The sequence below is a fragment of the Methylomarinovum tepidoasis genome (assembly GCF_030294985.1).
GTDB classification, from domain to species: Bacteria; Pseudomonadota; Gammaproteobacteria; order Methylococcales; family Methylothermaceae; genus Methylohalobius; species Methylohalobius tepidoasis.
The window spans coordinates 2,229,436-2,285,643 of the sequence record NZ_AP024718.1; the positions used below are offsets into that span (position 1 = coordinate 2,229,436).

57 protein-coding genes (2 of these 57 cut by a window edge) are annotated in these 56,208 nt (G+C 61.9%); 24 read left to right on the forward strand and 33 right to left on the reverse strand.

Annotated elements, in window-relative coordinates:
- Positions 1-577 carry the beginning of a methyl-accepting chemotaxis protein gene (locus MIN45_RS11245; RefSeq protein WP_286292332.1) on the reverse strand. It extends 1,163 nt beyond the left edge of the window, so 577 of the gene's 1,740 nt are visible here — the first part of the coding sequence; the start codon lies at positions 575-577; its stop codon lies off the left edge, out of view.
- Positions 578-702: 125 nt separating this feature from the next.
- Between MIN45_RS11245 and MIN45_RS11250 the strand changes: the two genes are divergently transcribed.
- From MIN45_RS11250 to MIN45_RS11310, 13 genes are all read left to right on the forward strand, one after another.
- On the forward strand, positions 703-1,197 hold the full coding sequence (locus tag MIN45_RS11250) for an Hsp20/alpha crystallin family protein (protein WP_286292333.1): 495 nt from the start codon (positions 703-705) through the stop codon (positions 1,195-1,197).
- Between the two features lie 332 nt (positions 1,198-1,529).
- A complete protein-coding gene (locus tag MIN45_RS11255) occupies positions 1,530-1,829 on the forward strand; it encodes a nucleotidyltransferase family protein (RefSeq protein WP_286292335.1) in 300 nt (99 codons plus the stop codon).
- Positions 1,830-1,893: 64 nt separating this feature from the next.
- The gene (locus MIN45_RS11260) at positions 1,894-2,901 is read left to right on the forward strand and encodes an IS481 family transposase (RefSeq protein ID WP_286292336.1); all 1,008 of its coding nucleotides are present in this window, start codon (positions 1,894-1,896) and stop codon (positions 2,899-2,901) included.
- Between the two features lie 104 nt (positions 2,902-3,005).
- A complete protein-coding gene (locus MIN45_RS11265) occupies positions 3,006-4,829 on the forward strand; it encodes a hypothetical protein (protein WP_286292338.1) in 1,824 nt (607 codons plus the stop codon).
- Positions 4,826-5,977, forward strand: a complete 1,152-nt coding sequence (locus MIN45_RS11270) for a glycosyltransferase family 4 protein (protein ID WP_286292339.1) — start codon at positions 4,826-4,828, stop codon at positions 5,975-5,977. Before MIN45_RS11265 ends, MIN45_RS11270 begins: the two co-directional genes overlap by 4 nt.
- Positions 5,974-6,921 (forward strand): glycosyltransferase family 2 protein, encoded by a 948-nt coding sequence (locus MIN45_RS11275; protein ID WP_286292341.1) that lies wholly within the window; start codon positions 5,974-5,976, stop codon positions 6,919-6,921. Before MIN45_RS11270 ends, MIN45_RS11275 begins: the two co-directional genes overlap by 4 nt.
- A complete protein-coding gene (locus tag MIN45_RS11280; protein WP_286292343.1) occupies positions 6,918-7,685 on the forward strand; it encodes a polysaccharide deacetylase family protein in 768 nt (255 codons plus the stop codon). The genes MIN45_RS11275 and MIN45_RS11280 overlap by 4 nt, the downstream gene beginning before the upstream one ends.
- Positions 7,686-7,688: 3 nt before the next feature.
- On the forward strand, positions 7,689-8,627 hold the full coding sequence (locus MIN45_RS11285; protein ID WP_286292348.1) for a glycosyltransferase family 2 protein: 939 nt from the start codon (positions 7,689-7,691) through the stop codon (positions 8,625-8,627).
- Entirely contained in the window at positions 8,609-9,220 is a 612-nt protein-coding gene (locus tag MIN45_RS11290; RefSeq protein ID WP_286292349.1) for a tetratricopeptide repeat protein, read from the forward strand. The genes MIN45_RS11285 and MIN45_RS11290 overlap by 19 nt, the downstream gene beginning before the upstream one ends.
- A 2-nt stretch (positions 9,221-9,222) precedes the next feature.
- Complete coding sequence (locus tag MIN45_RS11295; protein WP_286292350.1) at positions 9,223-10,158, forward strand: sulfotransferase family protein; 936 nt, start codon at positions 9,223-9,225, stop codon at positions 10,156-10,158.
- 19 nt (positions 10,159-10,177) lie between these two features.
- The gene (locus tag MIN45_RS11300; protein WP_286292351.1) at positions 10,178-11,104 is read left to right on the forward strand and encodes a glycosyltransferase family 2 protein; all 927 of its coding nucleotides are present in this window, start codon (positions 10,178-10,180) and stop codon (positions 11,102-11,104) included.
- Positions 11,101-13,218: a sulfatase family protein gene (locus MIN45_RS11305; protein ID WP_286292352.1), complete on the forward strand. Its 2,118-nt coding sequence runs from the start codon at positions 11,101-11,103 to the stop codon at positions 13,216-13,218. The genes MIN45_RS11300 and MIN45_RS11305 overlap by 4 nt, the downstream gene beginning before the upstream one ends.
- Positions 13,211-14,518: a putative O-glycosylation ligase, exosortase A system-associated gene (locus tag MIN45_RS11310; protein ID WP_286292353.1), complete on the forward strand. Its 1,308-nt coding sequence runs from the start codon at positions 13,211-13,213 to the stop codon at positions 14,516-14,518. Before MIN45_RS11305 ends, MIN45_RS11310 begins: the two co-directional genes overlap by 8 nt.
- Here MIN45_RS11310 and MIN45_RS11315 read toward each other — a convergent pair.
- A complete protein-coding gene (locus MIN45_RS11315; RefSeq protein WP_286292354.1) occupies positions 14,506-15,444 on the reverse strand; it encodes a sulfotransferase family protein in 939 nt (312 codons plus the stop codon). The genes MIN45_RS11310 and MIN45_RS11315 overlap by 13 nt on opposite strands.
- 38 nt (positions 15,445-15,482) lie before the next feature.
- On the opposite strand from MIN45_RS11315, the gene MIN45_RS11320 reads away from it, so the two are divergent.
- Positions 15,483-17,312 carry an asparagine synthetase B family protein gene (locus tag MIN45_RS11320; RefSeq protein WP_286292355.1) on the forward strand — a complete coding sequence of 610 codons (1,830 nt, stop codon included), beginning with the start codon at positions 15,483-15,485 and terminating at the stop codon, positions 17,310-17,312.
- Positions 17,313-17,350: 38 nt separating this feature from the next.
- Here the strand turns inward: MIN45_RS11320 and MIN45_RS11325 are convergent, their stop codons facing one another.
- The 13 genes from MIN45_RS11325 to MIN45_RS11385 form a co-directional block, all read right to left on the reverse strand.
- Complete coding sequence (locus MIN45_RS11325; RefSeq protein WP_286292356.1) at positions 17,351-18,430, reverse strand: glycosyltransferase family 4 protein; 1,080 nt, start codon at positions 18,428-18,430, stop codon at positions 17,351-17,353.
- On the reverse strand, positions 18,414-19,628 hold the full coding sequence (locus MIN45_RS11330; protein ID WP_286292357.1) for a TIGR04063 family PEP-CTERM/XrtA system glycosyltransferase: 1,215 nt from the start codon (positions 19,626-19,628) through the stop codon (positions 18,414-18,416). Before MIN45_RS11330 ends, MIN45_RS11325 begins: the two co-directional genes overlap by 17 nt.
- Positions 19,625-21,505 (reverse strand): XrtA/PEP-CTERM system amidotransferase, encoded by a 1,881-nt coding sequence (locus tag MIN45_RS11335; protein WP_286292358.1) that lies wholly within the window; start codon positions 21,503-21,505, stop codon positions 19,625-19,627. Before MIN45_RS11335 ends, MIN45_RS11330 begins: the two co-directional genes overlap by 4 nt.
- Positions 21,505-22,674, reverse strand: coding sequence for a DUF2334 domain-containing protein (locus tag MIN45_RS11340; protein WP_286292359.1), 1,170 nt, complete (start codon positions 22,672-22,674; stop codon positions 21,505-21,507). Before MIN45_RS11340 ends, MIN45_RS11335 begins: the two co-directional genes overlap by 1 nt.
- On the reverse strand, positions 22,662-23,810 hold the full coding sequence (locus MIN45_RS11345; protein WP_286292360.1) for a TIGR03088 family PEP-CTERM/XrtA system glycosyltransferase: 1,149 nt from the start codon (positions 23,808-23,810) through the stop codon (positions 22,662-22,664). The genes MIN45_RS11340 and MIN45_RS11345 overlap by 13 nt, the downstream gene beginning before the upstream one ends.
- Positions 23,800-25,338, reverse strand: coding sequence for an exosortase A (gene xrtA, locus MIN45_RS11350; RefSeq protein WP_286292361.1), 1,539 nt, complete (start codon positions 25,336-25,338; stop codon positions 23,800-23,802). The genes MIN45_RS11345 and xrtA overlap by 11 nt, the downstream gene beginning before the upstream one ends.
- Positions 25,339-25,343: 5 nt before the next feature.
- On the reverse strand, positions 25,344-26,540 hold the full coding sequence (locus MIN45_RS11355) for a TIGR03087 family PEP-CTERM/XrtA system glycosyltransferase (protein WP_286292362.1): 1,197 nt from the start codon (positions 26,538-26,540) through the stop codon (positions 25,344-25,346).
- Positions 26,540-27,562, reverse strand: a complete 1,023-nt coding sequence (locus tag MIN45_RS11360; protein ID WP_286292363.1) for a FemAB family XrtA/PEP-CTERM system-associated protein — start codon at positions 27,560-27,562, stop codon at positions 26,540-26,542. The genes MIN45_RS11355 and MIN45_RS11360 overlap by 1 nt, the downstream gene beginning before the upstream one ends.
- Complete coding sequence (locus MIN45_RS11365) at positions 27,552-28,400, reverse strand: XrtA system polysaccharide deacetylase (RefSeq protein WP_286292364.1); 849 nt, start codon at positions 28,398-28,400, stop codon at positions 27,552-27,554. Before MIN45_RS11365 ends, MIN45_RS11360 begins: the two co-directional genes overlap by 11 nt.
- Positions 28,397-29,500 (reverse strand): non-hydrolyzing UDP-N-acetylglucosamine 2-epimerase, encoded by a 1,104-nt coding sequence (gene wecB, locus MIN45_RS11370; RefSeq protein ID WP_286292365.1) that lies wholly within the window; start codon positions 29,498-29,500, stop codon positions 28,397-28,399. The genes MIN45_RS11365 and wecB overlap by 4 nt, the downstream gene beginning before the upstream one ends.
- The gene (locus MIN45_RS11375; protein WP_286292366.1) at positions 29,497-30,621 is read right to left on the reverse strand and encodes an XrtA/PEP-CTERM system-associated ATPase; all 1,125 of its coding nucleotides are present in this window, start codon (positions 30,619-30,621) and stop codon (positions 29,497-29,499) included. The genes wecB and MIN45_RS11375 overlap by 4 nt, the downstream gene beginning before the upstream one ends.
- A 2-nt stretch (positions 30,622-30,623) precedes the next feature.
- On the reverse strand, positions 30,624-31,940 hold the full coding sequence (locus MIN45_RS11380) for a TIGR03016 family PEP-CTERM system-associated outer membrane protein (protein WP_286292367.1): 1,317 nt from the start codon (positions 31,938-31,940) through the stop codon (positions 30,624-30,626).
- 86 nt (positions 31,941-32,026) lie between these two features.
- A complete protein-coding gene (locus MIN45_RS11385; protein WP_286292368.1) occupies positions 32,027-32,191 on the reverse strand; it encodes a hypothetical protein in 165 nt (54 codons plus the stop codon).
- A gap of 153 nt (positions 32,192-32,344) precedes the next feature.
- Here MIN45_RS11385 and MIN45_RS11390 point away from each other — a divergent pair, with 153 nt between their 5' ends.
- Positions 32,345-33,334 (forward strand): IS481 family transposase, encoded by a 990-nt coding sequence (locus MIN45_RS11390; protein ID WP_286292369.1) that lies wholly within the window; start codon positions 32,345-32,347, stop codon positions 33,332-33,334.
- Here the strand turns inward: MIN45_RS11390 and MIN45_RS11395 are convergent.
- The 5 genes from MIN45_RS11395 to MIN45_RS11415 all read right to left on the reverse strand — a co-directional run bounded on the left by MIN45_RS11395 (position 33,315) and on the right by MIN45_RS11415 (position 37,866).
- Complete coding sequence (locus tag MIN45_RS11395) at positions 33,315-33,521, reverse strand: hypothetical protein (RefSeq protein ID WP_286292370.1); 207 nt, start codon at positions 33,519-33,521, stop codon at positions 33,315-33,317. The two genes, MIN45_RS11390 and MIN45_RS11395, sit on opposite strands and share 20 nt — an antisense overlap.
- A gap of 6 nt (positions 33,522-33,527) precedes the next feature.
- Positions 33,528-34,388, reverse strand: a complete 861-nt coding sequence (locus MIN45_RS11400) for an XrtA-associated tyrosine autokinase (RefSeq protein WP_286292371.1) — start codon at positions 34,386-34,388, stop codon at positions 33,528-33,530.
- 14 nt (positions 34,389-34,402) lie between these two features.
- Positions 34,403-35,968, reverse strand: a complete 1,566-nt coding sequence (locus MIN45_RS11405) for an XrtA system polysaccharide chain length determinant (protein WP_286292373.1) — start codon at positions 35,966-35,968, stop codon at positions 34,403-34,405.
- Positions 35,969-35,977: 9 nt separating this feature from the next.
- Positions 35,978-36,598: an XrtA/PEP-CTERM system exopolysaccharide export protein gene (locus MIN45_RS11410; RefSeq protein WP_286292374.1), complete on the reverse strand. Its 621-nt coding sequence runs from the start codon at positions 36,596-36,598 to the stop codon at positions 35,978-35,980.
- A 98-nt stretch (positions 36,599-36,696) separates the two neighbouring features.
- Positions 36,697-37,866, reverse strand: coding sequence for a pyridoxal phosphate-dependent aminotransferase (locus MIN45_RS11415; RefSeq protein WP_286292375.1), 1,170 nt, complete (start codon positions 37,864-37,866; stop codon positions 36,697-36,699).
- A gap of 116 nt (positions 37,867-37,982) precedes the next feature.
- On the opposite strand from MIN45_RS11415, the gene dksA reads away from it, so the two are divergent.
- Genes dksA through acs form a run of 3 tightly spaced genes read left to right on the forward strand, consistent with a single transcriptional unit; the run spans position 37,983 to position 41,269 of the window.
- A complete protein-coding gene (gene dksA, locus MIN45_RS11420; protein ID WP_286292377.1) occupies positions 37,983-38,411 on the forward strand; it encodes an RNA polymerase-binding protein DksA in 429 nt (142 codons plus the stop codon).
- A 6-nt stretch (positions 38,412-38,417) separates the two neighbouring features.
- A complete protein-coding gene (gene gluQRS / locus MIN45_RS11425; protein ID WP_286292379.1) occupies positions 38,418-39,308 on the forward strand; it encodes a tRNA glutamyl-Q(34) synthetase GluQRS in 891 nt (296 codons plus the stop codon).
- A 20-nt stretch (positions 39,309-39,328) separates the two neighbouring features.
- The gene (acs, locus tag MIN45_RS11430; RefSeq protein WP_286292380.1) at positions 39,329-41,269 is read left to right on the forward strand and encodes an acetate--CoA ligase; all 1,941 of its coding nucleotides are present in this window, start codon (positions 39,329-39,331) and stop codon (positions 41,267-41,269) included.
- Between the two features lie 80 nt (positions 41,270-41,349).
- Here acs and MIN45_RS11435 read toward each other — a convergent pair whose 3' ends face one another.
- The gene (locus MIN45_RS11435; RefSeq protein WP_286292381.1) at positions 41,350-41,823 is read right to left on the reverse strand and encodes a hypothetical protein; all 474 of its coding nucleotides are present in this window, start codon (positions 41,821-41,823) and stop codon (positions 41,350-41,352) included.
- Positions 41,824-41,956: 133 nt separating this feature from the next.
- Here MIN45_RS11435 and cysD point away from each other — a divergent pair, with 133 nt between their 5' ends.
- Complete coding sequence (gene cysD, locus MIN45_RS11440; RefSeq protein WP_286292383.1) at positions 41,957-42,859, forward strand: sulfate adenylyltransferase subunit CysD; 903 nt, start codon at positions 41,957-41,959, stop codon at positions 42,857-42,859.
- A 166-nt stretch (positions 42,860-43,025) separates the two neighbouring features.
- Positions 43,026-44,663 carry a sulfate adenylyltransferase subunit CysN gene (gene cysN / locus MIN45_RS11445; RefSeq protein ID WP_286292384.1) on the forward strand — a complete coding sequence of 546 codons (1,638 nt, stop codon included), beginning with the start codon at positions 43,026-43,028 and terminating at the stop codon, positions 44,661-44,663.
- Here cysN and MIN45_RS11450 read toward each other — a convergent pair.
- Positions 44,589-46,847 carry a DNA internalization-related competence protein ComEC/Rec2 gene (locus MIN45_RS11450; RefSeq protein ID WP_286292386.1) on the reverse strand — a complete coding sequence of 753 codons (2,259 nt, stop codon included), beginning with the start codon at positions 46,845-46,847 and terminating at the stop codon, positions 44,589-44,591. The genes cysN and MIN45_RS11450 overlap by 75 nt on opposite strands.
- 67 nt (positions 46,848-46,914) lie before the next feature.
- Between MIN45_RS11450 and MIN45_RS11455 the strand changes: the two genes are divergently transcribed.
- On the forward strand, positions 46,915-47,445 hold the full coding sequence (locus MIN45_RS11455; protein WP_286292388.1) for a DUF2062 domain-containing protein: 531 nt from the start codon (positions 46,915-46,917) through the stop codon (positions 47,443-47,445).
- On the opposite strand, the gene lolD is transcribed toward MIN45_RS11455, so the two are convergent.
- Genes lolD through fur form a run of 3 tightly spaced genes read right to left on the reverse strand, consistent with a single transcriptional unit; the run spans position 47,424 to position 49,769 of the window.
- Complete coding sequence (lolD, locus tag MIN45_RS11460) at positions 47,424-48,110, reverse strand: lipoprotein-releasing ABC transporter ATP-binding protein LolD (RefSeq protein ID WP_286292389.1); 687 nt, start codon at positions 48,108-48,110, stop codon at positions 47,424-47,426. The genes MIN45_RS11455 and lolD overlap by 22 nt on opposite strands.
- The gene (locus MIN45_RS11465; protein ID WP_286292391.1) at positions 48,103-49,350 is read right to left on the reverse strand and encodes a lipoprotein-releasing ABC transporter permease subunit; all 1,248 of its coding nucleotides are present in this window, start codon (positions 49,348-49,350) and stop codon (positions 48,103-48,105) included. The genes lolD and MIN45_RS11465 overlap by 8 nt, the downstream gene beginning before the upstream one ends.
- Positions 49,350-49,769 (reverse strand): ferric iron uptake transcriptional regulator, encoded by a 420-nt coding sequence (gene fur / locus MIN45_RS11470; protein WP_286292392.1) that lies wholly within the window; start codon positions 49,767-49,769, stop codon positions 49,350-49,352. The genes MIN45_RS11465 and fur overlap by 1 nt, the downstream gene beginning before the upstream one ends.
- A gap of 82 nt (positions 49,770-49,851) precedes the next feature.
- Here fur and MIN45_RS11475 point away from each other — a divergent pair, with 82 nt between their 5' ends.
- Positions 49,852-50,271, forward strand: a complete 420-nt coding sequence (locus MIN45_RS11475) for an outer membrane protein assembly factor BamE (RefSeq protein ID WP_286292393.1) — start codon at positions 49,852-49,854, stop codon at positions 50,269-50,271.
- On the opposite strand, the gene MIN45_RS11480 is transcribed toward MIN45_RS11475, so the two are convergent.
- Both MIN45_RS11480 and MIN45_RS11485 read right to left on the reverse strand, forming a co-directional pair.
- On the reverse strand, positions 50,240-50,542 hold the full coding sequence (locus MIN45_RS11480; protein ID WP_286292394.1) for an RnfH family protein: 303 nt from the start codon (positions 50,540-50,542) through the stop codon (positions 50,240-50,242). The two genes, MIN45_RS11475 and MIN45_RS11480, sit on opposite strands and share 32 nt — an antisense overlap.
- A complete protein-coding gene (locus MIN45_RS11485) occupies positions 50,535-50,966 on the reverse strand; it encodes a type II toxin-antitoxin system RatA family toxin (RefSeq protein WP_286292396.1) in 432 nt (143 codons plus the stop codon). Before MIN45_RS11485 ends, MIN45_RS11480 begins: the two co-directional genes overlap by 8 nt.
- Positions 50,967-51,026: 60 nt before the next feature.
- Here MIN45_RS11485 and smpB point away from each other — a divergent pair, with 60 nt between their 5' ends.
- The gene (gene smpB, locus MIN45_RS11490; RefSeq protein ID WP_286292397.1) at positions 51,027-51,506 is read left to right on the forward strand and encodes an SsrA-binding protein SmpB; all 480 of its coding nucleotides are present in this window, start codon (positions 51,027-51,029) and stop codon (positions 51,504-51,506) included.
- 148 nt (positions 51,507-51,654) lie between these two features.
- Here smpB and MIN45_RS11495 read toward each other — a convergent pair whose 3' ends face one another.
- The 6 genes from MIN45_RS11495 to MIN45_RS11520 form a co-directional block, all read right to left on the reverse strand.
- Entirely contained in the window at positions 51,655-51,960 is a 306-nt protein-coding gene (locus tag MIN45_RS11495; protein WP_286292398.1) for a heavy-metal-associated domain-containing protein, read from the reverse strand.
- 13 nt (positions 51,961-51,973) lie between these two features.
- A complete protein-coding gene (locus tag MIN45_RS11500; RefSeq protein WP_337250346.1) occupies positions 51,974-52,354 on the reverse strand; it encodes a mercuric transporter MerT family protein in 381 nt (126 codons plus the stop codon).
- Between the two features lie 55 nt (positions 52,355-52,409).
- Complete coding sequence (locus tag MIN45_RS11505; RefSeq protein WP_286292399.1) at positions 52,410-52,805, reverse strand: MerR family transcriptional regulator; 396 nt, start codon at positions 52,803-52,805, stop codon at positions 52,410-52,412.
- Positions 52,793-53,254, reverse strand: a complete 462-nt coding sequence (locus MIN45_RS11510; RefSeq protein WP_286292400.1) for an NUDIX domain-containing protein — start codon at positions 53,252-53,254, stop codon at positions 52,793-52,795. Before MIN45_RS11510 ends, MIN45_RS11505 begins: the two co-directional genes overlap by 13 nt.
- Positions 53,254-53,925 (reverse strand): class I SAM-dependent methyltransferase, encoded by a 672-nt coding sequence (locus MIN45_RS11515; protein WP_286292401.1) that lies wholly within the window; start codon positions 53,923-53,925, stop codon positions 53,254-53,256. Before MIN45_RS11515 ends, MIN45_RS11510 begins: the two co-directional genes overlap by 1 nt.
- An 87-nt stretch (positions 53,926-54,012) precedes the next feature.
- Positions 54,013-54,891 (reverse strand): HDOD domain-containing protein, encoded by an 879-nt coding sequence (locus tag MIN45_RS11520; RefSeq protein WP_286292402.1) that lies wholly within the window; start codon positions 54,889-54,891, stop codon positions 54,013-54,015.
- Positions 54,892-54,997: 106 nt separating this feature from the next.
- On the opposite strand from MIN45_RS11520, the gene MIN45_RS11525 reads away from it, so the two are divergent.
- A protein-coding gene (locus MIN45_RS11525) for an EAL domain-containing response regulator (RefSeq protein ID WP_286292403.1) crosses the window boundary here: on the forward strand, positions 54,998-56,208 show its 5' portion. The gene runs 625 nt beyond the window's last position; 1,211 of the gene's 1,836 nt are visible here — the first part of the coding sequence; its start codon is at positions 54,998-55,000; its stop codon lies off the right edge, out of view.

The window sequence follows — 56,208 nt, forward strand, 5'->3', positions numbered from 1 at the left end:
AACCCAGGATGTCCCTGCCGTCGTCACGCCCCCACAGTGCCAAGGAATTACGCGGATCTCCGTGACAGACCAGACATTGCTGCTGCAGCCGCACCGGGCGGAAATAATGCAAAGTATTAGTTTTCTCGTCCACGACCCGATAATCCTGGGCTTCCGGGTGCTGCTTGAAATAGGCCAGTGCTTCGGCCTCCAGGGCGTCAGGTTCGTTGGCGGGATTGCGGGGGTTGTGGCGCGGGGTCCGCAGGCGGTAGCCGTTGGCGCCGGCATTTTTCCGAATCATCTCCCAGGCGTTGACGATGGGCACGGTGGCGAGAATTTTCTGTTTGGCCTCATCCTGGGGTAGCGCCGTAAACTGGTGTAGCATCTCCGGGCTGAAAATCCCCATGTCCCACTTTCTGGCCACTTGATCCCGAGCCGCTTCCGCCGCCTGGATCACGTTCTGGGCCATACGCACCTCCGCCTCGATGGCGGTGTTGCGCTGCTGTCTGGCATAGATCCATAAGAGCGCCACCGATACCATGAAAATCAGCCCCAAAACCACAAGCACCAGGCGCATGCCGACGGAATTCCAGTTCATTCTGTCCACCTCGTTTGGAAGTTCAATTTCGCTATGACAACAAGCATAGTCAAAACTCGGCAGATTGCCGGCCATACCGCTACAATCTCTCGGCCATCCCACAACGAACTTGAGGAGAACGGAAGATGAGCACCCTGGAACAACTGCGTCACGGCATCCAGCATGCCGTGGCATCCCTGGCCGAAGGCTGGCAGCAACTGAAGGAGCGCGCCGGCCACGCCCTGACCCGCTTCACCCACCGCCGCCGGGGCGAAGGCCCCGAGCAGCAGCTGATGGCCGACGCTTCCCGCTGGGGCCTCATCCCTGCGGAGGTGAAGGAAGAGAAGGACAAATTGATCGTGCGGCTGGAAATCCCCGGCATGGAGCCGGATCAGTTCGACATTCAGATCGTCGGCGACACCCTGGTGGTACGCGGCGAGAAGCTGGCGGAACGCGAGGAAAGCGGCGGCCACTACTATCTGCTGGAACGCGCCTACGGCGCCTTCGAACGCGCCATCCCCCTGCCGGCGCCGGTGGACGAAAACCGCGCCGAGGCCTGCTACCGCAACGGCGTGCTGACCCTGGTGCTCCCGAAGGCCAGCGGCCATCTCAGCCGCCGAATTCCGATCCAGACTGTGTGAACATACGGCCCCGCCGCCCGGGCGGGGCCTGGCCCAACTTACCGGAGTTTAATAGCCGGGTGACCGCGGGCGATTGCTCACCCGCGGTTCCCACAGATCCGGACGTGCCCGATTAAGGCATCCGGCTCCTCAGACTATGGCGTCGCTACGCAACGGTCGATTCCGTGAACCACGCGCGGTGGAGAATGAACGGGCACCCATACCCCGAGCAGTTCGTCGCCCAGTTTCCGGATCAGATGGTCGAGCAGGCGGTCGATGACGGTTTGCACAAGCCCCCCCCGGTTGCCAGGTTTTGGCCTAAACTATAGGCGTTTGCCAAAAATAACGCCACCATGCCAACAGCCGCCGCAAAGCCCCGCCTCGACCCCCTCGACGCCGCGGAAATTCAGCGGCTGCTCGAGCCTTATCTTGAGCGCTTCAAGGCCCGGTTGCTTCTGTTCGGCTCCCGCGCCCGCGGCGATCTCCGTCCGGCTTCTGACATCGATGTCGCCATCAAGGCGGAAAGATCCATTCCCGCCTGGCTGATGGCCGAGATGCGCGAGCTGCTGGAGGAGTCGCATCTACCTGTTGGGTCCCGTGTGATCATATTCCCAAGAGGAGCTATCCTTTGTTCCGTGCTTGGGATGTTCTGAGCGAGCTGATGGCAGAGTCCCAGGCCGGAAAGACGACTCAAGCTTGATGGACGAGGAGGAAGTCATGGTCATCCGTCTCCACAAGAAAGCCCGCACCACGCCCGAGATCCGCCGGGAGATCCAGAACTCCAAGCTGCCGGCCACGGTTCTGGCCAGGAAATACGGGGTTCATCGTCATACCATCCGCAAGTGGCGCCAGCGCGATTCGGTCGAGGACGCCTCGCACCGGCCCCATCGCATCCATGCCACCCTGACCCCGCAGCAGGAAGCGATCGTCGTCTGTCTGCGCGAAACCCTGCTGTTGCCCCTGGATGACCTGCTGGCGGTCGTTCATCGCTTCATCTATCCCGAGATGTCCCGCTCGGCTCTGGACCGGCTGCTGCGCCGCCATGGGGTTTCCAACCTCAAAGAACTGATCGCCGCCAAGGAAGGAGAGAACGCCCCTTCCAAGGGCAAGAAGAAGGGCTTCAAGGACTACGAGCCCGGGTTTGTCCACATCGACATCAAGTACCTGCCTAAGATGCCCGACGAGAGCCGGGGCCGTTACCTCTTCGTCGCCATCGATCGGGCCACCCGCTGGGTCTACCTGGAAATCCATCCCACCAAGGAAGCCAGGGTCGCCGCCGCCTTCCTCGAGCGCCTGATCGCCAAGGCCCCCTTCACAATCACCAAGGTCCTGACCGATAACGGCAAAGAGTTTACCGACCGCTTCTGTGCCACCGGGGAGCGCGAACCGACCGGCCGACACCTTTTCGACCAGGTCTGCCAATGCCATGGCATCGAGCACCGCCTCATCCCGCCCAAACACCCCCAGACCAACGGCATGGTAGAACGCTTCAACGGTCGGATCGCCGAAATCCTCAAAACCACTCGCTTCCAAAGCAGCCAGGATCTGGATCGGGCCCTGATGCAGTATGCCAGCGTCTACAACCATCAGATCCCCCAGAAGGCCCTGGGACACATCTCACCAGTACAGGCCCTCAAAGACTGGCAGAAGAAGCGGCCGGAGCTCTTCAAAAAACGTGTATATAATCTCACGGGGCTTGACATCTACCCTTTAAGGTCGATCTGATCGACTACGCTCGCGCCCCCGAAGATTTGAAACGCGCCATCGATGAGGAGGGCATTCCGTGGCCGATGTGACGCTGGGCCGCCTTGAAAAGGTATAAAGCACTCATGACTTTGAAAAATCTGCAAATTCCCGCCGCCAAGCGGGAAATCCTGCTCTCCTCCCATACGGAACAGCTGATCGACCACCTGGAAGAGGCCGAATGCCTTTTCCTGCGCTTTCGGGGGCCGGCTGATCACACCCTGCCCGGCGTCTCCCGGATGCGGGCCTGTCCGGCCGGGGGCTGGTTGCTGGAGGGGAAAGAAAACTTCTGGATTCCCCGCCTGCCGGTGGCAAGACGGCTGGACGACCAGGGGCATATCCTGGAGGAGACTCCCGCACCGGTTTCCGGCCTGGAACTGAACGGCTCGGGGTTGACCCTGTTCCTTGCGCCGCCCGCCGGTTTTGTGACCGATCTGGCAGTCTGGCGGCTGACGCCACAGCTGCAGCAGGAACTGACCGATCTCAGCCCCATTGAAACTCAGGCTTATTTCCTGTGGGGTTCCCACACCCGCTACAGCCACCCGGCCGATCTGTATCTGCACCTGATCCACGGCTGGGTGTACGAGAACCGCGTCAGCTGGCCCAAGTACTGGAAGATCTGCTCGGAAAACGACGCCCACGCCCTGTACGTGCTGTTCTCCGGCCTGGCGCGGGCCACCGGAAAGACCCTCTACCGGCTGTTCAAGCGGCAGCTGCTCCTGGCGGTTCTCGACCGTCAGGCCGACGACGGCGGCTGGTATCACGGCGAGTGGACCGACGGGATGGAGTCCCACTTCCGTCTTCACACCAGTGCATTGCATTTGCTGCTGGATGCTTATGAGGAAGGCCCTGATGCCACCATTGCCGAGGGTTTGCAGCGGGGAACCGAGTTTTTGCTCCAGCGGGCCGACCGTCTCGACTGCGGCCTGTGGTTCCTGCACGATTCCCTGGAGCTGACGGAGGCATCGATGCGTCAAAGTCCGTTCCAGTGGCTGCCCTGTCGGGCCTTTGGCAAATCCGTAAGCGACATGTTGGTGCTCAACTCCCATTGGGACACCACCATCGCCGTGGGCCGGGGCGCGGGACTGCTGGAGGAGTCCGCCTGGCGGGAGGCGGCAGGCGAAGCCAACCGGGCCACGGAAACGGTCCTCGCGGCCATTCCGGCCGCCTGGCTGTACCGCCTGGTCTTCGGCCTGATCGCCCTGAGCTTTCTGCCAACCGAACGGGCCGCCGCCCTGCCGCTGTGGCGAAGGGCCCTGAAGCGGCTGGGCTGGAAATACCTGATTCCCTGCTTCCACCATCTAAAATGCCGCTTTCCCCGCCTAGTGATGCCGGGCGGCTACCTGGACCGCGCCCTGTGCCTCAAGGGAATTTCCACCGCCTATCAGGCCATCAACGTCATGGATCTGGTCAGGCTCCAGGCGCGCTTTCCGCAGCTGAAGCTGCGTTCCTACATCGACGACGCCGTGGCGTTCACCTACCGCAGCGGCCTGTGGCAGCGCTGGGCCGAGGACGAAAGAACCCGATATGCCTACGGCTTCTGGGCCGAGGCCCTGCACCGCCTGTGTCTGCTCGATCCCGATCCGGCGCTGCGGAGCCGGCTGGCCGGGACGATGGCAAGGCTGGAAGAACTTGGGCTGGGTCAACCGCCCGGGCTTCTGGGGGGCGACCAGGAGCGGGGCTTTGCCGGCCCTCGGAAACTGGATCTGCACAAACTTCCACCCGGCGTCCGCATTGCCGATCTTTCCACACCTGCCGGGGCGGAGTACCTGTTGCTGGGCACGGGCGAAGGCCCGGTACGTCTGAATACTGGAACACTGGGGACGGAGCTGAACTGGACCGATCCCGAAGGCAGGCCCCTGGACCCCGAGTTTTCCCTGCAACCCGGCCAGTGGGTAGTGGGACGGTGAGCCTGCCCCACGTCGGTATCGTCTCTCCGGAATTCCCTCCGGACATCGGCGGGGTGGAAAACTACGCCCTGGGTTATATCCGCGCGCTTGCCGGGATGGGCCATCCGGTCACCGTGTTCACCCGCCGCCACCCCCAGGGGGAAATCGAGCTTTCCGGCGTCGCCGTCCGGCCGGTGCTGAAACTGCGCCGGGTGCTGGACCGGAAGCTCCTGGAAACGCCGGGGATCGACGCCTGGCACGCCATGAACGCCGCCTATGCCTGGATCGCCGAAGAGACTGAAAAGCCGGTGGTAGTTTCGGTCCACGGCAACGACTTCCTCCGCGCCTATTACCCAGTTACCGCCCCGGCCCTGTACCGCTTCGGCCCTCTCTGGCGCCTTGAAGGCAAACTGCGTCGTCTGGAACGGGTCTGGCGCGGTCATACCACCCGGATGCTCCGCCGATGGCTGCCGCAGGCGACCGCCATCTTCACCAACAGCCGCTATACCGAGCGTGTGCTGCTGGAGAAGATTCCATCCTGCCGTGGCAAAACGGTTGCGGCGATGGTGGGAGTCGATCCATTCTTCCTGGCCCCGCCTCTTGTGGAGGACGGCGATACGAAAATTCCCCGATTGATCAGCATTACCCGCCTGTCAGAGCCGCGCAAGAACATCCATCTGGTCCTCGAGGCATTGGCCCGGTTGCGTGACCGGCACCAGTTTCACTACACCGTGGTCGGCGACGGCAGCCAGCGTCCCCGCCTGGAAAAGAGGGTCAAAGCGCTGGGACTGACCGGACGGGTGACCTTCACCGGCAGCCTGCCCCGCGAATCACTGCGGGAGCAGCTACGGCGCGCTCATCTGTTCATCCTCACCGCATCGGTCCTGCCCCACAGTCACGAAGGTTTCGGCCTGGTCTATCTGGAGGCGGCCGCCTGCGGGGTGCCGTCTCTGGCCGCCCACTTGGCCGGGGCCACCGAGGCGGTGGCGGAAGGAGAGAGCGGCTTTTTCGTCGAAAAGCCGGAAACGGAGGCGATCGCCTCCGCCCTCGGCGCTTTCCTGGAGGGGAAAATCCGCTTCTCCCGCCAGCGCTGCCGGGAATTCGCCAGGCGCTTTAGCTGGGAGCAGGTTGTGGAAAAGGCACAACCGTTCTATGCTGAAAAACGATGAACAAGCACCAAGCCCCAGAAATCTCTGTCATCATGCCCTGCTTTAACGCCGCCGCCTACCTGGCGGAGGCCATCGGCAGTGTGCGCAACCAAACGTTCCAGGACTGGGAGCTGATCGTTGTCGATGACGGTTCCAGCGACGCCAGCGCAGAAATCGTCACCCGGACGGCCCAAGAAGACGGGCGGATCCGGCTGCTGTGTCAGGAGAACCAGGGCCCCTACCCGGCCCGCAACCTCGGCCTGCGCCACGCCCGGGGGGAATACGTCGCCTTTCTCGATGCCGACGACTGGTGGGATCCAACGTTTCTGGAGAAGATGCATCGCGCCGTCGGGGAAACCGACGACGACCTGGCCTACTGCGGCTGGCAGAACGTGGTCGAGGACGGCGACGACCGCCCTCCCTACGTTCCTCCCGATTATCTGCAGGAAGACCTGTTCGCCCGCCTGCTCAGGAGCTGTCCCTGGCCGATCCATGCCGCCCTCACCCACCGCAAGGTGCTGGAAACTGTCGGCGGTTTTTCCACCCGGTGTTTCAGCAGCATGGACTACGATCTGTGGCTCAGGATCGCCGCCCATACTCGAAAGTGGGCGCGCGTGCCGGAAGTCCTGGCCTACTACCGCTGGCACGACAAGGGACAGATCTCGGCGGTCAAGTGGCGCCAGGTACTGGAGGCCTGGCGGGTGCGGCGTGATTTCATCGCCGCCCATCCCGATCTGGTGGCCCATCTGTCCCGGCCCCAGGTGCGCCAGCTGATCGACGGTCCTATACGGGAGCAGGCTTACCAGGCCCTGTGGCAACGGGATTTGACCTCAGCCCAAAAATTGTTCCGCGCAGCCCTGCGCTATCGGGCCTGGCAATGGCAGGATCTCAAATATCTGCTTCCCAGCCTGCTGCCAGCGCTTCTGTTCGAAAATCTGATCCACAGACGGGATTCTGCAGCATGAAGCGCTTTCTGATCCTCATGTACCACATGATCCGGGAGCCGGAAGACCGGAACGAAGCCCGCTATGCCTGCCCGCCGGCACGATTTCGCAGTCACCTGGAGGCACTACGCCGCTGGGGCTGGCAGCCGGTCTCCCTGGCCCAAATCCGGGATCATATGTATGAAGGGGCAGCACTGCCGGACAAGGCGGTGGCCATCACCCTGGACGACGGTTTCGAGGACAATTATCGGAACGCCTTCCCGATTTTTCAGGAGTTGGACATCCCCGCCACCATCTTTCTGGCCACCGGCCATCTGGGTAGGACCAACGCCTGGATGCGGGACTGGCCCCAGCACCCCATGCTGACCTGGGAACAGATCGGGGAAATGCACCGCCACGGTATGGCTTTCGGCGGCCACACCGTCAGCCACTGTCACCTGGACCAGGTGCCGGAAACCCGAGCCCGGGAGGAAATCAGTGCCTGCAAGAAAACCATCGAGGACCGGCTGGGCACGGACTGCGACCTTTTCGCCTATCCTTACGGCCATTTCAACGCCACCACGGTGGACTTCGTCCGCAGGGCCGGCTATCGGCTGGCCTGTTCTACCCGTTCGGGCTTCAATCACCGGGACCGTGACCCCTTCATTCTCCACCGCATCGAGGTGCGGGGCGACGATCCTTTGTGGAAGCTGAAACAGAAGCTCACTTTCGGCACCAACGAGTCCGGCCTGACCCTGCCACTGCGCTACTACGCCGGGCGCCTGTCCGCACGCTTGCGAGCCTGAACCATGGATCTTTCCGTCATCATCTGTACCTACAACCGCTGTCACAATCTCGCCGAGTGCTTCCGGCATCTGGAAGCACAACAGCTTGACGGCGGGCTGGGCTGGGAGGTGCTACTGGTGGATAACAACTCCACCGACGCCACCCGGGATTACGTCCGTGATTTCGCCCGCAACACGCCATTGAATCTGCGCTATACCTTCTGCGGGGAGCAGGGACTGTCCCATGCCCGCAACCATGGCATTGCCGAGGCGCGGGGACACCGGCTGGTCTTCATCGACGATGATATCCGGGTCACTCCGGGCTGGCTCCAGGCCATCCATGAAACTTTCGAGGAACACAACTGTGACGCGGTGGGTGGACGGATTCACCTGGAAATTCCCCTGGAACAGTTGCCCAAGTGGATCCGGCCGGACATGTACGGTTTTCTGGGTTATCAGGATTTCGGCGACCACCCCTACCGGCTCGACGGTTTCCGCGAATTTCCCTTTGGCGGCAACATGGCCATTCACCGGCGGGTGTTTGACAGGATCGGCCTGTTCGACACCGGCATGGGGCGCAAGGGGGCTGGAACCCGCAAGGAGGAACTGTTCAAGGGCGAGGAAACCGACTTCTTCCACCGCCTGGCGGAAAACGGCGGCGTCATCTGGTACCAGCCCAGGGCGCTAGTCCGCCACAAGGTGCTGCCCCACCAGCTCCGGCGGCGCTTTTTCCTGACTCTGCATCACAATGCCGGGATTCTCAAGGCCAAGCAGGACAACCAAATTCACCCCCACCGGATTCTTGGTGTACCGAGATTCCTGTTCTGGCTACAATTGAAAGCAGTGGGGAAATACCTATGTCAGGTCATGATGAAGGGGCCTGATACCGCCTTCCGCCAACTTATGAATGTGGTCTATTTCCTTGGCATGATCGAAGGATATCATTGGAACAGGCACTCATAATGCGACCGCTCCGACACCCGCTTTTCATCGTCACCCTGGTACTTTTCTCTGCGACCGCATGGGGTGAATACGCCATCAGCGCTTCTGAACTGGCTCTGATGCCAAAGTTCTGCCGCTACCTTTCACCGGGAAATTTCCAGCCGAATGCCAGGCATCTGGCTATGAAAGGCAGTGCTCCTGGAGAACATGCCCACCATTTCTGCCACGGTCTGAAATACCTGATCCGGGCCCGGCGCGCGGTCGGCAACAAACAGAAAAAACGTCAGGCGTTGAAGGGCGCCTTGAATGAATTCGGCTATGTGGAAACGCATACCAAAAATCCGCATGGCGTCCTGCTTCCTTATGTGGCGCTTTACAAAGGGGATGCATTCTTACAACTAGGCCGCAGACCGGAAGCGCTGAGAGAATATCTGAAAGCCATCCGTTTGCGTCCAAAATTCCCCCAGGCTTATGCCAAACTGGCCAAGCTTTATCAGGAAATGGGGCAAATCGACAAAGCTGCCAAGGTCCTCCGATACGGCATCCGTAAAACTCATACCAAATCGCTCGTCCACCAGCTTCAGCGTCTTAACAAAGACCCCAAAACAAAATGACCATGCAGCCACCCATTTTCATCGTCGGTGCCCCCCGTTCAGGAACCACGCTGTTGCAATACATGTTACGTTCCCATCCGGACATTTCTCTGCCTACCGGAGAATCCCATTTCATCGTGCCCCTACTGAAACATGCGCATGAATACGGGGATCTCAGTCAGCTCGAAAACATCCGCCGAGTACTGGCCCGGATGTACCAACAGAGCGCGAATTTTCTGGAAACTGATCTGCATGGCCTAAAATTCGAGATCGACAAACTCGCCGAAACGTTTCATCAGGAAGGCAGGCACACCATGCCGGCGATCATTTCCGGGTTGTTCGAAAAAAATGCTGCTGGCGAGGGCGCCTCGATCTGGGGTGATAAAACGCCCTATTATGTGCTTCACATGCCACTGCTGCGGCAACATTTCCCCGGCTGCCGTTTCATCCACCTGATCCGCGACGGTAGAGACTGCGCGCTGTCCATGTTTCAAAGACGCCATGATTTTGGCGTCTACAACACCTTTTTTGCCGCCAAATACTGGGAAATATATGTGGAAATAGGTCGTCAAACGGGAAAAGGACTCGGCATCAAAATCTATCATGAAATTCGATATGAAGACTTGTTGGAAAGGCCAGAGGCAACCATGCGTGACCTGTGTGCTTTTCTGAACGTCCAGTTTCATGATTCCCTAATAAATTTCAAGAAATCCGGTGAAGCGGGGAAAACCCCGTTATTGCAGAAACCCCTGCAACGTGATAATCGACAGAAATGGCGCTCACGCATGACGCCACGTCAAATTCTTCTGTTTGAACGCGCGGTAGGTCCCACCCTACAAGATTGCGGCTATCCCCTGACGACGGATGCCACTCCTCTTCCCTTGCCTGTCAGGGCCTTCTGGCACCTGCACAACCGCTTGGCCCATCAATACTATCGCCTGCGTGGTGCCACCCGCTGAGACGATGGACAACACACCGTTGACAATCGTCATCTGTACCCATAATCGGGCCAATCTGCTTCAACACACCTTGGTCTCAATCCGGGAGGCTTACCGCCCCCCACATTGTGATCTCAATGTCCTGGTCATTGCCAACGCTTGCAAGGACCGAACCATCGAACTGTTGAAAACATGGCAAAATGTGGCAGATTTTCCATCACTGCGCTATTACGAAGAACCACGTCCAGGAAAATCCCTGGCATTGAACCTGGCGATACGTAAAATTGATCATGGTTGGCTAGCGTTTGTGGACGACGACCATCGCATCGATCATGATTATCTGACAGCCATCGTCGACGCCATCCATGCTTGGCCAGAGGCGACGATGTTCTGCGGCCGCATCCTACCGGACTGGCGCGGCGATGAACCAACCTGGGTTCACGATACCGGCCCCTATCGCGTCTATCCGTTGCCGATTCCCTGCTTCGAGCTGGGCGAGACCCCTTTTTCAGTCACGAAAGACGACCGCATTCCCGGCGGTGGCAACTTAATCGTCCACCGGGATGTATTTCGGCGGGTTGGCGAGTTTTCCACCCATCTGGGGCCTGAAGGCCACAATCTGCGCGGCGGGGAAGACAGTGATCTGGTTCTCAGAGCCCTTCACCAGGGAGAAACATTACAGTATGTTCCTTCGATCGTACAGTACCACCATATCGATACCCAACGCCTGAAACTTCCCTATTTACTGAAAAAAAGTTTTCAGCGCAGCTTCTCCATCACACTGGCCCGGCATCCCCACTCACGCTCTATTCCTCCTTATCTGCTACGGAAATTACTCCACCACTTGGTGCAACTGACGGTCAGCTTTGATTTCATGAAATTCCGTTTTCACCTGATGCGGATCGCCGGTACCCTGGGGGAAATGACGGGCATGATCACCGCGTTGAACAGGGCGCCGGAGGCATGATCATTTTGAAATCGTCTTTGGCAGTGGCCGCGGCTTTCACACTTGTGCTGTCAGGTCTCTCCCTACGTTACTACAACCACACCGGGCCTCGGCTGAAGCGTGAAATCTACACACACTTTTTAGGCTTTTCCACCCGGGCGCTCTTGCGCCTGTGTGCCTGGACCTTCATCATTTCCTGGGTGCTAGCCATATTGTCCGCTCTCGTCTATGCCTATTGGGCGGCGGTCTGGGATTTACCCTCCACCGCAACGGCTCTGATACTAGTGGAAACCGCTGGTATTGGTCTGGTGACGGGAGGACTTTTCAGCTATTACTTGGTACAGTGCCCCCCTTTGGTGACCACCTCCCTGCAGTTTCGTTTTTCCCGCTTCGATCCCTGGTGGAAATTCCTCCAAACTCATGGTCGGCAAATCCTCATGCTTCTGGGATCGGTAATTGTTCTGTTCTGGGCCGTCAGCTTGTGGCAGGCCTATTGGAACGCCGGTCCCTGGCGCCAGGGACTGGTTCTGCCGGCCATCCTCTTCTTAGTGGCAGCCTCCCAGTGGCGAAAAAAAACGCTGGATCAGACTACCATTGCTACCCCAAGACCAAACCAACCCCCCAATATCATTCTGATTGGCAGTGATACCCTGAGGGCTGACAGACTCGGAGCCTGGGATTATGTGAGAAACCTTACTCCCAACCTTGACCGACTGGCGGAAGAGGGAATTCTGCTGACCAACTGTTACACCCCCCTGGCCCGTACTGCCCCCAGCCTGGTTTCCCTATTGACGGGAACTTGGCCCCATCGTCACGGAATTCGCACCAATTTCCCTTCGGCCGAAAATCTCGACCTACCGGTTCCCAGTCTGGTGGAATGCCTCAGCCAGGCGGGATACGAAACTCTGGCAATCACGGACTGGGCCGGGGCTGATCTGGGCAAGCTGCACTTCGGTTTCCATCAGGTGGAAACCCCTCCCGACCAATGGAACCTGAAATATCTGATCCGCCAGGGGCCTCCCTTGTTGCGCTTGTTTCTCAGCCTGTTCTGTCACAACCGTTTCGGAAAACGGTTTTTACCGGAAATCTATTATCTGGCTGGCGTCCCCCTCACCCGGCAAACCTTTTCCCGAGCCAAAGAGAAATTGACCGAACTGGCTCATGGCAACCGGCCTTTCTTCCTGCAGTTGTTCACCGCCACCACCCACGTTCCCTTCGGCTCCGACTATCCCTATTACGACCTGTTCACTCCTTTCGATTACCAGGGGGAGTCCCGTTTCGTGATGACCAAACTGGCCTCCGCCGAGGAAATTGTGAAGAAGCAGGAATTTGGCCCCGAGGCTTTCGATCTTCCTCAAGTCACCAATTTATATGATGGCTGCGTGATCCAGTTCGATGATGAAGTAGGCAAGTTGATGGATCATCTGCAGAAAACCGGCCTGGCCGATAATACGATCGTCATCGTCTTTAGCGATCATGGGGCCGATTTCTTTGAAACTGGTTGCTGGGGGCAGGGAAATACAGTACTCGGCAACGATCCCAGCAGCCGTATTCCGGTAATTATCCACAGTTCCCCGAATACGAAACTTCCACAAGGCATTCGCTTGCGGAATTCCACACGCAGCATTGACATTGCTCCAACCCTCCTGGACCTTCTGAACCTGGACATTCCAGCCACAATGCAGGGGCAGAGTCTACTCCCTTTCATTCTTGGAGAGAAACCACCTCAGGATTTACCCGCCTTTCAGGAAACCGGCTTGTGGCTGGGTAAAGTACCAGGGCTGCCAGATGACCATCTAGCTTATCCCAAGCTGGTGGAAATCCTCGACATCCCGGATAAAAACAGCGGCATGTTGACTGTAAATAAAAAATACCATCTACAAATCATCCAGGCCAAGGATCGGGCCGTCCGCATAGGGGATTGGAAATTGATTCGGATCGCCCTGCTCTCCGGCCCGACTTACCGACTGTTTCATCTTGGAAATGATCCTGATTGTCAAGAAGATCTTGCTGATCGATATCCTGAAATCTTCGACCAGCTCAAATCTTTGTTGGATGCCTGGATAGCGGAAGATCCTTTCATGTCTTCTCGCTTTTTCGTCACAAACGAGCAACAACAAGCATCCTATGCGTGATATCGCGGTACTGATATTTCTACTTGCCTGTATTGGCGCTGCACTTTACCGGGCTTGGTACGGTGTGCTCGCACTGGCGATTTTCAGCTATATGAACCCCCATGCCTACGCCTGGGGATTTGTACGTAGTTTTCCAGCTTATCAGACCTTGTTTTTTACTGTCGTTTTTTCCACATTGATAACAAAAGACCGCCAACCCATACCGAAGGATTGGCGCATCCCTGTCTTTATCCTGCTATGGCTTTACTTTATATTTACAACAACTCAGGCTTACCTCCCGGATCTGGCATGGCAAAAACTCTGGTTCGTAACAAAAATATATTTGCCATTTTTTTTTACCCTGGTTCTGATAAATACTAGAGAAAAGTTGTTGGCACTCATTGCAGCTATTGGCGTCTCCATCGGATTCATTGCAGCAAAAGGCGGCCTGTTCGCCATAGCAACCGGATTTTCATATCGAGTCTGGGGACCACCAGGCACACAGTTTGAGGGTAATAACGAACTAGCCATCGCCATCCTCATGGCGATCCCCCTCTTGATTCTTTGGTACCGGGAGACTGATAACCCTTGGATCAAACGAGGCATCATCGCTGCTATCCCGCTTATGTTCGCCAGCGTCGTTTCCTCTTGGTCTCGGGGAGCTTTTTTGACAATGGGGGTACTGGCATTACTCGTCATTTGGCATAGCAAGAAGAAATTCCTGGTGGTTCCCATAGTGATCGTCGCTGCTATCGTCGGCGCCCACTTCCTACCGGACGAGTGGTTTGCCCGCATGGAAACGATCAAAACCTACGAAGAGGACGCTTCCGCCATGAGCCGCATCATCACCTGGCGGGATGGCTGGCATCATACTTTGGAGCATCCTTTCACCGGCGCTGGGTTCGAAGGCTGGCGCATTGTGACCTGGCGTGACTGGCACAGCTCCTACGTGGAAATGTTCTCGGAGCACGGCTTCATCGCCTTCGGGCTGTGGATGTCTCTCATTCTCGGCACGCTGATCAGCCTGACCCGCCTGCCCAAAAAGGTCAAAAGCGTCCCGGGGATGGAATGGGTCGCCAACTATTGCTATATGTTACGAGCTTCCCTGATCGCTTACATGGTGGGGACGGCATTTCTGGGATTGTCCTACTGGGATCTACTGTACCACCTGATTTTCATCTCGGTACTGGTCAAAAAGTTTGCCTTGGAAGAATTAGCCCAAAAACAGGCGGCCACGCCAGACAAATCCCGCCATGCCCCCCGCATCCGCAGTTTCGTCCGTACCCGGCAGGACAAACCCGATGGCCTTCAACCCAGCTGATAGCCCAAGCGGGTGGCGACGGTCTCCAAACCGGGGAGAACCCGTTCGATACGCTGCCGGTCTTCACTTTGGCGCCATTTGTCCGTGCCGATGCGGGAAAAGGCGTTGTAAGGTCGTTGAAGCACTTGCTGGCAGTGACGTTGCAAACGGGCATCAAACGGCAAACCACAGGCTTCGAAAAGCGACTGGAAAGTGGCGGACGGATCTTCCAAAATGGATTCATAGGCGATTTCGTGCCACTGTGCTTTCGGCACCAAACGGCGGGCGTCCACAATCGCCTCGTTCATGGCGGCATACTGGAAGGCGCAAACTTCTTCGATGGAACTGTGGGTATAGTCCCGCCACCCGGGAGGCAGAAAGAAGCACCAGCGCCGATAACGTCCTCCGTCCACGGCCACTTCCACGGGGAGGGCTGCAGCCCAGTCACCAAATTCTTCCGCTTTACCCCAACCCCGAATCAGAGACTGGATGTTGTCACCGGGATTGCGCTTGACGAAAACAAAATGGGCCTGGGGAAACAAAGCGAGCAGATATGGGATCGATAGCCCGTTTTGATTGTTCTTGTCCACGATCCGGTCACAGCGGCCACAGCGGATGAAGAACAGGCGGGCCAGCGCCTGGCGATCGCGGTCATTGGCATATTGCGGTGGAATGACATGGCTGTCCCAGTTGCGTTCCGCTGGGGGATGCAGACGGGCCCAGAAATCGTGGGTTTCACGCTGGAGCGAAGCCAGCCGGCTCGACTCGGAAAAGGTCTTGTACACCAGGGTCGTTCCGGCCCGACTGCAGCCGACGATGAAAACCGGCCGTTCGATCAGGCGTGGCCGAAGATCGAAACGCCCGGCCCTAATGGATCGTCTGACGGATTCTAGGTAATGATGCAGAGTTTTATGCACTTTTTCCGCCAAATCCTGGACATCGAACATTTCTTTTTCCTCTTTCAACATTTTGGAGCGTCACACTCATGAGTCTGATCTGCGGCTGGCTGAACCCGTCCACCGATACCGCCTCCCGGGAAACCCTGGAAAGCATGATCCTGGCCCCCCGGGCCGGCAGCCAAAACAGTCCCGCCGTTCACCTGCGGAAGAATGCCGCCGTCGCCACCCGCACCATCACCACGCCAGCGCACCGGTTTCAGGACGCACATCACCTGGCTGTGGTGGACGGCCATCTGCACTGGAAAGACCGGGAACTCGCCGAGCTCGGCACCCGTGAGGGCCATGCCGCTGCGCTGGTACGGGGATTCCGGCAACATGGGCACAAGGTCTTCGAACAGGTCTCGGGGGCTTTCGCCTGCGTGCTGCTCAAGCCAGCGGAAAACTATGCCCTGCTGGCTGTCGATCATGCCGGCCAACGCCCCCTGGCCTATACGCTGGTCAATGGCGGCCTGATCTTCGCCAGCCACCTGGACAGTCTGACCGCCTTCCCCGGTTTTCAGGCAAAAATCGATCCGCAAAGCCTGTTCGACTACCTGTATTTCCACATGGTCCCCAGTCCCCAGACCATCTATCGCGGCGTGCACAAACTGCAACCGGGGGAATGCGTCGAGTTCATTGCCGGTCAGATGCGGCGACATTTCCATTTCCACCCCCCTTATGGGGAACAGGGAGGGTATGCCGACCTGGCTCCCCGCCTCAAGCCGCTGCTGTCTCACGCACTGGCGTCCTGTCTCGACGATCGGCCCACGGGCACGTTTCTGAGCGGCGGACTGGACAGCAGCACTGTCTCCGGGCTGTACCGGGAACAGGCCGGCCGACCGATCGATGCCTTCGCCATCGGCTTCGATGCCGAAGGCTACGATGAAATGCCCTACGCCCGCGCCTGCGCCCGCCATTTCGACCTTAACCTGCACGAATACTACGTCACCCCGGACGATGTGTTCGACGCCATTCCCATGATAGCGGCCAGTTACGACGAACCGTTCGGCAACGCCTCGGCCATCCCAGTCTACTACTGCGCCCGTCAGGCCCGGCTGACCGGCATGGCCTGCCTGCTGGCGGGGGACGGCGGCGATGAAATCTTCGCCGGCAACGAACGCTATGCCAAGCAAAAACTGTTCGACGCCTACCGGTTGGTGCCGGCATATGCCAAACCCCTGCTTGAGCGAATCGCCTCGCTGCCAGGGCTGGAGAAACTGCAAAGCTACATTAAGCAGGCCCGGATTCCCCTGCCCCAACGCCTGCAAACCTACAACTTCCTCCACCGCAGCCCGCTCCGGGACATCTTCGCGTCCGGCTTCCTGCAGCAGATCCGGACGGAACTGCCTCTGGAACTGCAGCAGCAAACCTGGAAGCGTTGCGGTGACGATGTCGCTCTATTGAAAAAAATGCTCTTTCTCGATGCCAAGTTCACCCTGGCGGACAACGATCTGCGCAAGGTCAACCGCACCGCCGAATTGGCGGGCATCGAGGTTCGTTATCCTCTGCTGCAACGCGAAGTGGTGGAATTCGCCGCCCGCATTCCTTCCGATCTCCTGCTGAAAGGCCTGCAACTACGCTGGTTCTTCCGCCGGGCCCTGCGTGATTTTCTGGCACCGGAAACCCTTGCCAAGCATAAGCACGGCTTCGGCCTGCCGTTCGGAATCTGGCTTCAAACCGATCCCCGCCTCAACGAACTGGCCCGCGATCATCTGGAGCGGATCGCCCGGCGCGGCTTTCTGAATCCCGATTACATCCGCGCTGTGCAAAAAGCCCACCGGGAAGGCCACGCCGCTTATTACGGTGTCATGATCTGGCTGCTGATCATGCTCGAAGCCTGGCTAGACGCCAAAAGGCTGGAGATACCCGTATCCTGAGAGGAAGTCAGCTGGGCTCACCGGATGAAGCGGTGGCCTCAGAATGCCTCCGTGTAACAGGTTATCCACTGCCCGATCACTGCCTTCCAGGTATGGTCCTTCTCAATTTTCTTCCGCCCGGCAGTGATCAGACGTCTGCGAAGATCATCGTCCTTCAATAAACGCCGTACCGCCGCCGCCATCGCTCGATGATCGTCTACGGGAACCAACAACGCTGTTTCCCCATGTTTCACCAGGTACGGTACACCACCGGCATCGGTGGTTACGATCGGCACACCTGCTGCCATTGCCTCCAGTAACGCATTCGGCGCATTATCCACCCGACTGGGATTCAATAGCACATGGGCACGCCGATACAGAACAGCGATCTCTTCCGGTGTCAGCCGCCCCGTGAAGGTTACCCGCTCATCAACACCCAGTCTCTGGGCCAATTCCTCCAAAACCGGCCTTTCGGGCCCGCTGCCCGCGATCCAGAGTCTTGCTTTTGGATATTCCTGCAAAAGCGTCGAAAAAGCCTTGAGCGCAATCGGGATACCATAGATAGGCTCAAGATTACGCGCGACCAGAAAATGGGGCCCCTCTCCATCGTCTAATGGTTCAGCATCACGAAAGCGGTCTGTATCAACGGCATTGGGAATAATCGCCACCTGAACGCCGAAATGGGAGAAGACAGACTGCAGATAGCCGGACGGGACTACAATACGCTGACATCGTTTCAGCGTCGGCGCCACCCAGCGAAAAGAACGTCGAAAAAAATTCTCCGCCTCCCCTCCCCGGTAATTGAGCACGACCGTACAACCGCGCAGAGAAGCAATCCAGATGGCCGGTGCCGCGAAAAGATGCCAGGACCAACCGGAATTTCCCATTACGTGGAATAAACGCCGACGCCCAGCAACCTGCCAAAGACTCCAGACATAAGGCACCAACCGAAAGAAAGCACGCAATACGGGTATTCTCCCCACCCATCTGGGACGATAAGGCACATTGGTTGGCACTAACTCCACATCGATTCCCTTGGCCTGGAGCCGATCCGCCAATTGCTGAGTTTGGTTGGCCATCCCACCATAGGGTGGCGGCAATGGCCCAACCAACGCCATTTCTTTAATGGGCCGGGTCATACAAGCGTTCGTAGAGGGGACGGTAACGGGCCACGCTGCTCTCCCAGGTGCGCTGCTCGGTGACGAAACGCCGGGCGGCGGCCAGCACTTCCGGCCAGCGGTCCTGGTGTACCAGCACCCGGACGACCGTCTCCACCAGGGATTCGGCCCGGCCGGCCCGGAACAGGAACCCGGTCTTTCCGTCCTGGATCAGCTCCCGGTGGCCGCCGACGTCCGAGGCCACCACCAGGCGGCCCCGCGCCATCGCCTCAAGCGGTTTGAGGGGCGTCACCAGCTCGGTCAGGCGCATCGGCAGGCGGGGATAGACGAAGATATCCACCAGGTTGTAATAGCGCGGCACCTGGTCGTGGGGCACGCGGCCGGTGAAGACGACCTTGCCGTTCAGGCCACACTGTTCCACCTGTGCCCGCAGCGCCGCCTCCTCCGGCCCGCCGCCGACCAGCAGCAGACGCACGCGTTCGTCGTACCGCAGCAGATCCGGCAACGCCTGGATCGCCAGGCTCAAACCCTCGTAGGCATAGAAGGAACCGATGAAGCCCAGCACGCACTTTCCCGTCAGCCCCAGGGAACGCTGCAGCTCGGGATCGGGCTCGGCGCCGAAGGTGAAACGGCCGGGATCGACGGCGTTGGGAATCACCGTCACCTTGGCTTCGGGAATCCCGCGGGCGACGATGTCCGATTTCAGCCCCTCGCAGATGGTGGTCACCGCATCCGCATGGCGGAACACATAGGTTTCCAGCGCCCGGGTCAGGCGGTAACGAAGACTGCCTTCCGTGGTGGTGCCGTGGTCCACGGCAGCGTCCTCCCAGAAGGCACGGCATTCATAGACCAGCGGCAGACCGTGCCTGCGGGCGGCGCGGAGGGCGGCCAGGCCATTGAGCGCCGGGGAGTGGGCGTGGAGAATGTCCGGCCTCAGCTCGGGAATCAGCGCCTCTAGACGTCGCTCCAGCGCCCGGACCACAGCCAGCTGGTCGAGCACCGGCATCCTCGCAGTCCAGCCTGTCGGTGGCGGGGTGCGGTGAAACGTAAAGCCGTCGACCGTCTCGACCAGCCCCTTCGCTCCCTGATGTTTGGGCGACGTCAGGTGGCAGGTCTCCCATCCCAGGGCCCGCTGCTGTTCCAGAATCGCCCGGGTACGGAAGGTGTAACCGCTGTGGAGGGGAATGGAATGGTCCAGGATATGGAGAATCCGCATCATTGCCGCCGCAGGAAGGATTCGAACATCAACAGCGACCAGATCGGCGCGCTGTAGTCACGCAGTCCCTGCTGGTGCTGCTCCACCATCGTTTTGAGAAAGCCGGGATCGAACCAGCCCGAGTCGAGCATCGCCGGCCCCAGCAGGGATTGGCGAACCTTGTCCCGCAGCGGCCCTCTAAACCAGGCCGCCAGGGGTACGGCGAAGCCCATCTTGGGCCGGTAGAGGACGCTTTCGGGCAGGTATGGCTCCAGTGCCTTCTTGAAGACGTACTTTCCCTCCCGGCCGCGGAGCTTGAACTGCGGCGGCAGGGTGGCGGCCCACTCCACCAGGGGGTGGTCGAGAATCGGCACCCGCACCTCCAGGGAATGGGCCATGCTGGCCCGGTCCACCTTGGTGAGAATGTCGCCGGGAAGATAGGTCTTGAGATCCAGGTACTGGACGCAAGAAAGCGGATGATCCGGGGCGTTTTCGCCGTGGCGGTGCAACACCTCGACGGCGTGGTAGCCCTGTAGTTCGGACTTGAAGCGGTCGCTGTAAAGCTGCCGGCGCAGGCCGTCCCCCATCACCGATACGCTGTGAAAGTACCCCGCCAGGGAATCGCGTCCCAGGGATTCGAAGGTGGTCTTGGCGCGCAGGATCTTCGGTGCCCAATCGAGCTTGGGATAGACCCGCCCCAGGAAACCGAACAGGGGTCTGCGGATGGCACCGGGGATCAGCGCCCGCATTCGCTCCTCGTACACGTGCCAGCGGTAGCGGCGGTAGCCAGCGAAGGTCTCGTCGCCGCCGTCGCCGGACAGGGCCACGGTGACCTGCTCCCGCGCCAACCCGCAGACCCGGTAGGTGGGCAGGGCCGAGCTGTCGGCGTAGGGCTCGTCGTAAAGGCCGGCCAGGCGGTCGATTAAGGAGAAATCGTCGGGATCGACTTCGCGGACCCGGTGGCGGGCGTGGTAACGCGCTGCCACCTCGCAGGCGAATTCCACCTCGTTGAACTTGGGATCGCCGAAGGAGATGGAACAGGCATCCACCGGCTCGTCCATGAGCTGCGCCATCATCACCACCACCGCGCTGGAATCCACCCCGCCGGAGAGGAACGCCCCCAGGGGTACGTCGGCAATCAGACGCACGTCCACCGCCTCGCGCAGCCGTTCTATCAGACCCTCGCAAGCGGCGGCCTCGTCGACGCCGGCGGCGGTGGAAAAGCGAACGTCCCAGTAGCGCTCAGGACGGACCGGCTCCCCCCGGCGGACGAGCAGCCGTTCCCCCGGGGCCAGCTTGTGCACCCCCTGGTAGATGGTCCTGGGATCGGGCACGTAGCCGTAGGCGAAGTATTCCTCCAGCGCCCGGGGATCGACCCTGCGCGGCAGCCCCGGATGCAGCTGCAGGGCCTTGAGTTCGGAGGCGAAGGCGAACCAGCCGTCCTCCAGGGTGGCGTAATAGAGCGGCTTGATGCCGAGGCGGTCGCGGGCCAGAAACAGGCGCTGGTCATCCTCGTCCCAGATGGCGAAGGCGAACATGCCGCGCAGGCGTTCGACGCAGGCCGGTCCCCAGGCTTTCCAGGCGTAGAGGATGACCTCGGTGTCGCAGCGGGTCCGGAAACGATGACCCAATCCTTCCAATTCCCGACGCAATTGCGGAAAATTGTAGACCTCACCGTTGTAGGTGATCACCGTGCGGCCGTCGGCGCTGACCATGGGCTGGGCCCCGCTCTCCAGATCGATGATCGCCAGGCGCCGATGCCCCAGCCCCAGACCGGGACGCACCTCCAGGCCGCTGCCGTCGGGGCCGCGGTGGATCTGGCTGTCGTTCATCCGTTGCAGCAGGGCGCGGTCCACCTCGCGCCTGCCCTCCAGATCCATCATGCCGACGATGCCGCACATCAAACCGTCTCCTTTCGATACCACCGATTGAACAGATAGGCCATCATCCAGCCACCACTGACGGCCAGAAGGACCGCAGAACGAAGATAGGGCCCGTCTCTGGCGATCTTGAAAACCAGCAACAGGGTCATGATCCCAACCACCACCACGAAACCATATGGCAAGCGAGAACGGTGCCTCCAGCCCATCCACCCACCGACAAGAAGACCCAATCCCCAAATACCGCCATAAAATCCCCCAAGCGCGACAACCTGCATCTGCCACAAACGTTCGGCATCTTCGGTGTCGTAGTAAATTCCTACTTGCGGACGCAGCGCCGGGAAAGGCAACAACCCCCTTCGTTCCCAGACAGAACTACGCAAACGGGCGTTGGCATGCAGCCGTTTCCCATCCAATCGTTTCTCCGAAATCGCTTTTGCAAGAGACGCCCAGGTGACCTGTCGCAGCACATCATCAAGCATTCGGAAAAAATCCGGCAAGGTCAGGGTATGGGCACCGTGACGCCTGCGAAATTGCGGCAGGCTTTCCCCACTTTCCTGAAAGTCGTAAGGGTGCATGGTCACGACAATCAGCCCCCTGTCAACGTGGTTTCGCACAGCCTCTTCCACCACTTGCAACAGTTTCTGTGGATAGGTCGTTCCAGGAAGAAACTGCAGCATTGGCGCTTTCGGACCGCCAAGTCCCGCCGAGATCAAAGAAAACTCCTGGCGCTGCAGTGCCACCAGCGTGGCGGCATCGTAACTGTTATAAGGCGGAATGAAAAAGCGGATTGGATGCTTGAGCACCGATTGCAGATACTGCTTGCCGGCAGCGATCATGGCCTCCTGGTCCGCCAGGGGAAGATGGGAAAACTCCGAGTTCCCCGGCCCCGGATAAATATTGTTGGGGCGGTGCCGATACCCGTGCAGTGCGGGCAGGATACGCCCAGTTTCCACCCACTCTGCCACCAGCGACCATTTGCTTCGTTCGATAATACCCTTTTGATCGGAGAATGGGATGATACCCACCAGTACCTGACCACCCCGTTGGGCGACCCCGGAAAACAGGTGTTTTTCCAATCTGGTGTCGCTCTGCAGAGACAGATCGTCATACCGCAGAACCAGCCCCAGCTTTGCCTGCAACAGCGATGTCCAGGATAACAGGCCCAGCAGCAAAATTACCTGCAACACGGCCTCTGCCTTTCGTAAAGTCGTTGATAATCGGTCAGCATTCGTTCTAGACTGTAGGCGTGATGAACCCGTTCCGTTCCGGCACGGCCATGGCATACACGTAAATCAGGATCGTTCAGGTAGACAACCAGCGTCTGTGCCAAGGTGATAGGATCGGCGGGGGAAATCAAAGCGCCTGTCCCTCCCTCCACCACCAGCTCCGGATTCCCCCCCACCCTCGTAGCCACCACCGGCAGCCCGGTTGCCATAGCCTCGAGGATGGTGTTGGAGATGCCCTCAGCCCGCGAGGGCAGGACGAAGACGTCCAGGCCGCGCAGAATCTGCGGGATGTCGTCGCGTTCCCCAGGAAGCCAGGCCAGATCCCCCACCCCTGCCTGCGCCAGCAGGCTCTCGCATTCCGCCCGCAAGGGGCCGTCTCCCACCATCACCAGGCGTGCGTTCCGGCGCAGGTCCGGCCTTTTTTCCAGCAGTTCGATGAAAGCCCGCGCCAGGGTGGTCTGGTCCTTGACGCCGTGCATCCGCCCCACGGTGCCGATGAGGAGCAGTTCCGGGCCGGTAAAGGGGCAGCCGGGAATCGGTTCCCTCCCATCGGCCGGGGGATGGAAAACGGTCGTGTCGACGCCATTGCAGATGCGGGTGATCTTTTCCCTGGGAACCCCGATTCGGGTGATCAGGTAATCCTCTAGCTGGCGCGACAGGGGAACGTAGTGGTGGACCAGGGGCCGGAAGGCACGCCGCAGCCACTGGTACTTGCGGCTGTTGCCCTCGGGGTCGAAGACGTCCCAGCCGTGCTCGCCGTGGATCCGCACCGGCACTCCGGCCAGAAACGCCGGCAGCTGGCATTCCAGCGTCGCCAGATTGCGGGTGTGGACGATGGCGGGACGCAGCCTGCGGAACAAATGATAGAGGCGCCGGTACAAGCCCAGGTCCTGCCCTTCCCGCTTGTGCATTTCGTAGATCGCCACGTCGTCCCGACGGATGCGGCAGCGGAAGTCGGTAGCCTCGGTGAGACAGACGATGGCGTGGCGGAATTTCTCTTCCGGCAGATGGTTGATCAGATTGACCAGGCCGTTCTCCAGGCCACCGACCCCGAGGCGGTGGATGACATGGACGATGAGCGGAGGATCAGCCGCCATGGCGCTCACTCTCCTCCAGGCTGCGTTCGATGGCCGGCAGGGCGTCGCGGCTGAACGCCCGCAGCACCGCCCTGGCCTCGGCCGGATCGTCCTCGTATTCCACCGCCATCACCACCCCGGCCGCGTCGTGGGGCCTACCCAGGAGCTTGTCCCGGGCCTCCAGCACCTTGGCCAGGGGATCGTTGACGGTGAAACGGCCGGAAACCCAGTTCCAGCGCCACACCAGCAGCTTCTGACCGAAACGGGACTGCAGCACCCCCTCGCGCACCGAGCCGGCGGCCGAATCGGCCGTATCATGCTCCCAGGGCATCTTCCATATCGGATGCTTCTGGGGAATGAGGACGTTCTGGGAGTTGACCAGCTCCCGCCCCTGGGCCTGGGTGCGGTAGTAGAGCACGTAGACGGCGACCCGGTGACGGCCGTCGCTGTAGACCGCGCTGCGCTTGGCGTCGGGATAGAGATAACGGGGCTCCCAGGAGGTCAGCGACTCGGACACCACCGACCAGTCGTCGATCCGCACCGGCAACTGCAGCTGCACCGGGGCGGTGCGCGCCAGCGTCGCCGCCTGGATCCGGGCGGCCCGCAGCGGCCAGACGGCCGCCACGCCCGCGGCCAGCACGGCGACGCCCAGGGCCGGGCCCCAGCGGAAACGTCCCGCCGCCTCCGCGCTGGGAACGGCTGCCGGCTTGTCATCTCCTTGCTCCGGTGTTTCCCGCCAGAACGAGCCGATCCAGAACATCAGCAACATCACCAGGCCGAAGAACACCCAGCCGTAGATGTAATGGTCCACCCCGAGCGCCAGCTTCATGTCGCTGAGATGGGCGATCATGACGATCATGAACGCCCGCAGGCCATTGGCGATGACCGGAAACACCGTCGCCAGGGCGATGAAGGCTAGCCGCCGCCACAAGCTGCGGTAGTTGAGATAGGCGTAGAGGCAGCCCAGGGTGATCGAGGCGATCAGATAGCGGATGCCGCTGCAGCCCTCCACCACCGACCAGTCCCCGGAAGGGATGCTGAAGAAGGTCCCTTCCCGATAGACCGGAATGCCCACCAGGCGGATCATCGCCACGGTGAAATCGGCGGTGAAGTTCATCAGCGGCGGGATCAGGAACTCCCCCATGGGCACGGCGAAGAACAGGAAACCCAGCGGAAAAGCCATCTCCCAGGCCAACCGCCAGCCAAGCACTGCCCAGACCGCCACGATCAGCATGGCGACGAAAGCCAGCTGCTGCACTACCAGCACGTCCACCACCCGCGCCGTCAGCCAGCCCAGGCCGAGCAGCGCCAACACCGGAAGCGCGCGCCAGTCGGGCCGGGGCTGCAGTTGCCGCAGGCGGTCGCGCTGGCGCCAGATCAGCCACAGACTGATGGGAAAGATCAGAAATCCGTGGGTGAAAGTCTCCGAACGCTCCCAGATGGCCACCATCGAGGCGAAGGTTGGCCAGTACAGCGCGAACAGGGCGGCCAGGACCAGCGCCAGTAGGAAGAGGCCGGATTTCCAGGGATCGGCGGCGAATGGCGGCAAGAGGATCACCTCTCCAGCAGCGTGTGCAGTTTTTCGATGTGCCTGTCCCAACTATAGCGCTTTTCCACGAAGCGGCGGTTGACCTGGGAAAAGCGGGGCAGAAAGTCCGGATTTTCCAGGGACTCGGCCACCCGTGCGGCCATGGTCCCCGGGTCTTCGGCCACTTCCAGGTCGAGCCCCTCCTCCACCGCCAGACCGTCGAGGGCCTGGGGGGATGCGAGCAGGGATTTGGCCATCGCCATGGCCTCGAGCACCTTGTTCTGAATCCCGCGGGCCACCCGCAGGGGCGCGACCGCCAGCCGGGCGTGGGCCAGATAGGGGCGAATATCATCCACCTGGCCGGTGACGACGACCCCCTCGCGCCGCCCCAGAAGGCGCACCGCCTCGGTCGGACGGGCGCCGACGACGTAGAAACGGGCATCCACGTGATGCTGGAGAATACGGGGAAAGACGCGCTCGGCGAACCAGCGCACCGCGTCGATGTTGGGCCAGTAGTCCATCGCTCCGGTGAACACCAGCGCCTGTTCGCCGGGCCGGTAGGGATTGGGAAACTCCCTACCGCCCCGGAAGTAGGCCAGATCGACGCCGTTCTCGACGAAATCCATCTTCTCCGCCACCTCCGGGGCCAGGCGGCGGAACAGTTCCGCCTCGGCCTCGGAGACGAACAGGGAAAGGTCGAAGTCACGGGCCACCCGGCGGTCGTAGGCGAGCAGCTTTTCCGCCTCGCGGCGATAGATCCAGCGGCTCCAAAGCGGCTTGCGCTTGGCGTACTGGCGCCACTTGTCCGAATCCACGTCGACGAAATCGATGAGCTTTCTGACCGGCCAGCCGGCATCGGCGAACTGGGCCATCGCCGAGGAAAACACGAAGACGGTATCGACCGCACCGCGTGTCACCAATTCCCCGGCCCAGCGCCGCAACCTGGCGTTGGCGTAGTACGGCAGGGTCAAAGGATCGCCCGTCGCCAGCCCCTTCAGGCTGCGCAGCCTGGCCATACGGGGGGACAGGGGCAGCAGCAGCGCCTCCTCGCAGTGGTCGCGCACCGCATCAGCGTGGGCCCAGTCGGCCGCGTCGTCCACGAAGGTGCCCAGCCACAGCCGGTGCCGTTGCGACAGGGCCTTGAGCCAGTGGAACGAGCGGATCTTGTCCCCCTTGTTGGGAGGATAGGGAATCCGGTGGACGAGGAACAGCACCTTGGCCATCAGCCCAGATCGCGCGCCAGCCAGGGACCGATCAGCTTGCTCAGCGGCAGCGGCAGCCTCCGCCAGGCGCGGATGAACAGCCGATACTTGGGATTGAGGGGGTTGATGTCGGGCATTTCCCGGGCGCGCACCAGATCGAACTCGTAGTACAGCGGCTCGGGCTCGAAACCCCAGTGCTTCTTGAAGCGGTAGGAGCCGGTGCCCTTCTTGCTGCGGCCGTAGTCGAACATCCGGATCCCCCGCCCCACCGCCCGGCGCATGACCTCCCAGTACATGAAGTCGTTGGCGTATAGGTGGCGCGCATCGGCGGTGCCGCCGCCGTAATAGGGCAGCACCTCGTCGCGGAAGTAGAAGCTCATCACCCCGGCCACCGGCCGGCCCTGGTGCTCCACGATCAGGATCTCGCAGCGGTCGCCGAAGGTCTCCTTCAGGGCCTGGAAATAGCGTTTCGGGAAAACCGGCGTGCCCAGGTTGCGCACGCTTTCGGCATAAACCTCGTACAGACGGTCGATGCCGTCATCGATCACCGAGGTCAGCCCCGCCTTGATTCCTTTGCGGATCATCGCCCGCTGCTTGCGCGGCACCGCCTTGAGATTGGCCTCCGGATCGGAATCGAGCGCCTTGCGGAAGGTGACGTAGAGATCTTTGGTCGGCCTGACCTTGCCCGAGGGCCGGCGCAGACGCCATTCCAGATAGTCGACGCCGAGCGCCTGGGCCTGCTGCAGCGCCTCCGTTTCCAGCCGCTCCCCGATCGAATCGTCATCGGCCAGGACGCCGCCGTAGACGCAGAAAGGGGTGGAGATCAGGGCGTTGGCGAACAGGCGGCTGGCGATGTGGCCCAGCGGCAGTACCCCGGCGATCTTCCCCCCGTCTTCGACATAGCGGTAATGGGTATGGTGGCCCAGGGAATCCTCCAGCACCGCCTGCCAGCCGCTCAGATGGAAGAAGGTCCCTTCGGGGTGGTTTTCCACATAGGCGTCCCACCGCCCGGCTTCCGACGGGGTCAACGGTTCAATGCGCATAGGCGGTCCGATTCAGAAAGACATTGGCGACGGTGTTCCAGGCGAAATCCCGCAGCAGGCGGCGGAGACGGGCTTCCATCCGTCCCAGGTTGAGATAGTGGCGCACGCGGGTCTTGAGTCCCAGCCCTTTGGGCCTGGGCTGGCCGGGATCGATCTCCCAGGGATGGAAGTAGAAGATCGCCGGCTGGCCCTCGCGGTTCACCTGGCGCAGCTGCCAGCGGCTGAAGGCGTACGGATACAGGCGGAAGAATCCCCCCCCGCCGCAGGGCCAGCGTCTGCCGAGAAAATCGCGGGTGGTGATGGGGATTTCCAGCAGCTGCGGGGCCACCTCGGGCCGGAAGGCGAAGCGTGGCGCCTCGGGCATGCCGTAGAGATCGTGTTTGACCGGATAGATGCTGGAACTGTAGCGGAATCCGACCTGCTGCAGGACTTCCAAGGCCCAGAGGTTGTCGCGGCCGATGGAGTAGCTCGCGGCCCGGTAGCCGATCACCGCAACCCCACCGGTGTCCTCGAGCAGTTTCTTGGCGCGGGTGACATCCTCGCGGAAGGCTTCCGAGGTCTGCTCGGTGGCGCGGCGGTGATCGTAACCGTGACAGGCCAGTTCGTGCCCGGCGGCCACGATCTCACGGATCAGCCCCGGGTAACGCTCGGCCACCCAGCCGAGGGTGAAGAAGGTCGCCTTGACTCCGGTTTCGTCGAACAGGGCCAGCACCCGTTCGGTGTTGGCCTGGACCCGGTGGGGCCAGCGGTCCCAGTCCCGGCGGTCGATGTGCGGCTCGAAGGCGGAGACCTGAAAGTAGTCCTCCACGTCCACGCTCATGGCGTTGGTCGGCGTCATCCCCAGTGCCGCTCCAGAACCGTGACGATGCGTTCGGCGGCGCGCCCGTCCCACAGTTCCGGCACCCGGCCCCGCTTGCCGCCGCCGGTGAGCACCTCGTCGGTGCAGCGGCGGATGCGCTCCGGGTCGCGGCCGGCGAGGGTGTTGGTGCCCTCGGTGACGGTGATGGGGCGTTCGGTGTTGTCGCGCAGAGTGATACAGGGAACCCCCAGGGCGGTGGTTTCCTCCTGCAGGCCGCCGGAATCAGTCAGCACCAGACGGGCATCCTTCACCAGCCCCAGCATCTCCAGATAGCCCAGGGGCGGCAGCAGAGTGACGGTCGGGCCTTCCACCCGATCCTGGAGTCCGAAGGTTTCGATCTTCTGCAACGTCCGCGGATGACAGGGGAAGACCAGCGGCAGGCGCCGGCCGATTTCCGCCAGCACGTTCAGCAATCGCACCAGCACGTCCGGGTCGTCAACGTTCGCCGGCCGGTGCAGGGTCACCACCCCGTACTGCGGCGGCAAGGCGCGCCCATGGCGTTGCAGGGTCTGCGCCGCCGGCATCGCCCGTTCGAGCTGGGCCCGGAGGGCGTCGATCATGACGTTGCCGACGAAATAGATACGGGACGGATCGATGCCTTCGGCGGTCAGATTGTCCTTGGCCGAGCGTTCGGTGGTGAACAGCAGGTCGGAGATCTGATCGGTCAGTACCCGGTTGATCTCCTCCGGCATGGTGCGGTCCCGGCTGCGCAGGCCCGCCTCGACGTGGATCAGGGGAATCTGCTTCTTGGCGGCGACCAGACCGCAGGCGATGGTGGAATTGACGTCTCCCACCACCAGCACCGCTTCGGGGGCGGCCTCGTCGAGCACCGGTTCGAAGCGCTGCATGATCTGGCCGGTCTGCCAGGCATGGCTGCCCGATCCCACTTCCAGATCGACATCCGGTTCGGGAATACCGAGCTGGGTGAAAAAGGCATCCTTCATCGCCGCATCGTAATGCTGGCCGGTATGGACCAGGAACGGATGCAACTTGCCACTGTGGCGCAGTTGAGCGTGAATCGGGGCGATCTTCATGAAGTTGGGACGCGCTCCGACGACACAGAGAATGGTAGCGGTCATGCTTCTCCCTCTACCGTACCTTCCTCGGCCGGGTTCTTTTCGGCCTTTGCCGGTGTTTTCCGCTCAGGTTCGGCAAGATCGACGGCATAGACCTCGTCCATATCGAGCTGAAGGAGGATCGCTTTGCGCAGCAGGGCCCGTTCCCGCTGCAGCAAGCCCTGTAATTCCGCCACCCGGGATTCGAGCTTCGCGATGCGCTGTTCCAGATGCGCCACCAGCCCTCCCTGGCTGGCACTGTTGACGATCTGAGTCAACGCCGGGGTATCCGCCGCGCTGGCCTCGTGCGTTGGCGGCAAACTCTCGCCAGTGGGGGATTCTTCACGGATTTCTTCGACCACCGTCTGCACCACTTTGGCATCGATGTCGTGCCGCTCTTCCAGGTAGGCGAACAGCAACAGCCGGTCACAGAGGGAGTTGACGACTCTGGGAATGCCTTTGGTGAAGGCGTGGATTTCCTTGAAAGCCGCTTCGTTGAAGCGTGGATCCTGCTGCCAACCGGCCAGCTTCAGACGGTGGAGGATATAGGCACGGGTTTCCTCCAAGGTCAGGGGACGCAGGTGGTAGGTGGCGATCACTCGCTGGTACACCTGGGTCAGGGCTTCGCTCTGCAGCGTAAGGCGAAATTCGTCCTGCCCCAGCAGAAAGGCCTGGAACAGCGGCCTGCCGTTGACCTCGAAGTTCGACAGCATGCGCAGCTCCTCCAGGGACTGGAGGGGAAGGTTCTGGGCCTCGTCCACCACCAGCAGAACCCGTTTACCCTCCCGCGCCTTTTCCTTGAAGAAGCGTTCAAGATTGCGCAGCAGGGTGGCCTTGTCATCACCGTCGTAGGCCAGCCCGAAGGTGGCGGAGATAATCCGCAGAGTGTCTTCAGCACCCACCTGGGAGGTCACCATCACCCCAGCGACGATGTTTTCCTGGCGCAAGGAGGCGAACAGGGCTTTGACCAGCAGGGTCTTACCCGTCCCTGGCATCCCGGTGACGACCACGAACCCCTCCCCCTGAGCCAAGCCGTAACGCAGATAGGCCAAGGCCCGTTTGTGGACTGGGCTGTTGAAGAAGAATTCTGGGTCCGGAGTCAGTTGAAAAGGCTTTTTGTTCAGACGGAAAAATTGGGTGTACATGGTCAAAATCTCATGTTGATGGCGGCGATGGCCCGATTTTCCCGGTAATCGAAATCGCTGTCCCCGTTCTGACGCTGATGACGATATTCAACGTAGGCGTTGAGGTCTTCGGTAATCCGCCGGTTCAGGCGCAGCGAGGCGGTCCAGTAGATACTACCGTCGTCATCGGCATTGATAGTAGCATCGCCCGTATCCGAACGCTGCCAGGAACCACGAACGTAGAGCGTAGTCCGCCGCCCTCCCTGCCAGCGCCAGGTACCCGACAGCCCCAACACCTTGGATTCATCTTTGCTAACCTGATAGATCCGGCGGGAACGGTACAGACGCAGGGTGACACTGTGACGGGCAAAGTTTCGGGTCACGTTGAGTTCGAAACGCTTGCGCAGAAAAACCTCGTCGACCAGGGCGGGCAGGTCGATCGGAACCAACAAGGGCTGGCGCGTCGCTGGATCGACGATGGGATTGCCGGCGGCATCGACGACCGGAATGACCTGCTGCTGGAGCAGAACCCGCTGGGTGGTAGTGATCTCCTCCAAGTAGCGTCCCTGCCAAGTAGTATGCCTGCCCCGATGTGAGAACGAACCCTGGAACACATCCCCGGTCAGGCTGCCGACGTCGTTGTGGCGGTATGTTCCCTGCAGACGGGTGCGCCGGGTCGGCTCCAGGATCACGGTCGCGAACAAATTGTTGCCGTACCCACCTTCGATCGTCAGCATCCGGCTCGGTGACCAGGTGGCGCCGACAGTATAGAAGAAGCCGTTGTTGTTGTTGTCGGTCGTACTCTGGAAGTCGTTATCGACCCATCCTCCCTGAACGAAGGTGCTGAACTTGCGTCGTAAACGATAGCTGATCCGCCCCACGGCGTTGCGGAAATCCACGTTGGCAGCACCCCTGCGCTCGTCATGCTCGTTGCGGAAGCCGAACTGCCATGTCAGGGTACGAAAACGGCTGCCACTTTGGAGAATGGCGGATTGGGTATAGGTATGCGTGGTCGAAGCCTCCCCTTCGGAAGCAGTGAAGTAATTGTATCCCAGCCGGAATTCGCCTTCGGCATACCCTCCCCAATGAGGGCGCCAGTAGGGACTGACGCCAAAAGTATAAAAATCCGCGCGGTTGCCGGTATTGCTCAGATTGTCACTGAATTGCTGCTGATGAGGATCGATCAGGGTTTGGCCCGTACTGGCCCGAGCCTCGACGAAAACCGAATGCTTGATCACCTCGGCCAACGCATTGGCCTGAAGCTGGTGACGGAGATCGTAACCACGGCCTTTTTGGGTGGAAAAGATATTCTGCATCCGATAGTTGAGATTGAGGTGCACACGCCCCTTCTGATTCGGTCCGAAACTGGCCCGGCCGACACTGCCGGGGCTGATCCCCCCCTGCCCGAAACCGGCGGAACCAATATTTACTCCACCGAAGCCTCCTCCACCGAAGCCTCCTCCACCGAAGCCTCCTCCACCGAAGCCTCCTCCACCGAAGCCTCCTCCACCGAAGCCTCCTCCACCGAAGCCTCCTCCACCGAAGCCTCCTCCACCGAAGCCTCCTCCACCGAAGCCTCCTCCACCAGCATTACCGGTTCCCGGTAGATTAGATGTTGGGTCCCGTGTGATCATATCCCCAAAAGGAGCTATCCTTTGTTCCGTGCCTGGGATGTTCTGAACGAGCTGATGGCAGAGGCTCAGGCCGGAAAGAAGGTTCAAGTTTGACGGAGAAGGAGGAAGCCATGGTCATCCGTCTTCACAAGAAAGCCCGCACCACCCCTGAGATCCGCCGGGAGATCCAGAATTCCGATCTGCCGGCCACGGTCCTGGCCAAGAAATACGGCGTTCATCGTCACACCATCCGCAAGTGGCGCCAGCGCGATTCGGTCGAGGACGCCTCGCACCGGCCCCATCGCATCCATGCCACCCTGACCCCGCAGCAGGAAGCGATCGTCGTCTGTCTGCGCGAAACCCTGCTGTTGCCCCTGGATGACCTGCTGGCGGTCGTTCATCGCTTCATCTATCCCGAGATGTCCCGCTCGGCTCTGGACCGGCTGCTGCGCCGCCATGGGGTCTCCAATCTCAAGGCCCTGATCGCCGCCCGGGAAGGGGAAGATGCCCCCTCCAAGGGCAAAAAGAAGGGTTTCAAGGACTACGAGCCCGGGTTTGTCCACATCGACATCAAGTACCTGCCCAAGATGCCCGATGAGAGCCGGGGCCGTTACCTCTTCGTCGCCATCGACCGGGCCAGTCGTTGGGTCTACCTGGAGATCCATCCCACCAAGGAAGCCAAGGTCGCTGCCGGCTTCCTGAACCGCCTGATCGCCAAGGCTCCCTTCAAAATCACCAAGGTCCTGACCGACAACGGCAAAGAGTTCACCGACCGCTTCTGCGCCACCGGGGAGCGCGAACCGACCGGCCGTCACCTTTTCGACCAGGGCTGCCAACGCCATGGCATCGAGCACCGCCTCATCCCACCCAAACGCCCGCAGACCAACGGCATGGTCGAACGTTTCAACGGTCGGATCGCCGAGATCCTCAAAACCACCCGCTTCCAAAGCAGCCAGGATCTGGAACGGACCTTGATGCAGTATGCCAGTGTCTACAACCATCAGATCCCCCAGAAGGCCCTGGGACACATCTCACCAGTACAGGCCCTCAAAGACTGGCAGAAGAAACGACCGGAACTCTTCAAAAAACGTGTACATAATCTCACGGGGCTTGACAATTAGAAATGGAAACGGCCGGATTGAACTCCGTCAACCAGGCGCTTTCACCACCGTGAGACTCCAGATTGATGTTATCACTGTAGGTTTCGCGCAGGGTCAGGTAAGGCGAGATACGCCAGCGGGCGGCCTCGGCGGTTTCCAATCCCATCAACAACAACACCGGCAGCCATTTCCAGCGGATGCGTTCCATGCGGGCTCATTCGCCGTAGTTATAGTATTTGTAGCCGTAATAAGCATAATAACCCAGCCCGAAGCCCTGCTGGGTCTTGTTGAGTACGCATCCCACCACCTCGCAGGTACTCAGCATGTCCGCCGCCTCCTTGACGATGTACTGGGGCGTCGCTTCGGCCTCCACCACCAGGACCACCTGGCCCACGTGGGTGGCGAGCACGCTGGCCTGGGTCGTAGCCAGCAACGGGGGCGAATCGAAGACCACCACCCGGTCGGGATAGCGCTGGGAGATTTCCCGCGCCAGGCGCTGCATCTCCTCGCTGGCGAGCAGCTCGGTGGCATGAGTGTGGTGCCGGCCGGCCGGCAGCAGCGTCAGTTTGGGAATATCGGTGCGCAGCAACACATCCGCCAACGGTCTTTCCCGTTCCAGCACGTCGATCAATCCCGGTCGCTCGTGAGCGTCGAACAAGCGCGAGGCAGCTGGCTTGACCACATCGGCATCGATCAGCAGCACGGTCTTGTCCCGCTCGGCAGCGATGCTCAGCGCCAGGTTGACCGCGGTGAAAGTCTTGCCCTCGCCGGGCAGACTGCTGGTGACCAGAATCAGGTTGGCATGGGGGATGACTTCCGCCCCTTCCCCGAAGGCGTTCATCAGCAGGGGACGTTTGATCATCCGGTATTCCTCCGCCAATTGTCCTTCGGCGGCATCCGGCGACAGCATGCCCCGTTCCTGCAGCCGTTCCCGGTTGACCACGATTTGGGGCTTGGAAACAGGCGGCGGAGGTTTGGCCGCTTCGGGCACGAACTCGTCTGGTACTGCTTCAAACGTAGCCGGTTCCGGGGAGATATCACCCTGTTTTTCCAGGGCCTTTTCGATGATACTCACGCCACTCACCTGCTTCATATATCGAGGGAATAGAGATTGACGCCCTTGATCTCCAAAACCACCAGCACCGCAAACACGATCACAAGCCCGACACAAGCGGCACAGAACTGTAGAAACTCCCGCCATTTCCTGCGGCGTATGGCGGGGGTCCAGTTCATGGAAACCGTACCCAACACCGGCAGACCGACGATTTCACGCAACTGCTGCACAGTGATGAAGGTCGGCCGCAGTAGCGCCAGGAGCATGGTCAAACCGAAACCGGCGATAAAACCCACGAACAATACCGCCACCGATAGCAAGATGCGGTTGGGAGCTGAAGGTTTGGAGGGCACCTGAGGCGGATCGACGACACGAAACTTGACCATGTCGGTGTTCTGTTCCACGCTTTCCGACAACCGCGCCTGCTCCCTCCGTTTCAAGAGGGTCTCATAATTCTGCTTGATGGTGTTGTAATCACGGTTGAGGTTCTTCAGTTCGGTCTCCACTCGCAGCCGAGCGTCCATCTGATCTTTGATGTTCTGGATCTTCTTCTCATAAGCCTTGACCCGCGCCTGCAGGGAAGCCACGTTGGCATCCGCCTCGCTGAGGGCGATCTTCATCTGCTGGAACACCGGGTTGGCCTCCCCACCACCACCGAGGAAATCCCCCACTTCTGCATCCCCTTCGTCTCCGGCGACCATTTCCTGCTCCTGCTGCTTGCGGAGCCGGGCGATGTGGCGCCTGAGGGTGATGACTTCCGGATGTTTGTCGGTATAGCGCAGCAGCAAGTCATCGAGCCGGGCCTGTAGTTCCTGGATCCGGGTCTCCAACGGGCTCAGGGATTCCTCCGCCCCGAACTCGGCGAACATGGGTTCCTCTTCTTCGAGCTGGCGGGCGATTTCATTGCGGCGGTTGACCGCCTCCTGCAGGGCCAGTTTGGCCTCTTCCAACTGCTCGTGGACGGCCTTGAGCTCCGAATAGAGATCCCCCCCCTGGCCCGGCAGGAGGCCGTAATTCTTGCGTTTGAAATCCTCGATGGCTTTCTCCGCCGTCCGCAGACGCTGTTCATATTCGTGGATCTGCTGCTCCAGGAAGCGCTGGGCGCTATCGGAATCGCGCCGAGTTTCCCCCAACGCCTCCTCCACGAACACCGTCAGCATAGACTGCACCAGACGCTTGGCTACGCGGGGGTCGGAATCGTCGGCACTCAGGGTGAAGATGTTGGTGCGGCGGGCGCTACCGATGGCGAGACTGCTCTTGAGGCGCTTGATGAGTGCCTCCATCGCCTCCTCGTCCTTGGCTGCCAGATCCAGATCGCTCATGCGGGCGATCTTCTCCAGATTGGGACGGGTGAACAGCAGCCGGGTCATCAGCCGTACCTGGCCATTGACGTCGGGCTGGATCGTCAACCCGCGCAGCAGAGGGCGCAACACTGAGCGGGTGTCCACGTAGACCTTGGCCTCGGCCCGATACTGGTCAGGCATCTGCGACACGAAAGCCCAGCCGGCCAGACAGACCACCCAAGCAGTCGCCACCCCCCACCACTTGTAGCGACTGGCGACCTTGAGATAACCCAGAACCTGTTGCAGAAGTTCGTACATGGACTGGCCTCAGAAGAAGGCTTCGGGAATGATGAGGATGTCGCCGGGCAGCATGTCAACGTTGGCGGAAATGTCCCCGTCTCTCAACAAGTCGTCGATACGCACCCGGAATTGGCGCTGCACACCGTTGATTCTGCGAACTACCACCGCCCTGTTACCGGCGGCGAAATCGGTCAGACCGCCGACGGCGATCATCAGATCAAGCAAGGTCATGTGTTCACGATAGGGGACCGCCTGGGGTTCCTCCGCCTCGCCTACCACCCGGATCTGCTCGCTGTAGGGACCAACGAAACCGGAGACGATCACCGTCACCAACGGATTACGGATGTAGCGGGACAGCTCCTTCTCAATGTCGCGGGCGAGCTGGTACGGGGTCTTGCCAGTGGCCGGCAGTTCCTCCACCAGGGGCGCGGAAATCTTGCCGTCAGGACGCACCACCACGGTACGACTGATTTCTGGATTGCCCCAAACGAACATCTCCAGGGAATCGCCGGGACCGATGATGTAGGTATAATCGGCAGGCGGCTCAGCGCGAGGGTTCAGTGGCGGGTAACTGGTACAGGCGCTGAGTGAAAGAAACAACGCCAAAATGGCAAACACCGATCTCAAGTTGCAAATTTTGGTCTCCACAACGGTCTCCTCGGTACCGCGGTTCGGGGTCGTTTTTAGCTTAGCAAAAAGGCCGCGCATTCGGGATACTAGCTGAAAAAATTCATTGCAGGAACCTGTCATTTGGATACATCCTCCAAAAATGCGGCTAGACGGCGCACGCCCTCGGCCAGGCGGGACTCGTCGACCGTATAGGCGAAGCGCAGATATCGCCCTGCCCGGTGGCGGCCGAAATCGCACCCCGGCGTCACCGCCACGCCCGCTTTTTCCAACAGGGCGGAAGCGAACGTCTCGCTGTCGTCGGTGAAGGCACTGCAGTCGGCGTACAGATAGAACGCCCCCTGAGGCGAGGAGGCGATCCGCAAACCGAGTCCGGTCAGCGCTTGGTAAAGATAGCGGCCCCGGGCGGCGAAAATCTGGCGGCGACGCTCCAGTTCCGCCCGGGTTTCCGGGGTGAACGCCGCCAGGGCGGCCCGCTGGGAGTGGGTAGGGGCGGCGATGAAGAGATTCTGGGCCAGACGTTCCGCCGCCGCCTCCCAGCCGGGCGGAACGATCAACCACCCCAACCGCCAGCCGGTCATGCCGAAGTATTTGGAGAAACTGTTGACCACCAGCACCCGGTCGCTTATTTCCAGGGCAGAGGTGCAGCGGCAGCCGTATTCCAGGCCGTGGTAGATCTCGTCGGCCAGCAGGAAACCACCGCGCGCTTCCACGATCTCCCACAACGCGGCCAGACGCCCGGCGGGGATGACGCTGCCGGTGGGATTGCTAGGAGAGGTGATCCACACGCCACGGGTGGTGGGAGACCAGGCGGCTTCCACCTGCGCCGCATCGAGGTGGAAGTCGCTGTCCTCCTCCACCGCCAACGGCCGCGGCCGACCGCCCACCATCTGCACGAAATGACGGTTGCAGGGATAGCCCGGATCGCTGACGAGCACCTCGTCACCGACGTCGAGGGCCAGTCCCAGCGCCAGCAGACAGGCACCCGAAGCGCCTGGGGTCAGAAAGATCCGCCCGGGAGAGACCGCCACTCCGTAGCGCTCATGATAGTAGGCCGCCAACGCCTCCCGCAGCGGCATCAGGCCGGCGGCGGTGGTATAGCGGACATTCCCTCCGGCGAGGGCCGCCCGCCCGGCGGCGACGATGGGTGCGGGGGTGGGAAAATCCGGTTCGCCGATCTCCAGATGGACGATGTCGCGCCCCTGGGCCTCCAGTTCCCTGGCCCGGGCCAGCAGCTCCATCACGTGGAAAGGGGAAATCCGCCCGGCGCGTCGTGCCTGTCGCGGCAAGGGAACTCTCCTGGGTTACCGCTTTCGAATAAACGCTCATTATAGCCAAAAAAGATTGCACCAACGCAAAGCATCTGCTATCAATTGGCGCCTTTCGAAATCCGAGGACCGACCCCATGGCGGAAACCAAGATCAGACCCTACAGCTTCGAACCCTACCAGCCCAAGGAAGGGGAGGAATACATGAGCCCGGAACAGCTCAAGCACTTCCGCAAGATCCTCATCGACTGGAAGACCGAGCTGATGGAAGAAGTGGACAGGACCTTGCATCACATGCAGGACGACGCCGCCAACTTCCCCGATCCCACCGATCGCGCCACCCAGGAATCGGAATTCAGCCTGGAGCTGCGCACCCGCGACCGTGAGCGCAAGCTCATCAAGAAGATCGACGAAGCCCTGGAGCGCATCGAGACCGGCGATTACGGCTATTGCGAAACCTGCGGGGTGGAGATCGGCCTGCGCCGCCTCGAGGCCCGGCCCACCGCCACCCAGTGTATCGACTGCAAGACCCTGGACGAACTGCGGGAAAAACAACACGGCGGCTGACCCTTCATGCAGGCGGCTTACCGTGGCCGTTTCGCCCCCGCCCCCACCGGGCCGCTTCATCTCGGCTCGCTGCTCACTGCGCTGGCAGGTTTCCTCCAGGCCCACGCCCGAGGTGGGGAATGGCACGTCCGTATCGACGATCTCGACACCCCCCGCTGCCGCCCCGGGGCCGATGGTGAAATCCTGCGCACGCTGGAGCGCTTCGGCCTGCACTGGGACGGCCCGGTGGTCTATCAAAGCCGACGGCGCGAACGCTACCAAGCCGCCGTGACGCAGCTGGAGCGCCGGGGATACCTCTACCGCTGCGTCTGTACCCGAAAGATCCTCAGGCAGGACGGCCCGGTATATCCCGGCCGCTGCCGCCGCCAATCGCTCCCGCCCGACCAACCCCACGCGCTGCGGGTCCGGGTTGACGACACCCTGGTGGTTTTCCGCGATTTCCTCCAGGGGGAATTCCGCGTGCGCCTGCCGAAAACCTGCGGCGACTTCATCGTCCGCCGCCGCGACGGCCTGCACGCCTATCAGCTGGCGGTGGTCATGGACGACGCGGATCTGGGCGTCACGGAAGTGCTGCGTGGCGCCGACCTGCTGGATGCCACGCCGAGACAGATTTACCTGCAACGCCTGCTCGGCCTGCCCACCCCTGCCTACTGCCACATCCCGGTGCTGGTGGATGCCCAGGGACGCAAGCTCAGCAAGCAGAACGGCGCCCCGCCGGTCACAATGGATCGGCCGGAGGCGGTCCTGTTCCAGTTGCTCACTTGGCTGGGACAGGACCCGCCGGCAGCGCTCGACGGTGCCCCGGTCGGGGAGCTGCTCGCTTGGGCCGTTTCCCACTGGCACCCACAGCGCCTGCCAAAATGGCGCCAGCTGGCTATAATGCCCGCCACGCCCTGAAAAAACCGGGAGAACAACTCATGCCCCACGAGAAGGTCTACCCCGTCCCGCCGCAGATCGCCGCCCGCGCCCACATCGACGCGGAGCGCTACCGGACGCTGTACGCGCGCTCATTGCAGGATCCTGACGGTTTCTGGAGCGAACAGGCGGAACGCTTCATTACCTGGGATCGGCGCTGGGAGCAGGTCTGCGACTGGGATTTTCAGCGTGCCCACATCCGCTGGTTCGAGGGCGGCAGACTCAACGCCTGCGTCAACTGCCTGGACCGCCATCTGGACACCCGCGGCGACCAGACCGCGCTCATTTGGGAGAGCGACGATCCTGCGGTCAGCCGGCGCTTCACTTACCGGGAACTGCACGCGCAGGTGTGCCGCCTTGCCAACGTGCTCAAAAACCACGGCATCGGCAAAGGCGATAGGGTCTGCATCTACCTGCCCATGATCCCTGAAGCGGCGGTCGCCATGCTTGCCTGCGCCCGCATCGGCGCCATCCATTCGGTGGTGTTCGGCGGCTTTTCCGCCGAAGCCTTGCGCGACCGCATCCTCGATGCCGATTGCCGACTGCTGATCACCGCCGACGAAGGGCTGCGGGGCGCCAAGCACGTCCCCCTCAAGGCCAACGCCGACCAGGCGCTCAGCGAATGCCCGGGCATCCGCACCGTCCTCGTGGTCCGCCGCAGCGGCGGGGAGATCGGCTGGACCGAGGGCCGCGACGTCTGGTACCACGAGGCGGTAGCCGCAGCGTCGGAGGACTGCCCCCCGGAAAGCATGGAAGCCGAAGACCCGCTGTTCATCCTCTACACCTCCGGCTCCACCGGCAAGCCCAAGGGGGTGCTACACACCACCGGTGGCTACATGGTCTATGCCGCCATGACCCACAAATACGTCTTCGACTATCACGACGGCGAAATCTACTGGTGCACCGCCGATGTCGGCTGGGTCACCGGGCACACCTACCTAGTCTACGGCCCCCTGGCCAACGGCGCCGTCACCCTGATGTTCGAAGGGGTCCCCACCTGGCCGGAACCGGACCGCTTTTGGCAGGTGGTGGACAAGCACCAGGTCAACATCTTCTATACCGCCCCCACCGCCATCCGCGCCCTGATGCGCTTAGGAGAAGACTACGTCAAACGCACCTCCCGCCGCAGTTTGCGGATTCTCGGCACCGTCGGCGAACCCATTAATCCGGAAGCCTGGGAATGGTACTACCACGTGGTCGGCGAGGAACGCTGCCCCATCGTCGATACCTGGTGGCAAACCGAGACCGGCGGCCACATGATCACACCCCTGCCGGGCGCCACCCCGCTGAAGCCGGGGTCGGCGGCCTGGCCTTTCTTCGGTGTAGAAGCGGTGATCCTCGACGACAAGGGCAAGGAAATCGAAGGTCCCGGCGAGGGGGTGCTGGCGATCAAACGCGCCTGGCCGGCCCAGGCCCGCACCCTCTACGGCAATCATCAGCGCTTTCTGGAGACCTACTTCAAGCCCTATCCCGGCTATTACTTCACCGGCGACGGCGCCCGCCGCGACGAAGACGGCTATTTCTGGATCACCGGCCGGGTGGACGACGTCCTCAACGTCTCCGGCCACCGCTTGGGAACCGCGGAGATCGAAAGCGCTCTGGTGGAGCATCCGGCCGTGGCCGAGGCCGCCGTGGTAGGTTTTCCCCACGACATCAAAGGTCAGGGAATCTACGTCTATGTCATTCTCAAGGAGGGCTTGCAGCCGAGCGAGGAACTGCAGCGGGAGCTGATCGAGCTGGTTTCCCGCGACATCGGCCCCATCGCCAAGCCGGACGTGATCCAATTTGCCCGCGACCTGCCCAAGACCCGCTCGGGCAAGATCATGCGGCGCATCCTACGCAAAATCGCCGCCGGACAGATCGACGATCTCGGCGACACCTCGACCTTGGCCGATCCCAGCGTGGTCGAGGAACTGATCCACAACCGCATTCAAGCCGGATAAACAATATCATCAAGGGGGCTGGCAGACCCTTCCCAGCCCCCAAAGGCAAACAGGACGAGTGCTTTTCCCACCCCGCCCCTTCAAATGCCCTCCAAACGCGCCAGATTCATGGCAAAACGGCGCTTTTCCGCATCCTCCAGCTGCACCAGGTTCTGCAGCACTTCCTGGACGTGGACGTCGTCGATCTCGCTTAGGGCCTGTTTGTACAATTCGATGAGGGCGTCCTCGAAGTCGAACACCAGCTTGGCGATCTCCTCCACCGACATATGGGGGTGGATTTTCAGATTCCGCAGTTTCTTTTCGAGTTCGGGGGTGGGGGGATAGGGCAGCCACAAATTGAGGATATGCGCCTGGGTCTCTTCCTCGAACTTCGCCAGGCTTCGGGCCAATTCGTCCTCGTGGCGCTTGAGGTAGTCGAGCAACAGCTTGAGCCGTTTGCTCTGCTCCTGATCCTCGATGCGCTCGGCCAGCGCCTTCATTTCCTCGTGGAGGAACTTTCCGTACTCCAGCACATCCCTGACCTGTTCGAACTTGCGCAGTTTTTCTTCTTTCATCCATCCGCTCCTTAAGGCTTGAACCAAAAACCTGAACGTCGCCTAAGATACACCGAGCCCCTGGCAGAATCTATCGCAAAATACCAGGCAGAAGCAGGTATAATTCACCAGTTTAGAAAACGACCGTCCAGCCATGCGCGATTACAAGCTCTCCCATCTCAAGGAACTGGAAGCCGAAAGCATCCACATCATCCGGGAAGTGGCCGCCGAATTCGACAACCCGGTGATGCTCTACTCCATCGGCAAGGATTCCTCGGTCATGCTCCATCTGGCCAAAAAGGCCTTCTACCCCGGCAAGCCGCCGTTTCCCCTGCTGCACGTGGACACCACCTGGAAGTTCCGGGAGATGTACCAGCTGCGCGACGAGGTAGCCAAGGAGTTCGACCTCATCGTCTATCACAACCCGGAAGCCGAGGCATTGGGGATCAATCCCTTCGACCACGGCAGCAAGAAGCACACCGACCTGTGGAAGACCGAAGGGCTCAAGCAGGCCCTGGACAAATACGGCTTCGACGCCGCCTTCGGTGGGGCCCGTCGCGATGAGGAAAAGTCCCGCGCCAAGGAACGGGTCTATTCCTTCCGCGACCGCCATCACCGCTGGGATCCCAAGAACCAGCGCCCGGAGCTGTGGAACCTCTACAACGGCCGTCACAACAAGGGCGAGAGCATCCGCGTCTTCCCCCTCTCCAACTGGACCGAGCTGGACGTGTGGCTCTACATCTATCTGGAGAACATTCCCATCGTTCCCCTGTATTTCGCCAAGGAACGGCCGGTGGTCGAGCGTGAGGGCACCTGGATCATGGTGGACGACGAGCGCATGCGCCTGGAACCCGGGGAGAAACCACAGATGAAGCGGGTGCGTTTCCGCACCTTGGGCTGCTATCCCCTCACCGGCGCCATCGAATCCAGCGCCGCCACCCTGCCGGAGATCATCCAGGAAATGCTGCTGGCCAAGACCTCCGAGCGCCAGGGACGGCTGATCGACCACGACCAGGCCGGCTCCATGGAAGACAAGAAACGGGAAGGTTACTTCTGAGAAGTGTTCGAAGGCGGTCGGGTATTCATCCGGCGGGACGCTGTCAATCCATCCCTGGACGCTCGGTACTCGGCCGTCCAGGCCGAGTACGCCCGCCGGCCGAACACCCGACCGCCTGACGCATCTGTAAGATTCGAAGCAAGAAGCGATACGAGACATTATTGACATGGCCACCGAATCCCTCATCGAAACCGACATCGAAGCCTACCTGCGTCAGCACCAGGACAAGGAACTGCTACGCTTCCTCACCTGCGGCAGCGTGGACGACGGCAAAAGCACCCTCATCGGCCGCCTCCTCCACGATACCCAGATGATCTACGAGGATCAGCTCAAAAGCCTGAAGAGAGACAGCGAGCGCATGGGCACCACCGGCGAGGAACTGGATCTGGCCCTGCTGGTGGACGGCCTCCAGGCCGAGCGCGAACAAGGCATCACCATCGACGTGGCTTACCGCTACTTCTCCACCGACAAGCGCAAGTTCATCATCGCCGACACCCCTGGCCACGAGCAGTACACCCGCAACATGGCCACCGGCGCCTCCACCTGCGAACTGGCGGTGATCCTCATCGACGCCCGCAAGGGGGTGCTGACCCAGACCCGGCGCCACAGCTTCATCGTCTCCCTGCTCGGAATCAAGCACATCGTCGTCGCCGTCAACAAGATGGATCTGATGGACTGGGATCAGCAGGTCTTCGACCGTATCCGCACCGACTACCTCACGCTGGCCGAGCGCCTCGAGCTTTCCGACGTCCGCTTCATCCCGGTCTCGGCCCTCAAGGGCGACAACGTGGTCAACCCCAGCGCCAACATGCCCTGGTACACCGGTCCCACCCTGCTGGAAGTGCTGGAAACGGTCGAGATCGCCAAGGACCGCAACCTCGAGGACTTTCGCTTTCCGGTCCAGTACGTCAACCGCCCCCATCTGGATTTCCGCGGTTTCAGCGGCACCCTCGCCGGGGGCATCGTCCGCCCCGGCGACGCGATCACCGTGCTACCCTCGGGGCAGACCAGCCGAGTCAAAGAGATCGTCACCTACGACGGCAATCTGACCGAAGCCTTCCCGCCGATGGCCGTCACCCTCACTCTGGAAGACGAAATCGACGTCAGCCGCGGCGACATGATCGTCCATTCGGACAACCTGCCCCACGTGGCCGACCGCTGCCGTGCCCACATCGTGTGGATGACGGAAAAACCCCTGGTGCCCGGCCGGCAGTATGTCATCAAGCAGACGACCCGCACCGTCACCGGCTCGGTGTCGCGCATTCTCCACCGCACCGACGTCAACACGCTGGAGGAAACCCCGGCCGAGCAGCTGGCGATGAACGAGATCGGCCTGTGCGAGCTGGCCTTCAACGCTCCCCTTGCGTTCGACCCGTACGAACGCTGCAAGGGCACCGGCGCCTTCATCCTCATTGACCGCCTCACCAACGTCACCGTCGGCGCCGGCATGATCACCGGTCTGTCCGAGGACGAAACCCTACAGCGGCCGGTCACCCCGGAAGAGCGCGCAATCCGCTTCGGCCAGCAGCCCGCCGTCGTCGCCCTCACCGGCGGCCACGCCCGGGAACTGGCCTATCAGCTGGAGCGGCGCCTGTTCGACACCGGCCACGCCGCCACCGTCCTCGATGCCGAACAGCTGCCGGAGATCTCCACCACCATCGCCACGGCCCTGACCCACGCCGGTCTCATCGTGCTGTGGCCGCAGCCGCAGACCGTCCCGGAAGGGGCCCTAACGCTGGATACCGACCGGCTCGACCTGAATCAGGCGCTCAAGGCCATCAAGGAGGCCGGCATCGTCGCTTAGACCGCCGCCTCGCCAGGTGCGGACCCGAAACGCCCGTCCCACCCGCACCTGGATCGCGCCGCTTTCGGCGGTGTTGAGCACTTTGGCTCCAAGCGCGCGGTAACGGGCCACCACTTCGGGATGGGGGAAGCCGAAACGGTTGCGGTGGCCGCTGGAGACGAGGACATAGTCCGGGGAGACGGCGCGGAGGAAGCCCGGACTGGAAGAGGTTCGGCTGCCGTGATGGGGGGCGACCAGCACCCGCGCTTGCAGCGCTCCGCCTGCCTGTGCCGACAGCGCCGCCTCTCCGGCCCGTTCCAGATCCCCCGGCAGCAACACCTCCCCTGCGCCAGTGGCGATCCGCAGCACGCAGGAACGGTCGTTCTCCCCCAGGGCGGCGGCGGTCGGCCACAACATCTCGAAATCCACCCCGTCCCACCGCCACGCCTGTCCCTGACGGCAGGGCACGTCCGCCAGCGCTGCCGCGCTGCTCCATACCGGCGCCGGAAAGCCTCCGCGCAGGCCGGCCAGGCCGCCGCTGTGATCGCGGTCGGCGTGGCTGACGACGATGCGGTCGAGACGGTTCCAGCCGCGGTGGCACAGATAGGCGGCGACGATGTCACGGCCGGCGTCGAAACGGGGACTGAAACGCGGACCGGTATCGTACACCAGCACGTGGGAGGCAGTCTCCGCCACCACCGCCAAGCCCTGCCCCACCTCCAACACCGTGACCCAGACCTCACCGGCAGGCGGCCGCGGCAGCGGCGGCCACAGCAGAGGCAGCCACAGCAGCGCACCCAGCCAGCGCCCCGGTATCCCCCTCGGTGCCAGCAACCAGAGCGTCCCCAACAGCGCCGCCGCCACCGCAGCCAGACCGGGCCCAGGACCGTGCCAGACCCCGGCGCCGATCTCGGCCACCTGATCCAGCCCCTCGAACAGCACCGCCAGCAAACGGGCCGCACCCTGCCACACCGCTGCCGCCGGGCCCGGCATCAGGAAATGGAGGGCGCAACCGGCCAGCACCAGCGGCACCACGACCAGCCCCACCAGGGGCACGGCGATGAGATTGGCCAGCGGAGCCAACCCGCCGACCTGGCCGAACAGCCACAGACCGACGGGGGCCAGTCCCGGCAGCAAAGCGAGCTGCACCTTGAGTGCGGCCTGCCAGCGCGGCAGCGGCCGGCACCGCCCCTGCAGCACGTAGAGAATCCAGGCCACGGCGCCGAAGGACAGCCAGAAACCGCCCTGCAACGGCGCCCGGGGATCGAGGAGACAGACCCCCAGCAGCGCCAGGTCCAGCCCCCGCCAGGGCGACACCGCCCGGCGCCAGCGCCAGGCCAGCAGCGCCACCGCCAGCATCAGCAGCGCCCGCCGGGTGGGAAGGCTGAAACCGGCCAGGGCGGCATAACCGAGGGCACCGCTCCAGGCCAGCCAAGCGCCCACGGCATCGGCGTCAATCCGCGCCGATCCCCACCACAACCACAGACGCCGCCCCAGTCCTAGCAACAGGCCGGCGACCAGGCCCACGTGCAGGCCGGAGATCGCCACTAGATGGGTGGTACCGGTGGCCCGCAGCGCCCGCCATTCTTCTTCGCCGATGCCGTCCCGCCGCCCCAGCGCCAGGGCGGCGACGATGCCGCCCTGGGGGACGCCACCGACCGACCGATCGATCGCCTGCGCCAACCGCATCCGCAGGGCGTCGATGCCAGCGGCTGGCGCCAACAGCCGGTTCTGCCGCGATTTGCGCACGTAGCCGGTAGCGCCGATACCCCGCGCGAATAGCCAACGGCCGTAATCGAAGCCGCCGGGATTGGCGAACCCCCGTGGCGGCTTCAGCCGCACCTTCAGCTGCCAGCGCTGGCCGGGATGGAGCGGCGGGCCGCCGTACCAGCTCAGCCGCAGGCGGTCGGGCAGGTCCTCTGGGCTTTTCACCTTGAAATCGAAGCGCCGCCCGTGGGGCAGGCGGCGGGGAAAATCCACCACCCTGCCCTGCACCACGAAATCGCGTCCTTCCAAAACCTGGGGCAGCGGCGCCCACCACCACAAGGCCAGACAATACCAAAGGCAACCGCCCACGAACCAACGGCCCCGGACCCCGCCCCGCAACAGCGCCACCGCCACCACAACGGCAAGTCCCGGTCCCGGCCCGAAAACGAGCGCCGCCAGGATCCCCAGCAGAAAGACCAGTCCGGCTTGATCGCACACCCGTTCAAGCTTAGGCGAAAATTGCTAGAATGGATGCAACGCTACAATCCGGATCCAGAGCCTGTCCATGCCCAAGAAACTGATACAGCGCTTCATGCCCGAACACCACGTCATCAAGGAACACAAGCACCTGCAATTCCTTGGAGAACACCTGCACAACCCCAACCTCTGGCACCTCAACCGCAAATCCGCCGCACTGGCCTTCGCCGTCGGTTTTTTCTGCATGTACCTGCCGATCCCGGGACAAATGATCGTCGCCGCGGTGCTGTCGCTGTTGGTGGGTGCCAACCTGCCGCTGTCGGTGGTGCTGGTATGGATCACCAACCCGGTGACGATGCCGCCGATGTTCTATGCCGCCTACAAGCTCGGTTCCTGGGTGCTGGGGGTGAAAAACGAAATCAATCCCGACGTCTTCACCCTGAGCGGCGCCTTGCACGAGCTGGGCGACATCTGGTGGCCGCTGCTGCTGGGCAGCCTGATTCTGGGAATCGCCCTGGCGGCGATCGGCTATTTCGGCATCCTGTGGCTGTGGCGCTTCATGACCATCCGCCGCTGGCGCAAACGCCGGCGCGAGCGTCAGTCCCGCGGCGTCTCCTGAAGCCGGCCGTCCTCCAGATACAGCACCCGGTCCATGCGCTCGGCAAGGCCGGGATCGTGAGTGACGACGACGAAGCTGATCCCGAACTCGGCGTTCAGAGCCAGCATCAGCTGATAGACCCGCTCGGCGGTGCGGCGGTCCAGGTTGCCGGTAGGCTCGTCGGCGAGCACGCAGCAAGGCCGGGTCACCAGGGCCCGGGCCACGGCGGCGCGCTGGCGCTCGCCACCGGACAATTCTCCGGGCTTGTGGGCCAGACGGGCTTCGAGACCGACCTTCTCCAGCATCTCCCGAGCCCGGCTGCGGGCCTCCTTCACCGGCAGGCCGCCGATCAGCAGGGGCATCGCCACGTTCTCGAGCACGGTGAATTCCGGCAGCAGGTGATGGAACTGGTAGACGAACCCCAGGGTGCGGTTGCGCAGGCGACTCAAGGCGGCCTCGTCGAGTCGGCCGATGTCCCGCCCTTTCCAGCAGACCCTGCCGCCGCTGGGCGCCTCCAGACCTCCGAGCAGATGCAGCAGGGTGCTTTTTCCGGAACCGGAGGCCCCCATCACCGCGACCCGCTCACCGGCGGCGACGCTGAAATCGATCCCCCGCAGGACCTCGACCGTCAGCTCCCCCTCCCGAAAGACCTTGGTCAACCCCCGGCAGGCCAGCACCTCACTCATAACGCAGCTCCTCGGCCGGTTTCACCTTGGCGGCCTGCCAGGACGGATACAGGGTCGCCAGCAAGGTCAGGCCGAAGGCCATCGCCGCGATCTGCCAGACGTCGTCCCAGTGCAGCTCCGAAGGCAGTTCGCTGATGTAATAGACGTCGGCCGCCAGAAAGTGGATGCCGAAAAGACGCTCGATGGCCGGGACGATGGTTTCCACGTTCAGCGCCAGCGCGACCCCGCCGGCGACCCCCGCCAGGGTGCCCACCAGGCCGATGATCGCCCCCAGCAGCATGAACACCGCCATCACCCCGCCCGGCGTCAGCCCCTGGGTCCGGAGAATGGCGATGTCGGCGCGTTTGTCGGTGACCACCATCACCAGGGTGGAGACGATGTTGAAGGCTGCCACCGCCACGATCAGCATAAGGATGATGAACATCACCCGCTTCTCCATCTGCACCGCCCGGAAGAAATTGCTGTGCAACCGCGTCCAGTCGGTGACGAAATAGCCCGGTCCCAGATCTTGGTTCAGATCGGCGGCGATGTGGGGGGCCAGGAACAGATCGTCGAGCTTGAGGCGCAGACCGGAAACGGCCCTTCCCAAGCGCAGCAGGCGGGCGGCATCTTCCAGGTGCACCAGGGCCATGTTGCGGTCGTACTCGTACATGCCCACCTCGAAGACGCCGACCACGGTGAAACGCTTGAGGCGCGGCAGGATACCCGCCGGCGTGGCGGTCATCTGCGGCGTGATGACGGTGACTTTGTCGCCGATCCAGACCCCCAGATAGTGGGCCAGCTCCGATCCCAGGACGATGCCGAAACGGCCGGGCGCGAGCGCACCGAGGCGGCCGGCGACGAGCTTGTCCACCACCGCCGACACCTGTCCCTCCCGCTGCGGCAGAATCCCGCGCAGCATGCCGCCGGAAGCCCGCCGCCCGGCGCTCACCATCACCTGCGCTTCGACGTAAGGGGCACTTCCGACGATGTGGGGACGGCCTTCGAGGCGGGGGGCCAAGGACCGCCAATCGGGAAGTTTCCCGTCGTAACCGGTGATGGTGACATGAGACGTCATCCCCAGGATGCGCTCGCGCAGCTCCGACTGAAAGCCGTTCATCACCGACAGTACCGTGATCAACGCCGTCACTCCGAGGGCGATCCCCAGAATGGAGGTCAGGGTGATGAAGGAAATGAAATGGGTGCGTTTCTTCGCCCGGGTGTAACGCAGGGCGAGAAACAGAACCAGGGGTCTGAACATCAGGCGTCCTTTCGACAGGCGGGGCAGATGCCGTAGAGAATCAGGCTATGGTCCTCAAGCGCGTAGCCCAGCCGCTCGGCGATCCGGCGCTGGCGGGCTTCGATTTCCTCGTCGGTGAATTCGTCGATCCGGCCGCAGCGCAGGCATACCAGATGATCGTGATGCCCACCGCGGTTGAGCTCGAAAACCGAATTGCCGCCTTCGAAGTAATGCCGGCGCACCAGACCTGCGGCCTCGAACTGGGTCAACACCCGGTAGACGGTGGCCAGTCCGATCTTCTCCCCCTCGTCGAGAAGCATCCGGTAAACATCCTCGGCGCTCAGGTGACGAGCACCCTGCTGGCGTTCGAGGATTTCGAGGATTTTCATGCGCGGCAGGGTCACCTTCAGGCCGGCATTGCGCAGATCTTGAGATTCCACGGTACTCCTACAGGATCAGGGTTCGCCGCTGGACGGCGGTTCAGGTATCATGGCCGGCCTGTGGATAAGGCTGCCTTGGCACATGATGAAAAAGCATCTCATTATTATCGCCTGTTTGGCAACCCAGGTCACCGGTTGCGTTTACAAAATCGACGTTCAACAGGGAAACATCGTCACCCAGAAGCAGGTCGATCAGCTGCGGCCGGGCATGACCCCCAACCAGGTCCGCTACGTCCTCGGCAGTCCCCTATTGGATGACGTCTTCTTCCCCCAGCGCTGGGACTACGTCTACAGCTTTCGCAAAGGCGGCGGGGCGATGGAGCTGCAACGCCTGACGGTCTTTTTCGAGGATCAGCGCCTCACAGGCCTGCAGGGCGATTTCCGTCCCCACCCCAGCAAGGGACTGGCCGAACCGGAAATCGTCACCGTGGAGGTGCCGCCGCGGCAGCGCCAGCGGGGCATCTTTGAGATCATCGGCGGTTTCTTCCGCCACCTGTTCTAGGCTGCCGCACCCGCAGGCGCCGGGCCTCCTTGGGATCACACCGCAGCGGACGGTAGATCTCCACCCGTTCCCCAGGCCGCAATTCGCGTGTCAACGGGCAGATCCGGCCGAAAACGCCAACCGGCTGTCGTTCGAGGTCGATCTCCGGGAAACGCGCCGTCAGGCCGCAGGCTTCGATCGCCTCGGCCACCGTCATCCCCTCATGCCAGGGCAGACGACGCACCACCTGGATCTCCGGCAAAGCGTAGACCACTTCCACCCAGTCAGCCATAGCGCTGCCGGGCCCGCTGAGTGAAGGCGCCGACCATGGTTTCACAGATCTGATTGAACACCGCCCCGAAAGCCAACGCCCCCAGACGGGAATTCATCTCGAAGCTCAGCTCCAGGCTGATCTTGCTGGCGTCCTCGCGCAGGGGCTGGAACCGCCACAGCCCCTCCAGATGGCTGAAGGGGCCGTGCAGCAGGGTCATGCGGATCTCCTGCCCGGGTACGTTGACGTTGCGGGTGGCGAAAGCCTGCTGGAAGGCGCCGCGGGAGATCTCCAGCTCCGCCTCCACCACATCGCCCTCGCGGCGGAGAATGCGGCTGCGGCGGCACCAGGGCAGAAATTCGGGATAGGCTTCAATGTCGTCCACCAGTTCGAACATCTTCATGGCCGGATAGCGGACCAGGGCACTGCGGTGAATGGTCTTCATGATTTCCGGATCGGCAAAATTCAGCGCTTGCAAGCTAAATTCGGATAAAATAGCAAAATTATGGCCAGCAAGAAAAAAAACAAGGATTCCGGCAACGTCATCGCCGTCAACCGGCGCGCGCGGCACGACTATTTCATCGAGGAAACCTACGAGGCCGGATTGGCCCTGGAGGGCTGGGAGGTCAAGAGCCTGCGCGCCGGCCGGGCCAGCCTGGCGGAGAGCTACGTCCTCATCAAGGACGGCGAGGCCTGGCTGTTCGGCGCCCACATCACCCCGCTGCCCTCGGCCTCGACCCACGTGCAAGCGGATCCCACCCGCACCCGCAAGCTGTTGCTGCACAAGCAGGAGCTGCACAAGCTCATCGGCCAGGTGGAACGGCGCGGCTACACGCTGGTGCCGCTGAAGCTGTACTGGAAGAAGAATTGGGTCAAGCTGGAAATTGGCCTTGCCAAGGGCAAGAAGCTTTACGACAAGCGCGCCGTCGAGCGTGAACGCGACTGGCAGCGGGAGAAACAACGTCTCGTCAAGCAGACCCGGTAAAGACCAACAATGATCCAAGCCGCAGATGGCGGCCAGGTGTCCGCAGGGTGTACCCGGCCTGGATGGCCGGGTATCGAGCGTCCAGGGATGGCTTCACAGGGTCACGGAGGACGCCTGGCCGCCATCCGCACCCAGCTGACAGCGACGCCTACCGCTTCACCGCTGCCGGATAGCCGGCATCGCTGACCGCCTGGGCCAGCCGCTCCGGCGACACCCGGGCCGGATCGAACACTACCTCCGCGGTTCCCCGCGCCATGTCCACCTTGGCGGACTGCACCCCCTCCACCTGCTTGAGGGCGTTCTCCACTGTGTATTTGCACATGGCGCAGCTCATGTTCTTCACCGTCAGGGTCACCTGCTGCAGCGGCCGGGCGGCTTCCGGCGCCACCGCCGCAGGAGAGAGCGGGAGCCATCCCAGCGTCAGAACCGTTATCAGAATCGCACCTCGCAACATCGCTTCACCTCAATCAGTCGAGAAACCAGGGGGCATACCAGGGGAAGGCGATCAGAGCCAGGATCGCCACGGTCAGAATCCAGAAGACTAAGCGCTGCCGCCGCCGGACCTGTGGTGCAGCACAGGCGGCCCCTTCCCCACAGGGTTGCAGATAGAGCCTGTAAAAGGCGCCGCCGAGTAACGCCAGGGTCAGGACGATGAACAACGGGCGGTAAGGCGACAACGCCACCAACGAACTCATCCAGCTGCCCCCCACGCCCAGCAGCACCAGGACGAACGGCCCCACGCAGCAAAGGGAGGCGCCCACAGCCGCCAGCACCGCGCCGACGCCGAACCACTTGGGCGCGGCGGTCTTCTCCACCTTGGTCGTTCCGGTTTGCATCTCGGTCGCCATCTCGTCTCCTCCGTTGGGGGAAAGCTTCATCCTACGCCCGGAGCAGGCTACGGAGTCAAGCCTCGTCCGCCAGCAAACGGCGCAACAGCTCGCACCCGGAAGTCGGTTGCTTTCTACAGCTGCCGACGGCCTCGGCCAGTACCGTCCGCAGACGCTCCAGCTCCGCCAACCTGGCCTCCACCTGGGCCAGTTTTTGTTCCGCCAGTTGTTGGACCTGACGGCAATCGGCCTGTTCCAAACGGAGCAGTTCGCCGATTTCCCGCAGGCTGAAACCCATACGCTGGGCCCGCTTGATGAAGCGCAGGCGCTGCAAGTCCGCTTCCCGGTAGCGGCGAAAACCGGACGGGGGCCTTTCCGGAACGGGCAGCAATCCCAAGCGCTGGTAGTAACGGATGGTTTCCACGTGAACGCCGGCACGACGCGCCAGCGCGCCGATGGTCAGAGCGGCCATCGCTCCCAGCCGTTGGGACGCAGCGGCGCCGGCCGACCGCTTTCGCGGAAACGGCGGTAGTCGGCCAGCACGCCGGCATGGTCGAAGGCCAGCGGCCGGGGCGGCCGATCGGGATCGACGACGATTACCGTGCGGGCATCGTCGGCCGCCCGTGGCATGCCGGCGGCTTCCCCGACGAAGACCACGGTCACGGTATGACCGCGGGGATCGCGGCGGGGATCGGAATACACCCCGAGCAACGCCAAAAGCCGCACCTTCAGGCCGGTCTCCTCGACCATCTCCCGCAAAGCCGCCCGCTCCACGGTTTCACCGATCTCGACGAAACCACCCGGGATGGCCCACCCTGCCGGCGGATACTTGCGTTCGATGAGCACGATCGGCCGCCCCGGGCGGTCGCCCAGCTCGATGATCACGTCGGCGGCGAGCAGGGGCGTCTGCGGCCTTGGCATCAGGCGGCAGTGCGGGGTTTGACCTCGATCAGGCGAAAGGTCGCATTACGCATCCGCCCGAGCACCACGTTATCGACCACCTCGGCGTCGGCCGCTTCAGCGACCCTGCGGAAATCGTCCCAATAGGTGACCTGGCCGAAATGGATGGTCGTCACCTTGTGCAGCATCGGCTTGATCTTTTCCGCCAGCGGCGAACGACGCTCATGGAAGGTCTGGGTGAAATAGACCCGCCCTTCGGGTTTGAGCAGGGAAAGCACGTGCGCGAGCGCAGTGACCGGGTCCGGCAACAGCATGAAACTGCCGCTGAAGTAGACCGCATCATAGGGACCGCCCTGGTGATCGTAAACCGACTCCAGCTGCACTTTGACTTGCCCGCTCAGACCGGCGCGCTCGAGGGCCTGGCGGCAGCGGGTCACGTAGTCCGGGTCGATATCGATACCTAGGATTTTCAACGCCTTGCGTCGGATCAGCGTGGCGTTGGCCGCCACCGCCCCGCCGGTGCCGATACCGACGTCTAGCACCACCGCCCCGGCTGGCAGCCGTTCCAGGACCGCCCGGTACCAGTCGATGGTCAGTTTGGCGAAAGTGTGATCGTAAATCAAACCGCGCAGATGGCTGACGAGGGAACGGCGCGGCATACGGGCTTCGGCTTGCTCGGTATTGGCGTTCATGGCCTTTTCTCATTATCGTTATGGGTATGCGTCCGACCTGTCGAAGTATACTGGTTCCGGCGTGGCGGCAAAACCTTCAGGGCCGGTTCAGCTTCCCAGCAGCAGATTGGAAACCGCGTCGAACTGTTCGTCCGCCTGGGCTTGCGCCTGTTCCAAAGCCGCATCGGAAACCGCCGCCAGGGCGAGCCATTCTTTGTAATGTGGAGGGAGTTTCTCGATGCCCAGCCCCAATACCTTGTTCCGGCTCAGGACCAGGGAGGCGGTGACGATGGCGGTCTGCTCCCGGAAGTCCTCCGCTTCCTCGGGGCGCCCGTGCCAAGCCAGGGTGGTGACGATCACCTGGGGCAATTGCCAGCGCCGCGCCAGTTCCGCGGCCAGTTGATAATGGTCGAAGCCATAGGTGAGGCGCTCCGCTTCGGTTTCGTCGAACGCGCCGCCTTCGGCCAGCAGCAATGCGGCCCGGGCCAGCTCGGGAATCTTGGCATAGATCACCAGACGGCCGATCTCGTGCAGCAACCCGCAGACGAACAACGGCTCAAGATCCGGTTCCATCCTGCTGTGACGCCCCAGTTCTCGCGCCAACAGGGCGCCCCAAACGCTCATGTGCCAGAAGACCCGCATCTCCATCAGCGGATTGGCGTAGCGGCCGAAACGCTCGATAACGGTGGTCGCCAGCACCAACTGGCGCAACGCCTCCATGCCGATGAGAGAAATGGCGTGGGCGATGGAAACGATCTGCCTCGGAAACCCATAAAAAGCGCTGTTGACCAAGCGCAACAGCCGGGCGCTCACGCCGGGATCGTGCTCGATCACCTGCTCGGCGTCCCGTACCGTCTTGCGGGGGTCCTCGATGATCTGGCAGAGTTTGCGATAGATCTCCGGCGACGAGGCCAGTTGCACGTCCCCCCGAAGCAGACTGTCAATGTCGAGCCCCGTTTCCCAGGAGTTCGGTGGCGTATGGTTCATGCTTTCCCCCGGTCGTTGTATGCAAGCGGTCACAGTTTGTGGCCTGCCTGTTAAAAATAGGCTATAAGTACACTCACAACAACAAAGGAACTGCTGGATCCGGTTCATGCCATCGCCTGCCGCCCTCGCCTTCAACAAACGGATTCTGATTGCGGAAGCCAACGAACACCACGCCCGGCAAATCCATCAGATTCTGTCCCAGCACGGCTTTTCCCGCCTGGAAAGCGTGGGCGACGGCAAGGCGTTGAGAAAGCTGCTGCAACAGACCAAACCCTGCGACATCGGCCTTCTCATCCTCAGCCTCGAACTGGAAGACTGCGACATCGTGGCGCTGTGCCGCTCCCTGGCCGACGAGCAAGGCGAATACCGCATCCCCGTCGTCGTGCTTTTCGATCCCAAACGCATCGAGGCACCGCACCTCAAAGACCTGATGGCGCTCCAGGGCGCCGGCGTCACTCTGGTGGAGAAACCGATCCGGGCTCAGGAATTCCTGCCTCTGGTGCAACTGTCGTTGATTCTCAAGCATGAACGCGATCATACCCTGGCCCAACAGGAACGAATCCTCACCGAGCTGGCGGAACACAAAATTCTCGAGGCCCGCCTCAAATACCTGATCCTGCACGACGAACTCACCGGGGTGGGCAACCGCCGCCAGCTGGAGCAAACCCTGCAGCTGGCGCTGCATCGCTGTCAGGCCTACAAGCAGCCGGCCGCCCTCCTATATCTGGACATCGACCGCTTCAACGTCATCAACGATCTGGAGGGCCACGACAGTGGTGACCGTCTCCTGGTCGAGCTGGTCAACGTCATCCGCCAGCAGCTACAGGGAAAATACGAGCTGGCCCGTATCGGTGCGGACGAATTCTGCCTCTATCTGCCCAACTGTGACCGCCACCAGGCCCTGGCCACCGGGGAAAAGATCCGCCAGGCGGTGGAATCCTTCCGTTTCCTGACCTCCAACGACTGCTACCACATTTCCATCAGCATCGGCGTCGCCCTGCTCGAGCCCGGCGGCCCGCCCAAGCATCCCAACGAACTGTTGGCCCAGGCCCATCAGGCCTGTTACATCGCCAAAAACCGGGGCCGCAACCTAGTCAACCTGTACGATCCCAAGGACATGACCGCCACCCACTTCCACGACATCCAGTGGGTGCCCCTGATCCGCGAAGCGCTGCGTCACGACCGCTTCTTCCTGGTGTTCCAGCCGGTGATCCGCATCAGCGACGGGCTCGTCAGCCATTACGAGGTACTGCTGCGCCTGCGCCGGGAAGACGGCGAGATCCTGACGCCGGAGCGCTTCATCCCGGTGGCCGAACG

Coding starts and splice junctions, on each gene's coding strand:
- MIN45_RS11385 (WP_286292368.1), bottom strand. CDS start 32,191: ATGCTGGTGGAGGAGGCTTCGGTGGAGGAGGCTTCGGTGGAGGAGGCT.
- MIN45_RS11505 (WP_286292399.1), bottom strand. CDS start 52,805: ATGGCCGCTCTGACCATCGGCGCGCTGGCGCGTCGTGCCGGCGTTCAC.
- MIN45_RS11360 (WP_286292363.1), bottom strand. CDS start 27,562: ATGCGCATTGAACCGTTGACCCCGTCGGAAGCCGGGCGGTGGGACGCC.
- MIN45_RS11435 (WP_286292381.1), bottom strand. CDS start 41,823: ATGAAAGAAGAAAAACTGCGCAAGTTCGAACAGGTCAGGGATGTGCTG.
- MIN45_RS11500 (WP_337250346.1), bottom strand. CDS start 52,354: ATGGCGACCGAGATGCAAACCGGAACGACCAAGGTGGAGAAGACCGCC.
- MIN45_RS11305 (WP_286292352.1), top strand. CDS start 11,101: ATGATCATTTTGAAATCGTCTTTGGCAGTGGCCGCGGCTTTCACACTT.
- MIN45_RS11295 (WP_286292350.1), top strand. CDS start 9,223: ATGCAGCCACCCATTTTCATCGTCGGTGCCCCCCGTTCAGGAACCACG.
- MIN45_RS11310 (WP_286292353.1), top strand. CDS start 13,211: ATGCGTGATATCGCGGTACTGATATTTCTACTTGCCTGTATTGGCGCT.
- smpB (WP_286292397.1), top strand. CDS start 51,027: ATGGCCAGCAAGAAAAAAAACAAGGATTCCGGCAACGTCATCGCCGTC.
- MIN45_RS11375 (WP_286292366.1), bottom strand. CDS start 30,621: ATGTACACCCAATTTTTCCGTCTGAACAAAAAGCCTTTTCAACTGACT.
- lolD (WP_286292389.1), bottom strand. CDS start 48,110: ATGAGTGAGGTGCTGGCCTGCCGGGGGTTGACCAAGGTCTTTCGGGAG.
- MIN45_RS11465 (WP_286292391.1), bottom strand. CDS start 49,350: ATGTTCAGACCCCTGGTTCTGTTTCTCGCCCTGCGTTACACCCGGGCG.
- MIN45_RS11365 (WP_286292364.1), bottom strand. CDS start 28,400: ATGACGCCGACCAACGCCATGAGCGTGGACGTGGAGGACTACTTTCAG.
- MIN45_RS11265 (WP_286292338.1), top strand. CDS start 3,006: ATGACTTTGAAAAATCTGCAAATTCCCGCCGCCAAGCGGGAAATCCTG.
- MIN45_RS11520 (WP_286292402.1), bottom strand. CDS start 54,891: ATGAACCATACGCCACCGAACTCCTGGGAAACGGGGCTCGACATTGAC.
- MIN45_RS11275 (WP_286292341.1), top strand. CDS start 5,974: ATGAACAAGCACCAAGCCCCAGAAATCTCTGTCATCATGCCCTGCTTT.
- MIN45_RS11510 (WP_286292400.1), bottom strand. CDS start 53,254: ATGCCAAGGCCGCAGACGCCCCTGCTCGCCGCCGACGTGATCATCGAG.
- MIN45_RS11480 (WP_286292394.1), bottom strand. CDS start 50,542: ATGGCTGACTGGGTGGAAGTGGTCTACGCTTTGCCGGAGATCCAGGTG.
- MIN45_RS11495 (WP_286292398.1), bottom strand. CDS start 51,960: ATGTTGCGAGGTGCGATTCTGATAACGGTTCTGACGCTGGGATGGCTC.
- MIN45_RS11250 (WP_286292333.1), top strand. CDS start 703: ATGAGCACCCTGGAACAACTGCGTCACGGCATCCAGCATGCCGTGGCA.
- MIN45_RS11330 (WP_286292357.1), bottom strand. CDS start 19,628: ATGATGCGGATTCTCCATATCCTGGACCATTCCATTCCCCTCCACAGC.
- wecB (WP_286292365.1), bottom strand. CDS start 29,500: ATGACCGCTACCATTCTCTGTGTCGTCGGAGCGCGTCCCAACTTCATG.
- MIN45_RS11320 (WP_286292355.1), top strand. CDS start 15,483: ATGAGTCTGATCTGCGGCTGGCTGAACCCGTCCACCGATACCGCCTCC.
- MIN45_RS11280 (WP_286292343.1), top strand. CDS start 6,918: ATGAAGCGCTTTCTGATCCTCATGTACCACATGATCCGGGAGCCGGAA.
- MIN45_RS11405 (WP_286292373.1), bottom strand. CDS start 35,968: ATGTACGAACTTCTGCAACAGGTTCTGGGTTATCTCAAGGTCGCCAGT.
- gluQRS (WP_286292379.1), top strand. CDS start 38,418: ATGCAGGCGGCTTACCGTGGCCGTTTCGCCCCCGCCCCCACCGGGCCG.
- acs (WP_286292380.1), top strand. CDS start 39,329: ATGCCCCACGAGAAGGTCTACCCCGTCCCGCCGCAGATCGCCGCCCGC.
- MIN45_RS11315 (WP_286292354.1), bottom strand. CDS start 15,444: ATGTTCGATGTCCAGGATTTGGCGGAAAAAGTGCATAAAACTCTGCAT.
- MIN45_RS11355 (WP_286292362.1), bottom strand. CDS start 26,540: ATGGCCAAGGTGCTGTTCCTCGTCCACCGGATTCCCTATCCTCCCAAC.
- MIN45_RS11325 (WP_286292356.1), bottom strand. CDS start 18,430: ATGACCCGGCCCATTAAAGAAATGGCGTTGGTTGGGCCATTGCCGCCA.
- MIN45_RS11455 (WP_286292388.1), top strand. CDS start 46,915: ATGCCCAAGAAACTGATACAGCGCTTCATGCCCGAACACCACGTCATC.
- cysN (WP_286292384.1), top strand. CDS start 43,026: ATGGCCACCGAATCCCTCATCGAAACCGACATCGAAGCCTACCTGCGT.
- MIN45_RS11345 (WP_286292360.1), bottom strand. CDS start 23,810: ATGGCGGCTGATCCTCCGCTCATCGTCCATGTCATCCACCGCCTCGGG.
- MIN45_RS11285 (WP_286292348.1), top strand. CDS start 7,689: ATGGATCTTTCCGTCATCATCTGTACCTACAACCGCTGTCACAATCTC.
- MIN45_RS11335 (WP_286292358.1), bottom strand. CDS start 21,505: ATGTGCGGCATCGTCGGCATGATGGATCTGGAGGGCAGGCGCGAGGTG.
- MIN45_RS11390 (WP_286292369.1), top strand. CDS start 32,345: ATGGTCATCCGTCTTCACAAGAAAGCCCGCACCACCCCTGAGATCCGC.
- MIN45_RS11485 (WP_286292396.1), bottom strand. CDS start 50,966: ATGAAGACCATTCACCGCAGTGCCCTGGTCCGCTATCCGGCCATGAAG.
- MIN45_RS11255 (WP_286292335.1), top strand. CDS start 1,530: ATGCCAACAGCCGCCGCAAAGCCCCGCCTCGACCCCCTCGACGCCGCG.
- dksA (WP_286292377.1), top strand. CDS start 37,983: ATGGCGGAAACCAAGATCAGACCCTACAGCTTCGAACCCTACCAGCCC.
- MIN45_RS11260 (WP_286292336.1), top strand. CDS start 1,894: ATGGTCATCCGTCTCCACAAGAAAGCCCGCACCACGCCCGAGATCCGC.
- MIN45_RS11515 (WP_286292401.1), bottom strand. CDS start 53,925: ATGAACGCCAATACCGAGCAAGCCGAAGCCCGTATGCCGCGCCGTTCC.
- MIN45_RS11395 (WP_286292370.1), bottom strand. CDS start 33,521: ATGGAACGCATCCGCTGGAAATGGCTGCCGGTGTTGTTGTTGATGGGA.
- MIN45_RS11475 (WP_286292393.1), top strand. CDS start 49,852: ATGATGAAAAAGCATCTCATTATTATCGCCTGTTTGGCAACCCAGGTC.
- cysD (WP_286292383.1), top strand. CDS start 41,957: ATGCGCGATTACAAGCTCTCCCATCTCAAGGAACTGGAAGCCGAAAGC.